Here is a 50,456-nt window from a genome sequence, read left to right as displayed (position 1 = left end):
AAAAAGCCCCGCATCGCGTTCCGTCCCAACAGACATCATCCGGAACTGCCGCCAAGGCTCAAACGCTACAACCGCCTCATCGCGCGCCGACGAGCCCAGGTTGAGACCACCTTCGCCACTCTCAAACGCCGCATGCGACTGACTTGCATCCGCTACGTTGGTCTGATGAAGGCAAGCGGGCAGGTCCTGCTCGCCTCGATCGCCTTCAACATGAGGCGGTGGGCCACGATCGCGGCCTGAGCCGCCCGCCGAGGGCGACCACTACAGACTTGGCTGGCAATTGCCGTAACCACGGCCCTTCTCCTGCCGTCCTCAACTTCAAAAGCCGATAACGCAACAGGCCCACAGGGGGAGAGGGTAATCACACCCGTGGCATGCTGGCGGGCCGCACTTCGCGGGCCTGGGCTGCGAGCCTGATCCCGGCATTGGCCGCACCGAACCCCTGATAATCCCTGCGCTCGACGATCTCGAAGAAGAACCGCTCGTCGAAGATGTGGGTGTAGACCTGGAAGAACTCGCCGTCGCCCTCACGGTCGTAGAGGATGTGATTGGCGCGCAGCTGCGCCATCAGGTCGGGCGCGAGGTCATATTTGGCCTCGATGTCGTCGTAGTAGTTTTCGGGGATATCGAGAAAATCCGCGCCGCGCTTGCGCATCTCCGCGACTGCCGCAAAAATGTCCCGGCACGAGAACGCGACGTGCTGCACGCCCGAGCCGAAGAACTCCGAGATGAAGCGTGCCGGCAACGTCCGGTTGGCGGATGAGCCGTTGAGCACGAAGCGCAGGCTCTGGTCGGCGTTGATGATGGCCTGGCTCTGCACGAGGCCTCGGGGATCGGCGATCTCCATCTGCGGCAGGCGCTTGAGGTCGAGGATGCCGGTGTAGAACAACAGCCAGGACAGCATCTCGTCATAGGGCATCGACTGCGCGATGTGATCGACGGCGAGCAGCGCGTCCGCGCCTTTGTCGCTCGCAACAGGCTCGAAATCCGTGTCCCAGTTCTTGCCGGCCTGATCCAGGAAATACAGCAGGCTGCCGCCGACGCCGTGGATCGCAGGGATCTCTAGCTCGCCCGGCCCGACCGGCTGGTAGAAGGTGCGCGCCTTCAGCATCTCCGCGCGCTGCATGGCAAGGCCGGCATTGTCGACATCGAGCGCAATCGCGCAGACGCCGGGGCCGTGCGTCACATAGTGCGAATGCGCAAAGCCGTCGGTCTCGCTGTTGATGACGAGCTCGACCTTGCCCTGCGACCAGCGCTCCACCGCCTTGCTACGATGCGCGCCGGTCTTGCGGAAGCCGAGCTGCGCAAACAGGCGGGCGAGCTCGCCGGCCTTGGTCTCGTTGACGGCAAACTCGATGAACCCGGTGCCGCGGCTCTTCGCTTTCGGTGCCAGCGGTTCGGCGGCGAATCTCGGCCAATCCGGCGCAAGCTGATCCTCCAGCAGGATCAGCGAGCGCAGGCCGTCGAGCGCGGTCTGCGCGGCCGACCCGGCGCGGAACTGATCGTTGAAGATCTCCAGCGACAGCGGCCCGGCATAGCCGGTCGCCGCGATCGCCGCCATGAACTCGCCGACCGGCAGATCGCCCTGGCCGGGGAAGGAGCGGAAATGCCGGCTCCAGGACAGGATGTCGAGCTCGAGCTTCGGCGCGTCGGCAAGCTGCACCAGAAAAATCTTGTCGCCGGGGATCGAGGCCATCGCGCGGGTCGGAAAGCCCGGTGCTAGCGCATGAAAGCTGTCGAGGATGACGCCAATCGCGGGATGATCGACGCGGCGCACGATCTCCCAGGCGTCGCGATAGTCGTTGACATGACGTCCCCAGGCCAGCGCCTCGTAGCCGACGCGCAAGCCCCGACTGGCGGCGCGATCGCCCAACTCGCGAAAATCGTCGGCGGCGCGGTCAATGCCGCCGACCGAGGCGGGCGAGACGTTGGAGCAGATCAGCAGCAAATCGGTGCCGAGCTCCTGCATCAGATCGAACTTGCGTTCCGCGCGGGCAAAATTGCGTGCGCGCTGCGGCTCCGGCATGCCCTCGAAATCGCGGAACGGCTGAAACGCGCAGATCTCGAGATTGAGGTCCTTGCAGAGCTTTGCGATGTCGCGCGGGCTTGCGCCGAACGACAGCAGATCGTTCTCGAAGATCTCGACCGCGTCGAACCCGGCCGATGCGATGGCGCGAAGTTTCTCGTCGAGGGCGCCTGAAAGGGAGACGGTGGCGATCGAGCGCTTGTTCATGCTGCATTGTCCTCCATGGCACCGCCGAGGAAGAGCTGGCCGATGCGGGGATCGTTCAGGATGCGCTCCGCCTTGTCGATCATCCGGGTCTGGCCGAGCTCGAGCACGATGCCGATGTCGGAGATCTCCAGCGCCGAGCGCGCGTTTTGTTCGATCATCAAGATGGTGACGCCGCGGTCGCGCAGGCTCTTGAGGATGTCGAAGGTCTGCTGCACCATCAGCGGCGACAGGCCGATCGAGGGTTCGTCGATGAGTACCAGCTTCGGCTCGAGCAGCAGCGAGCGGGCGATCTCGAGCTGCTTCTGCTCGCCGCCGGAAAGTGTCGAGGCCTGCTGGGTCGATTTGCGGCGCAATGCGGGGAACAGGTCGAGGGCAGCCTCGATCCGCGTGGGCAGGTCGAGGCCCTTGCCGGCGGCGACGCCGCCGAGCTCGATATTGTGACGCACCGACAGCTCGGGGAAGATGTTGCGGCCCTGCGGCACGTAGCAGATGCCGGCATTGAGCAGCGCGCGCTGGCTCAAATTGGTGATGTCGCGGCCGGCAAAGCTGATCTTGCCCTCGCGCAGCTTCAACAGGCCGAAGATCGCCTTGAACACGGTGGACTTGCCGGCGCCGTTGGGACCGATGATCGTGGTGATCGTGGCTTGAGGCACGGCAAACGTCGTGCCGTTCAAGATCGTCATCTTGCCGTAGCCGCCGACGAGATTGTGAACCGAGAGGATAGGCTCGCTCATGATCGGCTCCTCAATGTCCGAGATAGGCTTCGATCACGGCGGGGTTCTTGCGCACCTCGTCGGGCCGCCCCATCGCCAGCACCTTGCCTTCCGCCATCACCATCACGCGCGAGCACAACGACATCACGAACTCCATGTTGTGCTCGATCACGACGAAGGTGGCGTTCTTCTCGCGGTTGATCGCGACCAGGCGGTCCTTCAGGTCCGCCAGCATCGACGGGTTGACGCCACCGGCAGGCTCGTCGAGCAGCACCAGGCGCGGGCCGCCCATGAAGGCCATGGCGGCGTCGAGCAGTTTTTGCTGGCCATAGGACAATCCGCCGGCCGGCTCGTCGGCGAGATGATCGAGCTTGAAGAACCCGATCATCTGGTTGGCGGTATCAGTCAGTCCGGCATCGGAGCGGCCGACCAGGCGCGAGGCCATGTTGCCCTGATGCTCCTGGCCCGCGAGGATCAGGTTCTCGCGCACCGAGAGCTTTGGAAACACCTGCAACAGCTGGAAGGTGCGGCTGACCCCTAACTTGTTGAGCTCGGAGGGGCGGAGGCCCGTGACGAGCTTGCCGTCGAGCTTGACCTCGCCGCCTGACGGGGTGAGCTGGCCGAGGATGCAGTTGAACAGCGTGGACTTGCCGCAGCCGTTCGGACCGATCAGGCCAAGGATCTCGCCCTCGCGCACGTCGAAGGAAACACCGTCGACGGCGCTGATGCCGCCAAAGTTCTTCTTGATATCGGAGACTTCGAGCACCGCACTCATTGCACCGTCTCCAGGCGGGATTTTGCGACGGCGCGCAGCGCGGAGGCCGCCTTGGTGCGGCGCTCGGCGAGATAGCGGTCGAGGATTCCCAAAATGCCGGTCGGCGACCAGATCAGCAGCAGCATCACCGCCACCGCGTAGAGCATCAGATAATAGCCCTCCGTGAAGCGCAGCCATTCCGGCAGCAACACCGCGATCATCGCGCCGAGGAAGGGACCGAAATAGAAGCCCGCGCCGCCGACGATCACCATCATCAGAAGGTCGAGCGAGAGCGACAGGTTGAACGGCACGGGGTCGATATATTGCGTGAGCGGCGCATAGAGTCCGCCGGCGATGCCGCCGAGCGCCGAGCCGATCGCGAACGCCATCAGCGTGTAGCGGCGCGTGTCGATGCCGAGCGATTGGGCGCGCAGCGGGTTTTCGCGCAATGCCATGAAGGCGCGGCCCCAGGGTGAGCGGATCAGCCACCACACCGCGAGCGACACGATCGCGAGCGAGCCGAGGCAGACGTAGTAGAACGGCAGCGGCTTGTTGGTCGCGAAACCGAAGATATGCGGACGCGGGATGTTGGAGATGCCGTAGATGCCGCCGGTGAGCCAGCTCTCGTTGCGGAACACGAGGAAGGCGAGGGTGGAGAAGGCCAGGGTGACGAAGGCGAGGTAGTGATGCTGCACGCGCAGCGCGGGATAGCCGAGCACCCAGCCGACCGCGAAGCTGAGCACGATGGCGACGACGATCGCCGCCGGCAACGGCCAGCCATGCGTGGTCATGACCGCCGCTGCATAGGCACCGATGCCGACGAAGGCGCCCTGCGCCAGCGAGACCTGGCCGGCATAGCCGAGCGTGAGGTTGAGGCCCATCGCAGCGATGGTCATCACCGCCCATTGGCTCAGGATGAACAGGCCGTAGCGGTTGAAGTTCATGGGGACGATGATCAGGCCGGCGATGACGATCAGGCCGAGCGCGATCTTCAGAGGTTTGCCGAAGCTGATCATACCGTGCGCTCCTCGGCGCGGCCGAGCAGTCCTTGGGGCCGGAACAGGATGACGGCGATCAGGAAGATCATCGGCACGGCGGCGCGGTACTGCGTCGAGACATAGGCGGCCGCGAGATTGTCGAGCACGCCGATCAAGAGGCCGCCGGCGATCGCGCCGCGCACCTGGTTGAAGCCGCCGACGATCGCCGCGATGAAGGCGGCCTGGCCCAGCACCTCGCCGGACGAGAATTTTGCGAGGTAAATCGGTGTGATCAAAAGCGAAGCCAGTGCGACCAGGAAGGCGTTGATCAGGAAGGTCAGCAGGATCATGCGCTCGACCGGCACGCCGATGATGCGCGCGACCGTCGGGTTCTGCGCCGCCGCCTGCATCTGGTGGCCGAGAGAGGTGCGATTGAGCAGCGCAGTCAGGCCGAACACCGCAACGATGGCGACGACGAGCACGCCGATGCTTTGCAGCGAGACCGCGTGTCCGAGGATGGAGATGTCGCCGGTCGGCACGATCGACGGGAAGGGCGAGGCCTCGGCGCTGAAGAACTGCTTGACGGCTTCCTTGAGGCCGATCGCCAGCGCCATCGTCGCAATCGCCAGCGGCAGTACGCCGTGGCGCATCATCGGGTCGACCAGCAGCAGCTTGAAGCCGAGGCCGAGCAGGATCATCGACAAGAGGATGCCGAGGATGATCGCGAGCCAGAACGGCGCGCCGGCATGCATCGCCGCCAGCATCAGGAACGCCGGCAGCATCACGAACTCGCCTTGCGCGAAATTAATGGTCTGCGAGGTCTGCCACAGCAGCGTGAAGCCGACCGCGACCAGCGCATAGATCGCGCCGGTGGCCAGTCCCGCGACCAGAAGATCGAACAGATTGGACATGGGTTCTCTTTGACCGTTAGAGCCCGAGTTTAGTCGACACGAGTCCAGCTCTATCTCTCCCTCTCCCCGTCCTTACGGGGGAGAGGGCGGGGTGAGGGGCTCTCTCCGCGAACTCAGCTGTCGCCGTGACTGCGGAAGCACCCCTCACTCCGACCCTCTCAGCGCGAGCGAAGCTCGTCGCGACCCCGCGAAGAGCGGGGCGAGGGAGAAGAAGAGGCCCTCATTTCACCTTGGGCAGCACCTGCTTCACCACCTGCTTGCCTTCGACCACCTCGACCAGAAAGCTCTGGCGGTCGATGTCGCCGGTGTCGCTGAAGGTGACGTCCATCAGGATGCCCGGCTCGTCCGCGGCCTTGATGGTGAGGCCGTGCAGCGTGTCGGCGAACTTCTTCGGGTCGACCTTGCCCATCTTCTCGGTGGTGGCCTTCACCATGTAGACGGCGAGATAGCCCTTCAGGCCGTTATGGTCAGGGACGTAATTGTACTTCTTGGAAAACTTCTCGCGGAACGCCTTGATCAGGTCGACCGGCGCGTCGGTGGTGAGGCCGACATGGCCGCGTGCGCCGTTGGCCGCGTCGCCGGCGAGCTCGATCACCTTCTGGCCGATCAGCGTGGTCTCGCCCATCAGCGGCGCGGTGACGCCCTGGCGCTTCAGCTCCTTCAGGATGCGGGCGCTCTCTTCTTCGTTCAGGTAGACGAACACGGCATCCGGATTGGCGGCCTTGATCTTGCCGACGTCGGCGGCGAAATCGGCCTGGCCCGCCTCGGTCGAGAGGTCGGCGACCACCTTGGAGCCGAGCCGGTCGAGCTCCTTGACGACGACGTCGCGTCCGCCGCGGCCGAAGTCGTTGTTGACCCAGACCACCGCGACCGTTTTCGCCTTCATCTCGTCGTGGATGTATTTCGCGACCTTCGGCATCGAGGATTGCTGGCCGAACGAGGTGCGGAACAGGAATTTGTTGCCGGCCTGCGTCAGCTCGGCGGCTTCGCCGCCCATGATCTGCGCGATGCCCGCTTCGGCGGCGAGCGGCGCGGTGACCTTGACCGAGCCGGAATAGCCGGGTCCGAGCAGCACATAGGGCTCGGCGTCGAGCGCCTTCTGCACCTGGGCGCGGGCGACGCCGGGGTTGGATTGCGAGTCGGCATGGCTGACTTCCAGCTTGCGGCCGAGCACGCCGCCCTTGGCGTTGATCTCCTCGATCGCGAGATCGATGCCGTTCTTCCAGTTGGTGCCGACAGTGGCGCCGCCGCCCGAGAGCTCGGCAACGTTGGCGAGCTTGATGGCCTGGGCGTGGACGCTGGTTGCAGTCGCGAAGGCAAGCAGGGCGCCTGCCAGCAGGGTCGATTTCATGGTTTCTCCTCCCATTTTTCGTCGAGATTGTCCGCGGCCTTGTGTCGGCCGCTTCGGTTACGCAGCGTGATAAGCCGAGCTTCGTGCCGCCATCACCTCGTCGAATGCCTGTCCCATGATCTCGGTCGATGGGGCAAGGCCCGTGAACAGTTCGAAGGCGTCGGCCGCCTGGTAGATCGCGAGCTCCCGCCCGGTCATGATCCGCGCGCCCTTGGCTTGTGCCGCCGCCAGCAGCGGTGTGATCAGCGGCGAGTAGACGGCGTCCGCAGCCCACATTTTTTCATGCAGCAGCGCGGCCGTAACCGGCATGCCGCGGTCCGGCAGCATCCCGACCGGCGTGCCGTTGACGAGGCCGGTCGCGCCGCGCAGCGCATCCTCGACGCTTGCGGCGATCCTTGCGCCGCCCCGCGGCGCAAGCAGGGAGACGAGCGTCGCCGCGCGCGCCGGCTCGCTGTCGAAAATGCGGATGTCGGACACTTTCAGGCTCGCCAGCGCAAACGCAATCGCCTTGCCGACGCCGCCGGCGCCGATCACCGCAACGGCATTCCCCGCGGGCGCCAGCAGTGGCGCCACGGCGCGGGCAAAGCCCGTGGTGTCGGTGTTGTGGCCGGTCAGGCGGCTGTCCCGGACGACGACGGTGTTGACCGCGCCCATCGCGGCGGCGTCCGGCGCCAGCGCGTCGAGCAGCGGGACCACCGCTTCCTTGTAGGGATAGGTGACGTTGACGCCGGCAAAGCCGAGCCGCCGCACGCCTTCGAGCATCATGCGGAGCCCGGTCGCGTCGGCGCCGGCGACCTCGATGAGCTGGTAGTGGCCGCGCAGGCCGAGCGCCTCGGCGGCGCGCTCGTGCATGGCGGGGGAGGCGGAATGCGCGATCGGCGCACCGATCAGGCCGGTGAGGAGCTTCTTGCTGGCGGCGTATCCGCGCTTGGACATGTTTGCTATCGTCTCGTTGGGGAGCGTTCGGTTCCGGCCATTAGCCGGCAAATCCACGCAATTCCAAGGGGGTTCGGGGTGCGACGATAGTCCTTCCCTTGCCTAACACAATTACCCTTTTGTCCTGCAATCCGAACATAATGTTATTTTTTCCGCCCGCGCGCCTGCGCAGCCTTGCCGTTGCCGCGAGACGGCTCGATGGCGCGCATCTCGGCGCGCAGGGACTCGATGAAAGACTCGGCATGGAGCGACAGCGGCGTGCCGCGTTTGACTGCGATATAGGTGTCGAACTTCGTCGGCTCGGTGATCTTCACCAGTTCGATCCCGGGATAGCCGCCATGGGCCACCGTGAACTGGTCGATGATGGCGATGCCGAGGCCCGCCTTCACCAGCGCGCAGACCGTGGTGCCGAAGCGTGCGCGGATGGTGATGTTGTAGTCGAGGCGGTTGCGCGCGAAGATCCCCGCCATGATCCGGCCGTAGGGATCGTTCGGATCGATGCCGATCAGCGGATAGCGGGTGATCTCCTCGGCGGAGACCTGCTTGCGGCCTGCGAGTTCGTGACCGGGCGGCACGATGCAATAGAGCTCGCCCGAGGCGAGCGGCATGAAGTCGAGCCCGGAATGCTCCAGCCGGTAGCTCATCGCCACGCACTCGCCGCGGCCGAGCATGAGATAGTCGATGGCTTCCTCGAGCTTGAGGACGTTGATGTCGATGGCGAGATCGGGATAGCGGCGCCGGACGCGCTCGATCGCGCGCGGTACCATCACCTGCGAGATGCTCGGCACCGAGCCGATGCGCAGCTCCGACAGGCCGCCGCGGCCGATCTTGGAGATGATCTCGGAGAGATCGTCGACCTTCTTGTAGACGCCGTTGATCTGCTCGAAGATGTTCTCGGCTTCCGGCGTCGGGAAGTAACGCCCGTTCTGGCGCTGGAAGAAGCGGATGCCGAGCGAGCGCTCGGTGTATTTGACGAGGCGGCTGATCCCCGGCGCCGAGACGTTGAGCAGCTTCGCCGCACCGCCGATGGTGCCCGTCACCATCACGGCACGGATCACTTCAACCTGGCGCAGCGTCATCATATCCTGGGCATCCGAAAGACGATCATGGCGGCGATCATCTCACGAGAGCCGTGATGTCATCCAGCGGCAAGTGTGTGGATGTGGATGGAAGGGCGAGCTTCTCCCTCTCCCCCTGTGGGAGAGGGTGGCTCGCCGCGAAAGCGGCGAGACGGGTGAGGGGTCTCTGTCCGCGCGCAAATCTCTTGCAAAGGAATTCGCTGAGGCAACCCCTCATCCGGCGCTTCGCGCCACCTTCTCCCACAGGGGGAGAAGGGAAACTTCGCTGTCAGATTGTTTCGACTAAAATCGGCCCATTCGAATGGAGGGGCTGTATCGTTGCGCGACCTGTCTCGTCGGCATCGTTTAGCGCGGCTGCGTTCTAGCTCGCCGGCTCTTCCGGCAATACGCTCTCGGCCAGCTCCTCGCGCTCGCTTTCCAGCACCGCGCGCGCGAACTCGATGATCTTCTGCTTGTTTGCCGTTTCGCGGACGGCGAAAAACACGCGGTTCAATTCCAGGCCGAGCACGCTGTTGAGGGCGATGTCCTCGTCTTCCATCGTGGTGTTCCCGCTTCGGTCGCTCAGGTGTATCGTGACGTCAATTCTGCCACAAGTAGTTTAAATCTTCAGGCGGATGAGCACCGGGAAACTACGGCCGCAGCGAATTGAGGCAGTCCCCAAATACGTGCTATACGGAACGGCGAGGGTCAGGAAACGCACTGATGTCCGCCGTGGATTATGGCCGGGAAGCGCTCGACTTCATTGAGGGGCTTGGAGCCTACACCAAGGTTCCGGACGCCATGGACGCGCTTGCAACCGCGTTCGGCCGGTACGGCTTCGAGCATATCATCGTAACGGGATTGCCGAATCCCGATCAGCGCTTTTCCCAGATGGTGCTCGCCAAGAAGTGGCCGGCCGAGTGGTTCAGCCTCTACACCCAAAAGAGCTACGACCGTGTCGATCCCGTGATCCGCAAATGTCGGCAGACGGTGAATCCTTTCGAGTGGTCCGAGGCGCCGTATGATCCGGAGCTGGAGCCGGGCGCGGTGGAGGTGATGCGGCGCGCTGCCGATTTCCGCATGTCGCGCGGCTTCGTCGTGCCGATCCACGGGTTGACTGGCTACGAGGCCGGCGTCTCGCTGGGTGGCGTTCATCTCGATCTCAACGCGCGCAGTAAGCCGGCGCTGCACCTGATCGGGATGTACGGGTTCGATCACATTCGTCGTCTGCTCGATCCGGCGCCGCATCCATCGATGCGCCTTACCCCGCGCGAGCGCGAGGTGCTCGCCTGGGCCTCGCAGGGCAAGTCGGCCTGGGAGATCGGCGAGATCCTCCACATCACGCAGCGCACGGCCGAAGAGCATCTTGCAACCGCTGCGCGCAAGCTTGGTGCCGTCAACCGGACGCATGCGGTCGCGATCGCGATCCGCCACAGAATCATCATCCCCTGAAATCCGCGCCTACTGGGAAATTTCCCAATAGTCGGTTTCGCCGTTTTCCGTGAGGATTCCCCCATTATTTCGAACAATGGGGGAGTAAATGATTCATGTGATTTCCGCCGTTAACCGGCACCTTTACGAGGACGTTCTTGATCAGCATTTCAGGGTGCGCCACGAGATTTTCGTCGAGGAGCGGAAATGGGAGGCGCTGCGCAAGCCCGACGGCCGCGAGATCGACGCTTACGACAATGAGGACGCGATCTACCTGCTGGCTCTCGAAAACCGCCGGGTGCTCGGCGGCTCCCGCCTGTATCCGACCACCAAGCCGACGATGATGAGCGAGGTCTTCCCGCATCTCGCCACGGTGCGCGGTTGCCCCTCGGACCCGCTGGTCTGGGAGTGGTCGCGCTTCTTCGTTTCGCGGGAGCGCCGCGACGGCGCGTTCAATCTGCAATTGATGGCGGCGGCGCAGGAGTTCTGTCTGGATCAGGGTATCGAGCGTCTCTGTCTCGTCATGGAGACTTGGTGGTTGCCCCGCTTCCATGACATCGGCTTCGTCGTGACCCCGCTGGGATTGCCGGCACTGATCGAGAATTCCTGGACCATGGCGGCGTCCATCGAGGTCCGTCAGGAATCGCTCGATGTCGTGCGCGACCGTATCGGGATGAAGGATGTCGTGCGCCAGGACGGCCCGCGTCTGGACGCCGTCGCCCGTGCCAACCTCTGCGGCGCTGCTGCCGCGCAACGAAAGAGCGCCTGAGATGTCGAACATGATGCGGGACAGCCAGATCATGGCGCAGATCAGGGACGATGATCTCGGCCACATGTCGGACATGGCGCTCGAACTGGCGCAGATGGCGGAAGACACCGGATTGACGACGCTCGCCTATCTGTTCCGGATGGCGGCGCTGGAGGCCTCGACGGCCAACAGCGTGCTCGCCGAACCGGACGATCTTCCCCGGCAGATGACGTCGCACTAGGACGCAATCCTTCTTTACATTCTGACGAAGTCGCACCCTCTCGCCGGCCCGCCGGCGAGAGGGTCATCGTTTGGGTGCGGCAGGTTGCCCCAGCCGGCACGGCAGCTTTCTTGCAAGAGCGTCTCGATCGCATGCATCGGCATGCAACAAAGTGCATGTTTGGTGTCGAATCGCTCTTGCCTCGGAACGATACTGCTATTACCCATTTTTCCGCCTTGAACAGGCAGGGGGAGCTCTTTCACTGATGGCGAACGTGTTCGAACATCGGCGCGACACCGCGTGCGCCTGAAAGAGTCTTGATGCTGCTCGTCGTCGAACAGTTCCTGAACGGGTTGCAGTTTGGCCTACTGCTGTTCCTGCTCGCCGCCGGCCTGACGCTGGTGTTCGGGATCATGGATCTCGTCAACCTCGCGCACGGCTCGCTCTACATGATGGGCGCCTATTTCGCCGCGACCTTCGCCGCCTGGACCGGCAGCTTCCTGCTCGGGGCGCTGATGGCGCTGGGGGCCACGCTGGTGCTCGGCATTGTGCTGGAGATGAGCGCGCTACGGCATCTCTATGGCCGCGACCATCTCGACCATGTGCTGGCGACGTTCGGCCTGATCCTGTTCTTCAACGAAGCGGTGCGGCTGATCTGGGGCCCGGCCGGTCTTGCGCTGCCGCTGCCGGCCTGGCTCACCGTGCCGGTGCCGATCCTGCCCGGCATTCACTATCCCGCCTACCGGCTTGCCATCATCGTGGTGGCGCTGCTGGTGGCGCTGCTGCTCTATCTCGGCGTGATGCGCACCCGCATCGGCATGCTGATCCGCGCCGGCGCCTCCAACCGCGAGATGATCGGCGCGCTCGGCATCAACATCAAGCTGCTCTACACGCTGGTGTTCGGCTTGGGCGCCGCGCTCGCCGGCCTCGCCGGCCTGATGCAGGCGCCGATCCTCACCGTGCAGATCGGCATGGGCGAGAACATCCTGATCCTCGCTTTCGTCATCATCGTGATCGGCGGCATCGGCTCGATCCGCGGCGCGTTCCTGGCCGCGATCTTCGTCGGCATGATCGACACGCTCGGCCGCGCCTTCCTGCCCAATCTGCTGCGACAGGTGCTGAGCGGCGCCGCTGCCTCCACCGCCGCGCCCGCGCTGTCCTCCATGCTGATCTACCTGCTGATGGCGATCGTGCTGGTGGTGCGGCCGGAGGGGCTGTTTCCGGCCAACCGTCGATGAAGTCTTTCACTGTGAGCAAGGCCGTCACGGCCCTGATGCTGGCGGGCCTCGTGCTGCTGCCGCTCTATTCGCAGCTCTCCGGCAACATCTTCATCCTGACGCTGTTCACCCGCATCATCATCCTGGCGTTGGCGGCCGCGAGCCTCAACCTCATCATGGGATTTGGCGGCATGATGAGTTTTGGCCACGCCGCCTATCTCGGCATCGGCGGCTACGCGGTCGGCATGCTGGCGCAGGAAGGCGTCGGCAGCGGCTTCATCCAGTTTCCGGTCGCGCTCGCGGCGTCCGCGCTCTACGCGCTGGTGATCGGCGCGCTGTCGTTGCGGACCCGCGGCGTCTATTTCATCATGATCACGCTCGCCTTCGCGCAGATGGCCTATTACGTCGCTTCGGGCCTGGCGCGCTACGGCGGCGATGACGGCCTCACCGTCTACAAGCGCAGCGACTTCTCCGGGCTGATCAACCTGTCGAACCGCACGCAGTTCTATTATCTCTGCCTCGCCTGCCTCCTCGGCGTCATCTTCCTGATCTGGCGCATCGTCAATTCGCGCTTCGGCCTCGTCGTACAGGGCCTGCGCTCCAACGAGCAGCGCATGCAGGCGATCGGCTTCCCGGCAAAACGCTATAAGCTGGTCTGCTTCGTCATTTCAGGCACGATGTGCGGCCTCGCCGGCGCGCTGCTCGCCAACAACACCGACTTCGTCAGCCCGGCCGTGATGTACTGGACGCGCTCCGGCGACCTCATGGTGATGGTGATCCTGGGCGGCATGGGCACGCTGTTCGGCCCGATCATGGGCGCGGTGGTGTTCCTGCTGCTGGAAGAGTTCCTGTCGCAGATCACCGAATATTGGGCGCTGATCATGGGCCCGCTGCTGCTGCTGATCGTGCTGTTCGGCCGCGGCGGCATCATGGGCTTGCTGGGGAGGGCCGGCCGTGGCTGAACCCTTGCTTCGCGTCGAAAAGCTGGTGCGCCGCTTCGGCGGCATCGTTGCGACGGATAATGTCTCGCTCGACGTCGCCGCGGGCGAGCTGCACGCTATCATCGGCCCGAACGGCGCCGGCAAGACCACGCTGATCAGCCAGCTCACCGGGCATCTCGAGCCGCATTCCGGCAGCGTCTCGCTGGCGGGGCGCGACATCACCTATCTGCCGGCCTATCGCCGCTGTGCGCTGGGTCTTGCGCGTTCGTTCCAGATCACCTCGCTGCTGCTCGATTTCACCGCCGCGGACAATGTCGCGCTGGCGGCGCAGGCCCATGCCGGCACCTCGTTCCGCTTCTTTGCCAATGCGCGCAAGGAGCGATCCTTGCGCGATGCCGCGCATGCCGCGCTCGATCGCGTCGGCCTGTTGCATCGCGCCGATGTCGTGGTGAACAGGCTCAGCCATGGCGAGCGGCGCGAGCTCGAGCTTGCGGTCGCGCTCGCGAGCAAGCCGAAGCTGCTGCTGCTCGACGAGCCGATGGCGGGTCTTGGTGTCACCGAATCCCAGCGCATGGTGAAGCTGCTCCAGGAGCTGCGCAAGGAAGTCTCGATCGTGCTGGTCGAGCACGACATGCCGGCGGTGTTCGCGCTCGCCGACCGCATCACGGTCCTGGTCTATGGCCGCGTCATCGCCTCGGGCGATCCGGCCGCAATCCGTGCCAACGAGGACGTCAAGCGCGCCTATCTCGGCGACCAGCACGTGGTGACGCATCATGGCTGACACGCTGCTCGAGGTTGACGGCATCGAGACCTGTTACGGCCTCTCCCAGGTGCTGTTCGGCCTGTCGCTGTCGATCAGGCCGGGCGAGATGGTCTCGCTGATGGGCCGCAACGGCATGGGCAAGACCACGACCATCCGCTCCATCATGGGCCTGACGCCGGCGCGCGCCGGCAGCATTCGTTTCGCGGGCGCCGAGGTCAGGCAGCTTCCCTCGTACAGGATCGCAAAGCTCGGCGTCGGCCTGGTCCCCGAGGGACGCCAGATCTTCCCGAACCTCACCGTGCGCGAAAATCTGGTCGCGGCCGCCGCCGACCGCTTCAGCAGCCCCAATCCCTGGACGCTGGCCGCGATCTACGTGATGTTTCCGCGCCTTGCCGAACGCGCCGCCAACATGGGCAACCAGCTCTCCGGCGGCGAGCAGCAGATGCTCGCGATCGGCCGCGCGCTGATGACCAATCCGAAGCTCCTGATTCTCGATGAAGCGACCGAAGGCCTCGCGCCGCTGATCCGCGAAGAGATCTGGCACTGCCTGTCGCTGCTCAAGAGCCGCGGACAGTCGATCCTGGTCGTCGACAAGAACGTCGACCATCTCGCCCGCATCTGCGATCGCCACTTCATCATCGAGCGCGGCAAGACGATGTGGAGCGGCACCTCCGACCAGCTGATGGCGGAACCGGATTTGCAGCACAAATATCTCGGCATCTGACGCGCGTTCCTGCCGACCGCGCGCAACGCGCGAGATTCTCTTCGAGCAAATCCAGTTTCGAATTCCTCCAAACCGCGCGCAGAGCTCTTGAGCGCGCCGCCGCCAGCGGTCAAACAAGCCGCGGCGTAAGCGGATTCGATGCGGGACTTCTACGATCAAATTGTCGGACGGCCTCAAGACGACATCGGTTCCGCACAGCCGGGCGCTTCGACAGCGCAATGGCTGGATTTTCCGGGCTGCGTGTTTGTCAGAGGCGAGTTTCGAGCCGATGCAGACGGCTCTGCGATCGCAGCCCCGGGCCTGTTCATCTCGGTCTCCGTTGATGGTGGCGCAGGCCGCGGCATTCTGACGCGCAGCACCGGCTGCGAAGGGCGGATGACGGCAATTGCCGTGCGCGAAACCTGCGCAGCGGAACGCGCGGTTCACTCCGGCGAGCGTTGCGCGATCGGCCTGGCGTTTTCCCAAACCTCGATCGATGGGCTCGGACTCGGCGATGAGTTTCGGGCGCTGTTTGCGAACGACGTCTCGGGCGCGGCGATCGTCTCTCTGAAGGCGTCTGCGCGCATACAAGCGGTCGCGGCAGAAATGTTTTCGCCGCCGGTCACCGGCAACGCGGCGCAATTGCTGCTGTCGGCGCATGCCGCCGAGATCGTGGTCCACGCCTTGTTCGGCGAGCGCGGCCGGATTGCGACCGATCCTGCCACCGATCTGCAGTGGACGCGGCTGCAATCGGTGAAGCAGCGGATGGATGCTGATCTCGCCTATCCCTGGAGTATCGACGAACTCGCGCGGAACGCTGGGCTGAGCCGCAGGTCCTTCAACCAGAAATTCCGGATGGCATATGGCCAGAGCGCGATCGACTATCTCAGGGCTCAGCGGCTCGATGCCGCACGTGCCTTTTTGATTCACCAGCGCTTGTCCGTCACCGAAGCGGCCTATCGGGTCGGCTACGCCCATCCGGCAAATTTCGCGACGGCTTTCCGCAGGCGCTTCGGCCATTCGCCGAGTCGCTATCAGTAAACTCGAAAGCCTCCACGTGGGATCAAAGGTGATTTGCGCGCGCGCAAAGGCGGCGGCCGCTTTGATCTGGTTACACCCGGGTTGTTGAACACGGAACTCGGGGAAGACGATGAGGCGGAACGACGGGCAGACGCTCGGCTGGGAACGGATGGTGAGGACTGGTCTGGGAGCGGCCGGTTTGGGAATGGTCCTGCACGCGACGCCCTCGGCGGCACAGGTCTCCGGAAACAATTCGCCTTCGACGGCGGGCACATTGCCTCCGGTCACGGTGGAGGCACCGAGCCAGGCGCGTCCGCGTGCCCAATCTGTCCAGCGCGCCTCACAATCGCAGCGCGGCCGCGTCGCGACGCCGCGCAATGCCGGGTCCGGACAAGCCAGAAACGCGGACACGCGCGAGGCGGGTAGCGGCCGTGCCAATGCGTCGAGCGAGAACAGCTATGTCGCAAGCAGCAGCTCGGCGGGCACGAAGACGAACACCCCGCTGCTGGAGACGCCGCAATCGATCTCGGTCGTGACCCGCAAGGAGCTCAACGACCGCGCCGTGCAGACGCTGACGGAGGCGGTCGGCTATGAACCGGGCGTCCGCATCGATGCCTCCGGCTACGATCCGCGCTTCGACGCCATCTCAATCCGCGGCTTCGACATCACCTATAACGGCATCTATCTCGACGGCCTGCGCCTCGTCGGCGCCGGTCTCGGCGTGTTCAAGACGGAGCCTTATGGCGTTGACAGCATCACCGTGGTGCGCGGGCCGAGTTCGGCCCTCTACGGTCTCGGCTCGCCCGGCGGATTGATCGACCTGCAGAGCAAGCTGCCGACCAGCCAGCCGTTCCACGAGGTGCAGACGGTGTTCGGCGACCGCGAGCGCGTTCAGGGCAATTTCGATCTCTCGGGTCCGGTCGATCCCAACGGCCAATTTTCCTATCGGTTGACCGGCGTGGTGCGCGACGCCGACGTGTTCGTGCCCGGCGGCAAGGACAATCGTGTCTATGTCGCTCCCGCCGTCACCTGGAGGCCGGACCAATCGACGACCCTCACCATTCTCGGCGCCTACCAGAAATCGAAGACGCCGGGCTCGATGTTCACCTATTCCACGGGCACCGGCACCACCACGGACATCTTCACCGGCAGCCCGTCCTATAACTCGCTGGACCAGGAGCAGGGGCGCGTCGGCTATCTGTTCGAGCATGCGTTCAACAATGCGGTGACCGTTCGGCAGAAATTCCGCTATGTCGATGTCGATGCGGTCACGCGCTATGTCGGCTTTCTCGGCGCTCCCGTCGGCAATGTCGTCTCGCGCTACACCGGCTACGTCCACGACACGCTGCAATCGGCCATCATGGACAACCAGGTCGAGGCAAAACTCTCGACCGGTCCCGTGCAGCACACGCTCCTGGTCGGCACCGACTACACGGCATCGAAGTTCAACGACAAGCAGGGCTTCGGCTTCGGCGTCTCCGACCTCAATCTGGCCGCGCCGGCCTATGTGCCGGAATCGATTCCGGATCCCGCGATCTCGTCCTCAACGCAGCAGCGGCAGACCCAGTCCGGCGTGTACATTCAGGACCAGGCCAAGCTCGACCACTGGATCCTGACGCTGAGCGGCCGCAGCGACTGGGTTCGCACCACGGGCGAGGATCAGTTCGCGCTGACCCGCCAGCAGCAGTCCGAACAGGCCTATAGCGGGCGAGCCGGGCTGACCTATGTGTTCGATTCCGGGGTTGCGCCTTACGTCGCCTATTCAACCTCGTTCTTTCCCAATCTCGGCGTCGATCCCACGGGCGCCTTCTTCAAGCCCACCACCGGCAAGCAGACCGAGATCGGCGTCAAATATCAGCCGCTGGGGACGAGGAGCTTCATCACTGCTGCGGTGTTCGACCTGACCCAGAGCGGGGGCCTCGTCACGACCGGGACTGGCGTCACGGTCCAGCGCGGCGAGATTCAAAGCCGCGGCTTCGAATTGCAGGCGCTGGCGAGCCTCGGCGGCGGTTTCGACATCACCTCGTCCTACACCTATCTCGACATGGTCACCAAGCAGGCCGGCGACAGCGCGCAGATCGGCAAGTTTCCGTCGGGCAATCCGCCGCACACCGCGACGCTGTGGGGCAACTATGCCCTGCCGCTGGCCGGCCCGTTTGCCGGGCTGAGCATCGGTGGCGGCGTGCGTTACATGTCCTGGAGCTATGGCGACGATCTGAACACGTTCAAGAACAGCTCAGTGACCTTGGTTGATGCTGCGCTGAAATATGATTTCGGCCAGGCGGCGAAGGAGCTGAAGGGCCTTCAGTTCCAGGTCAACGCCAAGAACCTTTTCAATCTGCACTACACGACGTGCCAGGTCGGGTACTGCTACCGCGGCGCACCGCTGACCGTCATCGCAACGCTTGGCTATCGCTGGTGAGGGGTTCCCGCGGGACGGAGGCGGCCGGACGATCACCATGGATCCCGTGACGGTGCAGTTCGCGGATGACGCGGGCTTCGCTCGACGGCTGCCGGCGTTTGGCTTTCGGCGCTTTGGTCAACCCGTCTTACCTGGTTCGACCTGCCCGCTGTTAGTGCGATAGACGGTGCGTGCCGATCTCGATCAGGGTGGACCGGCAGGACAAGCGGTAGATCAGACTGAACAATTGATCCCACATGACCGAACTCCACTGTTGATCATGGACGGAAATCTAGACCCCGTCTCTTTCCGGCAGTTTTCGAGGCGCATGAAAAACGGCTTCTTCGCAGAGCGGAGTGATGTCGTCGGAACAGGGAGGACGAAGTCGCCTCACGCCGATGTGAGGCATATCCCTATCAAAACACCTCGAAATATTCGCGGTGCTCCCAGTCGGTCACCTCGGACAGGAAGCGGTCGATCTCGGCGTTCTTGATGTGGGTGTAATAGTCGACGAACTCAGGCCCGAACTTCTCGCGGAAGAACGGATCGTCCTTCAGCGCGCTGACCGCATCGCGCAGCGACTTCGGCAGCAACGGCGCCTTGGTCTCGTAGGGCGTGTCGGCGGAGGGACCGGGATCGAGCTTGCGGTCGACGCCGTCGAGGCCCGAGAGGATCTGCGAGGCCATGTAGAGATAGGGATTGGCGGCGGGCTCGCCGATGCGGTTCTCCAGGCGCGTTGCGGCATCATTGGCACCGCCGAGCACGCGGATCATCACGCCGCGATTGTCGCGGCCCCAGATCGCGCGGTCCGGCGCCAGCGAGTAGGAACGGTAGCGCTTGTAGCCGTTGATGGTCGGGGTGGTGAACACCGTCGAGGCCCGGGCGTGCTCGAGCAGGCCGGCGAGGTATGACCGGCCGAAGGCGCTGAGCGGCTCACTGCCGTCCTTTTCCGTTTCTTTGGCCATGAAGATGTTTTCGCCGCTGGCGCGTGACACGATCGACTGGTGCAGATGCCAGCCGCTCGCGAACACATTCGGCAGTTTCGGCCGACACATGAAGGTGGCGTGATAGCCGTGGCGGCGCGCGATCTGCTTCACGGCGCTCCGAAACAGCACCATGTTGTCGGCGGGCTCGATCCCCTTCCGCGGCGCGAAGGTGAACTCGCACTGGCTCGGCCCGAACTCGACCTCGACCGAGCGCAACGGCAGTCCAAGCGCGACGATGTCGCGGCGCAGGATCTCCAGCACCGGCTCCATCTGATCGAAGCGCTGCTCGGTGAGATATTGATAGCCGTGGCTGAGCAGGCTCACCGATGGTGGCGTGCCCGGCTGGCCGGCGTCCTCGGGCCGCATATGCGGGTCGTCGAGCCTGAAGATGTGGAATTCGACCTCGAGCCCGGCGACGAAATCGTGTCCGCGCGTGCCGAGTTCGTCCAGCGCGCGCTTGTAGAGCCCGCGCGTCGCGAACGGCACCGGGCGGCCGTCATTGAAGTAGAGGTCGCACAGCACCCAGCCCGTGGTCGGCGCCCATGGCAAAACCCGAAACGTGGTGGGGTCGGCGACCATCAGCACGTCGGCCGCGCCTTCCATCTCCTTCATGCCGAAGCCGCCGCCCGCGGTGAACACCGGGAATACCGTGCGGTGCGACGTATCCTTGGCGAGCATGGTCGTGGTGATGGAGCATCCGCTCTCCAGCGAGGCGATCGCCTCGGAGGCGATGATGGTCTTGCCGCGCAAGATTCCGTGCTGGTCGGGGAAGGCGAGGCGGATGACCTCGAGGTTCTTCTCCTCGACGATGCGGCGCATGCGCGCCGCCGCGTCCCTCTGCTCATCCGACCACAGCGCATGACGCGCGACGAAAGTCACTTGGGTTGCTCCTCGCTGCTTGTCATTCCGGGGCTCGCGAAGCGAGAACCCGGAATCTCGAGGTTCCGGGTTCGATGCTGGCGCATCGCCCCGGAACGACGGTACCTATATCACTCCGCCGCCGTCAGCCGGTGCACGTTGTCCGCGATCTCCTTCGGCACTGGTGCGGCCCAAGGTGCGCCGCGGCGGCGCTTGACGTCGACCTCCATCCAGTAGAGCTCCCACCCCTGGGTCGGCCCGATGCCGTCCATGGTGGCCGGTCCCTGGATGCTGCGTGCTCTGCTGTCGTCCAGGAACAGCATCGGCTTCTCGCCGCCGCCGACCTTCTCGATCTCCTGCCGCAGCAGGCGGCGATATTGCACGATCGCCTTGTCGCTCGAGCCGAGATGCTCCTTGGTGCGGTCCTGAATCGCGCCCATCGATTCCACCGCCCATTGGTCATGGACGTTGATGTCGGTGCCCATGCCGGTATAGGTCGCGGTCTGCTGCTCGTGCGGATCGAAGCCGTAATCGTTGCTGCGGTTCTTGCGCGACTTGTAGTCGGGCAGCTCATAGAGCTCGAGCCGCTGGTCACGCATCTTCTGCTTGTCGACCGGGTTCGAATAGCTGGTGAAGATCGCGTACCAGTAGCAGTTCTCGTCGTCGATCGGCACGTGCCACTGCGAGATCGTCATCTCCGTGCTCATGGGAATGACGAAGCCGTGCGGGAAGAGCTGGTTGGTGACGCGCACATGGGTGCGCTCCTCGTCGATCTCGCGTAGCGCGATCAGCCGCAGGCCGTATTCGGTGTGCTCGACATTGATGATCGGGCGGTCGTATTCGCGCAGGATTTTCGTCATCGGCAGATCAGACCCTGCAGATGCGCCGCGGAACTGCTTGCCGTAGGCGGTGGACGTGTCCTCGTCCTCGAAGAAGCGGTGCAGGTAGGAGGCGTGCGCGGGATCGATGCCAACCTCCAGCGCCTGCAGCCAGTTGCAGGCCATGTGGCCCTTGAACGCAAAGGTGTGCGTGCCGGGCGCGACGAAACAGTCGAGCTCCGGAAAAGCCGGCGGGTCACCCTCGCCGAGATAGGCCCAGAGGATGCCGCTCTTCTCGACCACGGGATAGGAGCGCTGGCGGATGTTTTGGCAGAGCTTCGAATCCTTCGGCTCGGCCGGCGTCTCGATGCACTGGCCGGTGGCGTCGAATAGCCAGCCGTGGAAGGCGCAGCGCAGACCGCCATGTTCTAACCGTCCGAACGCGAGGTCGGCGCCGCGATGCGCGCAGTGGCGGTCGATCAGGCCGTAGCGTCCGGTCTCGTCACGGAACAGCACCAGATTCTCGCCGAGCAGTTTGACGGGGCGGATCGGTCGCGCGCCCTCGAGTTCATCCACCAGCGCCGCCGGCTGCCAGTAGCTCCGCATCAGTTTTCCGCACGGATCCTTCGGACCGGTGCGGGTGATCAGGTCGTTCTGCTCCTGGCTCATCATGGCAGTAGCATCCTTTTGTGGAATGGCGTTTGTTCGCCTATTGAACGAATGGGCGAATTATGACATGCCTTGGAAAGGCAGCAAGCACTATTTTGCAGGATTGTCCCGGGCATGCCCAAGCTGAAGCGCAGTGAGAGCGACGAGCGCGCGACGGATTTTGTCGAGGCCCTCGATCGCGGCCTGCGCCTGCTGCAATGCTTCGGCGCGACGGCAGGTCCGATGACGCTGAGCGATCTCGCCCGCGCTGCAGATCTGCCGCGCGCCACCGCCCGGCGTATGCTGTTCACGCTGCAGCGCGGCGGTTTTGTCAGCGGCGATGGCAAGCTGTTCTCGCTGACGCCGCATGTGCTGACGCTGGCGGCATCTTACTTGCGGTCCAATCAGCTCGTCGCGGTGCTCCAACCCGTGCTCGATCGCGTCGCGACCGCGGCGAACGAAATCTCCTCGCTCGCGGTGCTCGACGGCGATGACGTCGTGTTCATTGCCCGAGGCAGCCCGGCGCGCGTGTTCTCGGGCGGATTGGAGATCGGCTATCGGCTGCCGGCGTTCTGCACCTCGGTCGGGCGCGCCGTGCTCGGCCAGCTCGACGATGCCGACCTTGCCGCACGCCTGAAGGCGATGACGCGCCAGGCGCTGACGCCGCAGACGCAGACCGATGCCAAGGCGCTGCTCGCGCGCATCGCCGCCGACCGCGCGCAGGGCTATTCACTGGTCGACCGCGAGGCCGAGCCGCATTTCCGCTCGATCTCGGTTCCCGTCCGCCGCTACGACGATGTCATCGTCGCCGCCATCAACATGGGCGCCCATGTCGACCGTGTGCCGGCGCAGGAGCTGCTCGACCGCTTCCTGCCGCTGCTGCGCGAGGGTGCGGACTCCGTGCGTTCGCAGCTGCTCTAGCTGTAGCCCGGGTGAGCGTAGCGATACCCCGGGAAGCATCGCAAGACCCCGGATGTCGCTTCGCTGATCCGGGCTACAGGACTATAATGCCCGCAACGCAAGAACCCAGGGAGTATGCCATGCAACACACCATGGTTCCCAGTGATCGCGTCGAGCACGTCGCCGTCTATGGTGGCGACGGCACGAAGCTCGGCACGATCGAGCGATTGATGCTCGACAAGGTCAGTGGAACGGTCGCTTACGCGGTGATCAAGACCGGCAGGCTGCTCGGGACACATCACCATTATCCCGTGCAGTGGACCGCGTTGAAATACGATCCGGGACGCCAGGCTTTTCAGGTCGACCTGACACCGGAGCAATTGAGCAGCGGTCCCTGCGAATTCGATGGCGATGAGTTCGACTGGGGCGACCGCTCGCGGCCCTACCAGCATCCGAACTACTGGTCGATCTAGCAGTAAGATGGCCCGGCCGCCCGCATTCTCGGCGCGGATGCGGCTGGGCTCGAGCCGCGGCCGCCGAGCAGTGGTTGACGTGAGCGTCCACCTATCCGGCGAGCGGCTGTTCGCCGACTTTGGGCCAATAGGTGCCAAAGCTCCAGAGGCCGCCCTCCGGATCGCGCGCGGCGAAATCGCGGCTGCCATAATCGGTTGTGTAGGGCTCCATCTCGATCTGTGCTCCAGCGGCTTTCACCCTCTCATAGAGCGCGTCGGCATCATCAACGGCCAGATAGACGGCATCCGTCCGCCGGCCGCCGATGTCACCAACTTGTTTGCTGTAGGCATCGTCTCGATGCGCGCCAAGCATGAGGATCGACGATCCGAACGCCAGCTCGGCGTGAACGACCGTGCCATCGTTGCGGTACACCACGCGTTCGGCGAAGCCGAGAACGTTCTTCAGCCAGGCGATCATCGCCTCGGCATCCCTGCAGCGCATGGTGTGGTAGAGGCGCGGCGCTTCATAGCCGTTCGGCTGGTTCATGAAACTCTCCAGGTTTGATGCAAGCTTGTTGCGAAGCCGACCCTAGTTCGGATCATGACGGCCGGCTTGAACAAATGGGACTTCGCCGTATCTCGCGCGGCCTCGCGCCGTCCTGGCGCTAGCCCCCGCCATCGCGCATCAGGCGAGGATCGACGACGTCGAGCCGCGCGGCCCATCCGGTCGGCGTCTCGCCGCTGAAGATCCGGAAATCGCGCGCGAGATGTGCCTGGTCGGCATAGCCGGCGTCCGCGGCAATTGCCGCCCAGCCGCCCGTGCCGTCCGTCCGGGCCAGCGCGCAGGCTCGATGAAAGCGCAGCATCTGCGCCAGCGTTTTCGGCGCAACGCCGATCTCGTTGTGGAAGCGGCGCGTGAGATGCTTGCGGCTCCAGCCGATGTCGGAGGCGATGTCGGCGATCCTGACCGCGCCCGCGCCTCGCCAGAGCGTCTCCAGCGCGAAAGCTACCGCAGGCGAGGGCTCGTGCACGGCGCGGCGACGCACGAAGTCTTCCACGATCTCGAATCGCCGCTGCCAGCCGACCGCGTCGGCCACCCTGGCGCGGAGGTTCTCGCCATCCCGTCCCAGAATGTCGTCGAGGCCGACCATGCGCGCGGTCAGATCGGGCACGGCGCCTCCGAAGAAGCGATACGCCCCGAGCGGCGTGAAATCGACCTGAACGCATTCGGCGCGGCCGTCGGATTCGATCACGACCGGCCCGGGAAACAGACCCGCCGCGAAACTCGGCTGCGCGTCGGCACGATCTGGTTGGTGTCCGAGTGCAATACGGAAGGGCGTTCCCAGATTCACCAGGAGAGGCAGCGCAAGCGGCGCGGCGTGCCGGAAGGCCGCCAAGCCGAGGCCGCGCTCGCGGTAGAACGAGATGCTGGAGATCAGCCGCGCAAGGCGCGGCGAGGCCGCTCGACGGATGACATCGGCAGGTGCGTCCATCGTGCGTCTCATTCGTTCGCGCGCAGCATGGCGCCAAGTTTATCGGCACGTAGTGTCGTAGCCCGGGTGAGCGAAGCGATACCCGGGACAGTCATGGCGAGTCCCGGATGTCGCTTCGCTCATCCGGGCTACGGCTCCGCGCTCTACTGCGCTTCCGCCTCGCGCTCCATGTCGCGGCCGGACAGATCCTCGCCCTGCATGTTGGCGTAATCGCGCGCCATCTCGCGCATCAGGAATTTTGCGGGCACGTCGTGATAGGTGCCGCGGTCGTTGACATATTGCATGTAGGCGCGGCCTTCTCCGTCGAAGGGATGCAGCAGCGCGTCGGTATGGCCGTCGAAATCGAGCGGGGCCACGCCGACCTTGGCGCACAGCGTGTCGTTGAAGGTTGGCGTGGCCTTGCGCCAGGCGCCATCGACATGCACCTCCGTAAAGCCGTGCCAGGTGAAGATGTCCGTGCCCATGCTCGCGCGCAGCTTCTCTGTGGTGAGATGGTTCTTCACGTCCGCAAAGCCGACCCGTGCCGGGATGCCGTGGACGCGGCAGGCGGCGGCATAGAGCGCGGCCTTGCCGACGCAATAGCCCTGGCCTGCGGCGAGAACGCTCGAAGCACGAAACGTCTCGGCGACACGCATGCTGACGTAGGGGTTATAGCGGATACCGTCGCGCACCGCCTTGTAGAGCACGCTCGCCTTCTCGCGCGCGCTCGCATCCGCGCGCACGGCGTCGGCCGCAAATTGCTGTACGGCCGGATGATCGCTGTCGATGTACTCGCCGGGATCGGTGTAGAGACGGCGGATAGTATCGGGAAGGATATCGGTCATGTCTGGAGCTTAGCAGGCGATCGCTGCGGAACTCAAATCACGCGATACGGTCCATGATACGCCTTCGAATTGCGTCGAGGCGCTGCCGCCCTCTCACTGCCGGTTGCGCATCCAGTCGGCGAGGCCCGATATCGCCTTGTCGAGTTCCTGCCGCGCCGCGGTGTCGGTCACCGTCTCCTCCAGCGCGCCGCGCATGCAGAGCATCCAGGCATCGCGCTCGGCATCGCCGATGGCAAAGCCGATGTGGCGCTGGCGCAGCCGCGGATGGCCCTTCTCGACGGAGTAAAGCCGCGGTCCGCCGGTCCATTCGGTGAGATAGCGCTTCAGCACGTCCCTGATCAGGCCGAGGTCGTCCGCATGCATCGCGTGGATGATCTTCGCCTCCGGCAGCGTGTCCATGCGGTCGTAGAAGCGGTCGACGAGGGCGTCGATCGTCGCGCTGCCGCCGATCCGCTCGAACATGGAGGTGGTGACGTCGGTGGAGGTCATCTCTACAGCGCCACACTCCGCAGGCCGAAGCTGCGGGCCTCGTTCTGCAGCACGGGCCGTACCGCATCGATCAGCCGTGCGGCCGCTGCATCGACGGAGAGGCCCGCGGTATCCACCACTGCCGTCGCGCGCGAGTACAGCGGCTCGCGGCTGAGCAGGATGTTGCGCAGCTCCGCCATCGCGGAGCGGTCGTCGGCCATCGGGCGCAGGTCGCCCTGGCGACGGACGCGGGCCATGTGCTCCTCGGGCTCGGCCTTCAGCCAGATCGTGTAGAACGAGGTCAGGATCTGGTCGAAGGTCAAAGGCTCGGACACGATGCCGCCGCCGGTCGCCAGCACCATCAGCTCGTTGCGTGCGAGCAGCTGCTGCAGCGCTGCCTGCTCCATGCGGCGAAAGCCTTCCTGGCCGTACAGCGCGATGATCTCGGCGACCGAGAGCCCGTTCTGCTGCTCGACCTCCTTGTTGAGCTCGACAAAACTCCAGCCGACTTTCTTCGCCAGCATTCGCCCGAGCGTGGATTTGCCGGCCCCGCGCAGGCCGATCAGCGCGATGCCGCAGAACGGCGCACGCCGCGGCGCGGAGGCACTGCCGCCGGCGAGCAGATCTTTTGCCTGCGCGATCTGCGCAGGCGTGGCCTTGCGCAGCAGGTCGCGAAACATCTGCCAGTCCGGTGTCGGATCGACACTGGGAAGCAGATCTTCGAGATGCGCGCCCATCGCGTCCGAGACGCGGCGCAAGAGCACGATGGAGACATTGCCCTTGCCGCTTTCGAGCTGCGCGATGTAGCGCTCCGAGATTCCTGATACCTTGGCGAGCACTTTGCGCGACATGCCGCGCAACGCGCGCATGGTGCGCACGCGCTGGCCGAGCTGTTCGAGAAATCGGGATTCTGCGTCGGGACTGTCGGTCATGAGCCTTCTTTAAGGGATGTCTTCTTGAAGGATGTCCTGCGGCGCATTTTAATGAAACATAATGCCTGCTAGCATTGACAGCAAGCCGCAGCGGTGTCTTTCTATGAATTATAATTCTAAATTCGGGGGAGAAGTCCGTGAGCGAGGGATCCTATAACGCGGTGACCTGGCTGCTCGACCGCAATGTCGAGGAGGGCCGGGGCAACAAGCTGGCCTTCGACGACACCGTCTCGCGGTTCACCTATGGCGAGCTTCAGTGCGAGAGCCGACGCGCCGCCAACATGCTGCGCCGGCTCGGCGTCCGCCGCGAGGAGCGCGTGGCGATGATCATGCTGGACACCGTCGATTTCCCCGTGGTGTTCCTGGGCGCGATCCGCGCCGGCATCGTGCCGGTGCCGCTGAACACGCTGCTGACCGCGGACCAGTACGCCTACATCCTCGCCGACTGCCGCGCGCGCGTGCTGTTCGTCTCCGAAGCGCTCTATCCTGTCATCAAGGACGTGGTCGGCCGCATGCCCGATCTCGAGCATGTCGTGGTCTCCGGCGCCAAGCAGAACGGCCACAAGCAGCTCGCCGAGGATCTCGCTGGCGAGAGTGATCAGTTCTCCACCGCCGCGACGCATCCGGATGAGCCGGCGTTCTGGCTCTATTCGTCCGGCTCGACCGGCATGCCCAAGGGCGTGCGCCATATCCATTCCAATTTGCAGGCGACCGCCGACACCTACGCCAAGCAGGTGCTCGGCATCCGCGAGAGCGATGTGTGCCTCTCCGCTGCCAAGCTGTTCTTCGCCTACGGGCTCGGCAATGCGCTGACCTTCCCGATGTCGGTTGGCGCCAGCGTGATCCTCAACAGCGAACGGCCGACGCCGGCGCGCATGTTCGATCTGATGAACCGCTACAAGCCGTCGATCTTCTACGGCGTGCCGACCTTGTTCGCGGCGATGCTCAACGACGAGACCATGAAGGCCGAGCGTGGCGGCGGCGCCTTGCGCATCTGCACCTCGGCCGGCGAGGCGCTGCCGGAATCCGTCGGCACCAGCTGGAAGGCGCGCTTCGGCGTCGACATCCTCGACGGTGTCGGCTCGACCGAGCTGTTGCACATCTTCCTGTCGAACGCGCCCGGCGACATCAAATACGGCTCTTCCGGCAAGCCGGTGCCGGGCTATGCGGTGCGGCTGGTCAACGAGGCCGGCCAGGATGTCGCCGATGGCGAGGTTGGTGAGCTCCTGGTCGATGCGCCCTCGGCCGGCGAAGGCTACTGGAATCAGCGCCACAAGAGCCGCCGCACTTTTGAGGGACCGTGGACCCGCACCGGCGACAAATATGTCCGCGACGCTGACGGCCGTTACACCTTCTGCGGCCGCGCCGACGACATGTTCAAGGTTTCCGGCATCTGGGTCTCGCCGTTCGAGGTCGAGAGCGCGCTGATCACCCATCCCGCCGTGCTGGAGGCCGCCGTCGTGCCCGAAGCCGATCCGGAAGGGCTGTTGAAGCCAAAAGCCTTCGTCGTGCTGCGGCCGGGCGCGACGACGAGCGATCTTCAGGAAATGCTGAAGGAGCACGTCAAGCAGAAGATCGGCCCCTGGAAATATCCGCGCTGGATCGACGTGGTGGAGTCCTTGCCGAAGACAGCGACGGGAAAGATCCAGCGGTTCAAGTTGCGGGAAGGGGCGAATTGAGCGGCTCCGTCATTCCGGGGCGCGCGAAGCGCGAACTATGGTGCGCACCTGAGCACCTGAGAATCTCGAACCGCAAAACAATTTCTAGATTCCGGATCAGCTCGCGTTGCGACCTGTCCGGAATGACGGAATGGACGGGAACGACAGCATGACCAACCTCACCCCCACCGGCTTCCTCAACATCGGCGGCGTCAGCCTCGAATATAAATGGCTCGCGCCTGAGGCCGCGGACGCGCCGACCATCGTCATGCTGCACGAAGGCCTCGGCTCGGTCGGGCTCTGGGGCGATTTTCCCGAGAAGCTGCAGCAAGCCACCGGTGCCGGCATCTTCGCCTATTCGCGCGCCGGCTACGGCCAGTCGAGCCCGGTGAAATTGCCGCGGCCGCTGGACTACATGCAGCGCGAGGCGCTGGACGTGCTGCCGAAGCTGCTCGATGCGATCGGCTTCAGGCGCGGCCTGCTGCTCGGCCATTCCGACGGCGCCTCGATCGCGACGATCTATGCCGGCGCGCATCAGGACCACCGCCTGAGCGGCCTCGTGCTGATCGCGCCGCATTTCATCGTCGAGGACATCTCGGTGAAATCCATCGCGGAGATCAAGACCAGCTTCGAGACCACGGACCTGAAGGCCAAGCTGGCGCGCTGGCACAAGGACGTCGACAACGCCTTCTACGGCTGGAACGGCGCCTGGCTCGATCCGAAATTCCGCGACTGGGACATCTCGGAATACCTGGCCTATATCCGCGTACCCATGATGGTCGTGCAAGGTGCAGGCGACCAATATGGGACATTGCGTCAGGTCGAAATTGCGCAGGAAGAGTGTTACTGTCCGATAGATTTTAAAGTCATTTCAGACGCGGGCCATTCCCCGCATCGTGAAGCGCCGGGGGCGACGCTTGACGCGATTGAGCAATTTGCAAAAGCGGCCCTGCGCGACGATCAGGGACTCGGGGTACGCGCCGCATGACCATGGGGTGGCACATCCATGAATGTGCCTTCACATGTGACCGGCCGATTGCCATGGCCGCAATGGGCCTATGTGCCGGGCGAAACCGGCGCCATCGAGGCCGATGACGAGACGCTTCGCTTGGCCAAGGCGCTGGTGCCCTCGGCCTTTCGCGGCCACGTGCCGGCCCGTCATCCGGCGCTGCGCTACGGCCTCGCGCTCAACGACCGCGGCTATTTCTGGGAAGCGCAGGAGGTCCTGGAGACGGTGTGGGCCGCAGCTCCGCAAAGCGGCCGCGAACGCATCCTCCTGCGCGCCTGCATCCATATCGCCAACGCCAATCTGCGGCTGCGCATGCAGAAGGCGCATTCGGCCGCGCGCCTGTTCGGCGACGCTCTGACTGAGCTGCGGGCGTTGAGCGCGCGCAAGGTCGCAAGCGGCGGCGACGGCTTTGTCGAGAGCTTTCCGGTCGCGGCCCTGGTGGCGCTGCTCCAGGCCAAGATCGGCCGCCCGCAGCTCGCGAAGGCCGACTGGATCGCGCTGGGTGCCATTGTGCGGTCCTGGCCGACTGCATGAAACAAAGTGCATGCGTCGGCGGTTAAGGGCTAGACGCATCCAAAAAGATGCACTATTGTGCATCTAACGCTAAACCAAAACGAGCTCAAGGGTGGCCCATGGCCGGGGAAGATCGGCGCCTCGCAGGCGGCGCGACATTCATCGATTTCCAGACCGAACCGTCCCGCTACAAGCACTGGAAGCTCGCGATCGAGGGTGACGTCGCGACGCTGACCATGGACGTCGACGAGAATGGCGGCCTGTTCGAGGGCTATCTACTCAAGCTCAACTCCTACGATCTCGGCGTCGACATTGAGCTCGCCGACGTGGTCCAGCGGCTGCGCTTCGAGCATCCCGAGGTGAAGGTCGTGGTGATGCGCTCGGCCAAGAACCGCGTGTTCTGCGCCGGCGCCAACATCCGCATGCTCGCGGGCTCGACGCATGCCCACAAGGTGAACTTCTGCAAGTTCACCAATGAGACCCGTAACGGCATGGAAGATTCTTCCGAAAATTCCGGCCAGCGCTTCATCACGGTCGTGAACGGCTCCGCCGCCGGTGGCGGCTATGAGCTGGCGCTCGCGACCGACCACATCATCCTCGCCGACGATGGCTCGTCTGCGGTCGCTTTGCCTGAAGTGCCGCTGCTCGCGGTGCTGCCGGGCACCGGCGGGCTGACGCGCGTCGTCGACAAGCGAAAAGTGCGCCGCGATCATGCCGATTTCTTCTGCACCATCGAGGAAGGCGTCAAGGGCAAGCGCGCCGTGCAATGGCGCCTCGTCGACGAGATCGCGCCGAACTCGAAGCTCGAGGCGAAGATCGCCGAGCGTGCCAAGGAGTTCGCGACCGCCTCGAAGCGCAAGGGCAGCGGCAAGGGCATCGCGCTGACGCCGCTCAAGCGCATCATCGACGAAAACAGCATCCGCTACGGCTTCGTCACGGTCGATATCGACCGCACGGCCCGCATCGCCACCATCTCGATCAAGGCGCCGGAGACCGCAGCACCCGCGGACATCGACGGCATGATGGCGCAAGGCGCGTCGTTCTGGCCGCTCCAGGTCGCGCGCGAGCTCGATGACGCGATCCTGCATCTGCGCATCAATGAGCTCGAGATCGCCATGCTGGTGTTCAAGAGCCATGGCGACCGCGCCCATGTGCTGGCCAGTGACGCCTTCCTCGAAGCCAACAAGGCGCACTGGCTGGTCAACGAGATCAGACACTATTGGAAGCGCGTTCTGAAGCGCATCGACGTCACCTCGCGCACGCTGGTGACGCTGGTCGAGCCCGGCTCCTGCTTTGCCGGCACGCTCGCCGAGCTCGTCTTCGCCGCCGACCGCTCCTACATGCTGATCGGCACGCGCCAGGGCGACAACCGCCCGCCGCCGTCGATCGAGCTCTCCGCCATGAATTTCGGCCCGTATCCGATGAGCCACGGCCTGACGCGGCTGGAGTCGCGCTTCCAGGCCGATCCGTCGGATGTGGAGCGCGCCCAGGCCACGATGGGCACCGCGCTCGACGCCGAGCAGGCCGAAGAGCTCGGCCTCGTCACCTTCGCGCTCGACGACATCGACTGGGACGACGAGGTCCGCGTGTTCCTGGAGGAGCGCGCCAGCTTCTCGCCCGACAGCCTCACCGGCATGGAAGCGAGTCTGCGCTTCGTCGGCCCGGAGACGATGGAATCGAAAATCTTCTCGCGCCTGACCGCGTGGCAGAACTGGATCTTCCAGCGCCCCAACGCGGTCGGCGAGGAAGGCGCGCTGCGCCGCTACGGCAGCGGGCAGAAGCCGAAATTCGATATGACGCGAGTCTAGCGAGTAGGGAGTGGCGAATGGCGAATAGGAGTTTCCATTCGCTACTCGCCATTCGCCATTCGCCCCCTTAACGAGCTAGTCCCCCACGGGAGGTCCACATGAACATGAACATCATGAACGTCGACTACTCGACCAAGATTCCGAACAACGTCAATCTCGCCGAAGATCGCCAGGTGCTCAAAGCACTCGAGGGCTGGCATCCCGGCTACATGGATTGGTGGAGCGACATGGGGCCGGAAGGTTTCCAGGAGTCGCTGGTCTATTTGCGCACCGCCTATTCGGTCGATCCGCGCGGCTGGGCCAAGTTCGACTACGTCCGCATGCCCGACTATCGCTGGGGCATCTTGCTGGCGCCGCAGGAAGAGAACCGCGTCGTTCCGTTCGGCGAGCATTTTGGCGAGCCGGCCTGGCAGGAAGTCCCGGGCGAATACCGCGCCATGCTGCGCCGCCTGATCGTGATCCAGGGCGACACCGAGCCGGCCTCGGTCGAGCAGCAGCGTCATCTCGGCAAGACCGCGCCCTCGCTCTACGACATGCGCAACCTGTTCCAGGTTAATGTCGAGGAGGGCCGTCACCTCTGGGCGATGGTCTATCTGCTGCAGAAATATTTTGGCCGCGACGGTCGCGAAGAAGCCGACGATCTGTTGCGCCGCCGCTCCGGCGATGCCGACGCACCGCGCATGCTCGGCGCCTTCAACGAGGCGACGCCGGACTGGCTGTCCTTCTTCATGTTCACTTATTTCACCGACCGCGACGGCAAGATGCAGCTGCACTCGCTCGCGCAGTCCGGCTTCGATCCGCTGTCGCGCACCTGCCGCTTCATGCTGACCGAGGAAGCCCATCACATGTTCGTCGGTGAGACCGGCATCACCCGCGTCGTGCAGCGCACCTGCGATGCGATGCGCGAGGCCGGCATCACCGATCCAACCGATATCGCAAAAGTCCGCGCGCTCGGCGTGATCGACCTGCCGACCATCCAGAAGAAGCTGAACCTGCACTATACGCTGTCGCTCGACCTGTTCGGCTCCGAGGTTTCGACCAACGCTGCCAACGCCTTCAACACCGGCATCAAGGGCCGCTATCACGAGACCCAGATCGACGACGATCACCAGCTCAAGAACGCGACCTATCCGGTGCTGAAGTTCATCAACGGCGAGATCAAGCTGGTCGACGAGCCGGCGCTGACCGCGCTCAACATGCGTCTGCGCGACGATTACAGCCAGGATTGCGTCAAGGGCATGCTGCGCTGGAACAAGGTGATCTCGACCGCGGGCTACGACTTCAAGCTGACCTTGCCCAATGTCGCCTTCCACCGCCACATCGGCGAGTTCAAGGACGTGCGCGCGACGCCCGACGGCCTCCTGATCGACGATGCCACCTGGGCGAAGCGCAAGGACGAATGGCTGCCCTCGACCGCCGACGGCGACTTCATCACCTCCCTGATGCAGCCCGTCACCGAGAGCGGCAAGTTCGCCTCCTGGATCTCGCCGCCGAAGGTCGGCATCGACAACAAGCCGGGTGATTTCGAGTACGTGAAGATCGAGTCGTGAGATAGGCGAATGGCGAGTGGCGAATAGTGCAAGAGGTGCTATTCGCCATTCGCTACCTCGCTACTCGCGCATTCAGCTATCCCACCCGCTCCCCTTGATCCCCGGGTTGGCGTAGACGATGCCGCCGTCCACCGCGATGGTCGCGCCCACCACGTAATCGCCCGCGCGCGAGGCGAGATAGATTGCGGCGCCCGCCATGTCCTCGTCGGTGCCGATGCGCCCCGCGGGCACGCGCGTTGCGACTTCGTCGCCATGGTCGCGCGCGGCGCGGTTCATGTCGGACTGGAACGGGCCCGGCGCGATTGCCGTGACCACGACGTGGTCGGAGATCAGCCTCACCGCCATGCGCCGGGTCAAATGGATCAGCCCGGCCTTGCTCGCGGCGTAGGAATAGGTCTCCATCGGATTGACGAAGATGCCGTCGATCGAGGCGATGTTGATCACCTTCGCCGGCCGCTCCGCGCTTGCGGCTGCGCGCAGCGGCGCGGCCAGCGCCTTGGTCAGGAAGAACGGCGCCTTGACGTTGAGGTTCATCACCTTGTCCCAGCCGCTCTCCGGGAATTCGTCGAATTCCGCGCCCCAGGCGGCACCCGCATTGTTGACGAGGATATCGAGCTTCGGCTCGCGTTTCCTGAACTCGGTTGCGAGCAGCTCGGCGCCGGCGAGCGTCGAGATGTCGATCGGCAGCGCGATGCACTCGCCGTCATATTGCGCGGTGAGCGCCTTGGCGGTCTCCTCGCACGGTCCCGCCTTGCGCGCGGTGATGTAGACCTTCGCGGCGCCGGCGCTGAGAAATCCCGCCGCGATCATTTTGCCGATGCCGCGCGAGCCGCCGGTCACCAGCGCGACGCGGCCTTTGAGCGAGAACAGATCGTTGAACATGGTGCCTCCCTAGGTTTGCGCTCGTTGTGAGCGGCGAGGGGTGGGGAGTCAAGGAAGGCACTGGGATGCGATAGGAGTGTGGCGCGAGAACGCTCCGTCCAAGGCGGTGTCGTCCCCGCGAACGCGGGGACCCATAACCACAGGGAGTGGTTTGGCGATGACTCGTCGTTCGGTACTTCTACCAGACGCAATCGATAAATTCCGCGGTATGGGTCCCTGCTTTCGCAGGGACGACGGCGGAGATCGGGGAAGCTACGCCGCCGCGATCCGGCGGAAGCCGTTCCACATCGCGGTCGCGGCGCCCGAGGTCAGCACCGGCAGGATTCGCGCGTCCTGGTAGTTGCCGTTGAGGGAGACGCGCGGCAGCGCCGTCATGTGGGCGGCGTTGTCGGCAAACAGCATGCCGGGCCGCGTCGTCACCGCGGTCTTGAAGCCCGCGGTTGCAGCAAGGCCGAATTCGCGCATCCCCGCGGCCTCGCGGTCGCCATAGGGATAGGCGAGATGCAGCACGGGGCGCTGCAGCGCCTGCTCGATCCTCGCGCGGCTCGTGGCGATCTCCTGCGCGGCGACGTCTTCCGCCACCTTGGCGAGGTTGCAATGGCTGACGCTATGGGCGCCGATCGTGACCAGCGGATCGGCGGCAAATGTCTTCACCTCCGCCCAAGACAGGCAGAGGCTGCGGCACAGCGCTGCCATGTCGACGTCGTATGTCGTGCAGAGCGCCTCGATCTCTCGCGCCAGATCGTGCTCGCCCGGTAGCGCGCGCAGCCAGTCGTGGAGGCGGTCGAACGTTGCCTGCTTGGCCGCGGGCGTCGTCGCATCGAGCCGCAGCGCGGAATTGCCTACTCTGACGTCGACCTGCTCGGTCTTGGCGATCACGGCCTCCAGCGCCGTCCACCACAGCCGTCCAGTGCCCTCGGCAAAATCGCTCGCGACATAGACCGCCAGAGGCGCGTCAAATTCGCGCAGCAGGGGCAGCGCATAGTCCAGATTATCGCGATAGCCGTCATCGAGGGTGAAGGCAGCGAAGCGACGGTCGAACCGGCCCTGCACCAGCCGCTCATGCAGCTCGTCCATGCTGATGATGTCGATGTCGCGCGAGCGCAGATGGCACAGCGTCGCGCGCAGGAATTCGGGGGTGACTTCGAGATGCCGGTTCGGCTGGAACACGGCCTCACGGGCCGGCCGCACGTGGTGCAGCATGAAAATGGCGCCGACGCCCGACAAAAGCGGGCGCAGCAAGTGGTGCGCCCCGCTGAAATAGAGTGCTCCCAGCCCGGCGCGGATGACGTTGTTACGCAGTTGTTTCATGACCCGCTGGCGGACTCTGGCATTCCGCTTTCAACTTACGGAAGAACCCTTGAAGAAAAAGTTATTCCGATTGTCCAGGCGGGGCCTTCGCAAGGGCACCATTTCCGGTTTGACAGCCTGCCAAGGGTTTGTTTTGTCTCCGGTTCCAGAGTTCGGGTCGTCGAATGAAGAAGCTTTTCAAGTGGGCCAGCAAATGGTGGCCGGGGCTGATCCCCTTGGCCGTCATGTGGGGATTTGCGGCCTGGAATAATACCTTACCGGTCGAAGCCGACCTGTCGGGCCGCAGCTCGGCTGCGCTGAAGGACACCGTTCTGGACAAGACCCGGATCGCGGTCGATGGCCGCGATGTCAGCCTGGCCGCGGACGCGTTCTCCGAGGAGGGGCGGCGGGATGCCGTGATGGCGGTGGAGACCGTCCCCGGCGTCCGCCTGGTCGACGACCGGACCCGCCTTGTTCCCGAGGCCAAACCCTTCGTCTGGAACGCCGAGCGCGACGTGGTGCGGGTGACGCTGTCAGGCTCCGCGCCCCTGCCGTCGATGAAGGGCCGGCTGACCGAGGCGGCCCGCAAGGAGGTCGGCGGCGTCGAGGTGGCCGACCAGATGGGGCTGGCGCGCGGTGCACCGCCGCGGTTCGAGGCCGCAGCGACGCTGTTGCTGGACCAGATCGGCAAGCTGAAGGACGGCAAGATCACGATCACGGACACCAAGGTCAATCTGTCGGGCATGGCGCGCGATCTCGGGGGCCGCGAGGCAATCGTGGCGGCGCTGAAGAACCTGCCCGAGGGCTTTTCGATCGCCGCCAACGACGTCAAGGCGCCGCCCTATATCTTCCAGGCCTACAAGGATCCGGTCGCCGCGACCGTGACGCTGACCGGCTATGTTCCCGACAACACCATCCACGCGGCGATCGCCACCAGCGCCGCGCGAAAATTCTTCACCGAAAAGGTCGTCGACAATCTCAAGGCCAGCATCGGCGCGCCCGGCTCCTTCAACACCGCCGTGATCGCAGCCCTCGGCGCACTGTCGCGACTGTCGACCGGCACGCTCGTCGTCTCCGACCGCGAGGTGAAGCTGTCGGGCGATGCGCTCTACGAGGGGGCCGCCAACGACATCCGCGCAGGCCTCGGCAAGGACTTCCCGAAAAACTGGCAGTACAAGCCGGAGATCACCGTGAAGCCGGCGGCAGGCCCGGTCGATGGCACCGTGTGTCAGCAATTGTTCTCCGAGCTCCTGGCCAAGGGCAAGATCCGCTTCGCAGCAAAGCGGGCCGACATCGATCCGGATTCCGCCGCCATCCTCGATCATCTGATCGAGACGGCGCTGCGCTGCCCCACCACCAATGTCGAGGTCGCCGGGCATACCGATGCCGACGGCGAGGACGGCTTCAACCGGGCTCTCTCGGAGAAGCGCGCACAGGCGGTGATCGATTATCTGGTCAAGGCCGGCTTGCCCCCCAGCCGCTTCACTGCGGTCGGCCATGGCAGCACGCAGCCGCTCGCCGGCAACGACACCGACGAAGGCAAGGCGCAAAACCGCCGTATCGAATTCCTGGTGAGGTGACGATGCCCTATCTCGTCTCGTTCCATCTGGGCTGGCTGATCGGCTCGCTGCTGCTGGGCTTTTGCATGGGCTGGATCTCGGTGGTCCAGCGCGGCAACGGCACCTCGAAGGTGACGGCGCGCTGGCTCGCCGCGCTTGCTGCCGCCCTGGTCGCGGCCTCGTTCGCACACGTCGTCCCCGGCCGCTTCGGCTACTGGCTCGACCTCGGCCTGATCATGTTCGCCTGCTATCTGGTCGGCTGCACCATCGGCGCCTGGCTGCGCGACCGCGTGGTCTCGCGCAGCATGCGGACCGGCTGAAGCTCCGCCGCCAGGCCCCTTTTTCTGTTCGGGACACATCGTCGAGAGAGACGTCAACGCTGCGCTTGACAATAATACGTACGTACGTATTATTCCTCCATGCCCAAGCCCTCGCTCAAAGACGCCATCCTCGACGCCGGTCTCAAGGTCATGTTCCGGACCGGCTATCACGGCACCAGTGTGCGCGATGTCACCACTGCGGCAGGCGCCCCGCAGGGGTCCTTCACCAATCATTTTCGCTCCAAGGAAGCGTTCGCCTCGGAGGTGCTCGATCGCTATTTCGAGATCACGAAGGGATTGGTCGCGGAGGCCCTTGAAGACGCCTCGCTGACCCCGCGGGCGCGGCTCAAGCGCTATCTCGACATCATCACCGGACGGCTCGAAGCCGACGGCTATGGACGCGGCTGCCTGATCGGCGATCTCAGCCTGGAAGCGGCCGGCAGCAGCGAGATGCTGCGCACCCGCCTTGCCGAAATTTTTGCCGAATGGCGCATGCCCTTTGCTGCCTGCATCGGCGAGGCGCAGAGAAGCGGCGAGATCGATTCCGAGTTCGAGCCCGAGGAGCTCGCCGATTTCCTGCTCGCGTCCTGGCAAGGCGCGATCCTGCGCATGAAGGTCGACCGCACGCCCAAGGCGCTCGAGCGTTTCAAGTCCATCGCATTCAAGACCGTCTTCAAGGAGCCGACATGAGCCAGCAAGCCGAGATCGAGATCCGCAGCGCCTCCGTGCTGGGAAGCACGATGGCTTATCGCGACACAGGCACGCAGGATGCGCCGGTCGCGCTCTTCCTTCACGGTAATCCGACGTCCTCGCACATCTGGCGAAACATCCTGCCGCTGGTGGCGCCTGTGGCGCGTTGCATCGCGCCCGATCTCATCGGCTTCGGCCGGTCCGGCAAGCCCGACATCGCCTACCGCTTCTTCGACCATGTCCGCTATCTCGACGCGTTGATCGAACAGCTCGGCATCAGCTCAGCCTATCTCGTTGCGCAGGATTGGGGCACGGCGCTCGCATTTCATCTCGCGGCGCGCCGGCCGGCCTTCGTGCGCGGCCTCGCCTTCATGGAGTTCATCCGGCCGATGCCGACCTGGCAGGATTTCCACCAAGCCGAACCTGCGCGCCAGGCTTTCCGCAAGTTCAGGACGCAAGGCGAGGGAGAGGCCATGATCCTGGAGGCGAACGCCTTCGTCGAACGCGTGCTGCCGGGCGGCATCATGCGCACCTTGAGCGAAGACGAGATGGCGCCTTATCGCGCGCCCTTTCCGACGCCGGACAGCCGCCGTCCCGTTCTTGCATTCCCTCGGGAATTGCCGATCGCCGGCGAGCCCGCCGATGTCGATCAAGCGCTTCAATCGGCTCATGCGTCGCTCAAGGCGTCTGCCTATCCGAAGCTGCTGTTCGCAGGCGAGCCGGGCGCCATCGTCGCTCCCGAATTTGCCGAGACGTTCGCTGCCTCGCTGAAGCACTGCGCGCTTGTCCGCCTCGGGCCCGGTCTGCACTATCTCCAGGAGGATCACCCCGACGCGATCGGCCGTTCCGTTGCCGGCTGGATCGCCGGCGTTGAAGCGGTGCGTCCCCAACTGGCGGCCTGAAGGAGGACGAGATGTCCGACGTAACCATCGTCTATTGCCGGCCGTGCGGATACGAGAAGCGTGCCAAAGAGGCGGCCGTGGCGCTGCGCCGGCAGCTAGGGCTGGAATCCGATCTCGTCCCCGGCAAGGGTGGCGTTTTCCAGGTCAAGCTCGGCGATCGGATCGTCGCCAGCCGCAGCAAAGGACATTTTCCTGACGGCGACGAAATCGTCGCGGCCGTCACCGCCGCGCAGGACTGAGCCGGGGAGGGCGTTCGCGATGTCGATTGTCTGGGCCGACGATCTCGCCGGGATCGACTGGGATGAGCTATCCGAGCTCTATCGCATCGCGCCGCTCGGCAACAAGGCGCCGGCCGATCTCACATTGGTGTTCGGCAACAGCATGTTTCGCGCCTTCGCCATTGAGGATGGTCGCATCGTGGGGGCGGGACGCGTCTTGGCCGACGGCCGGGACTGCGCCTATCTCTGTGATGTCGCCGTGCACTCGGACCACCAGGGGCGGGGGCTCGGCCGCGACATTATCGAGCGTTTGCTTGTGCATTGCCGCGGCCATCGCAAGGTCATCCTCTACGCCGTCCCGGGCAAGGAAGGGTTTTACGAACGCCTGGGCTTCAGGCGGATGACCACCGCCATGGCAATCTTCGAGGATCAGGCCGGCGCCTATGGCCGCGGCTATTTGACCGCGCCTTGAGGCTGCGCCCGGGGTCCGCGGCCTTCCGGCGCATCGAACAACCCGTCGAACGGAGGCCGGGATTGCCCCCTCTTTCAACAGGCGGGCGCGGTCCATAGATTGACGTCGGCTTAAAGCGTGAAGGAACATTGTGCGGCCGAAATCATCAAAACTTCATGGCGCCTGCGCAGGATCGCCATGGAGATTCGCCTCAAGTCCTGCCGCCGAAGGCGTCAAACCGTGCATCAGGAGCCCGCAACCCTGCCTAAAATATTGAATGCACGTGTTTTTGTTCGAATTGGCGAATTCCACTTCGCCCCAAAACGCGCTAGTGGAGGGGCAGGGGGCATGCGCGATACCGGAGCCGGCGGCGAGGGTTCGTTGAGTGCCAGTGCGTCGTCCGCCTGTTCGCCGGCCACCCTGGCCGCTGAAGCGTTGTTCGAGGTCTAGATGCTGGAAGCCATACGCAGGGCGATGTCGTTTCTGCGCCAGAAGCAAGTCCTGCATAAGCTTGGCGTTGTGATCAGCGTCGCGGTCATCGGCATCGCTTGCTATGTGCTCTACCACATGTTGCGAGGCATCGATTTCAACGAAGTCCTCGAAGCGATCAAGAGCACCGAGCCGACCCAGATCGCGATGGCGGCGCTGTTCGTCACCGCGGGCTATTTCACCCTGACCTTCTACGACCTGTTCGCCGTGCGCGCGATCGGCCATGCCCATGTGCCCTATCGCATCAATGCGCTCGCGGCCTTCACCAGCTATTCGATCGGCCACAATGTCGGTGCATCCGTCTTCACCGGCGGCGCGGTGCGCTACCGCATCTATTCGGCCTACGGGCTGAACGCGATCGACGTCGCAAAGATCTGCTTTCTCGCCGGCCTGACCTTCTGGCTCGGCAATGCCGCCGTGCTCGGCCTCGGCATCTCCTATCATCCGGAGGCAGCCGCCTCGATCGACCAGCTGCCGCCCTGGCTGAACCGGGCGCTGGCGCTGATGATCATCGTCGGGCTGGTCGGCTACGTGGTCTGGGTCTGGACCCAGCCGCGCGTGGTCGGCCGCGGGCCCTGGACCGTGGTGCTGCCGGGCGGCCCGCTGACGCTGCTGCAGATCGCGATCGGCATCGTCGATCTCGGTTTCTGCGCGCTCGCGATGTATGTGCTGGTCCCGGACGAGCCCAATCTCGGCTTCGTGGTGGTCGCGGTGATCTTCGTCTCGGCCACCCTGCTCGGCTTCGCCAGCCACTCGCCGGGTGGGCTCGGGGTGTTCGACGCCGCCATGCTGGTCGGTCTTTGGCAGATGGATCGCGAGGAACTTCTGGGCGGCATGCTGCTGTTCCGCGTCCTCTATTATCTGTCGCCCTTCGTCATATCTGTAATCTTGCTGACGTTTCGCGAAGTTATCATCGGCGCACGATCGAAGCGCTTGCAGCAGGCGGCGCTCAAGCTCGACCCCGGCCCGGCGCGTGAAGCCGCTTATGTGAGAGAGCGCAGCGACAGCGGTGCCTGACGGCGCCAAGCCTTATTTGGACAGGCCTTCAGACAAGCCCCAGGAGAAGTCCGCCCCGATGGCGATCGACGCCCCATCTTCTCCCTCCGCCCAGCCCTGGTCCGACCGGCTGCGGCATTCGACCGTGATCCTGATCGCCGCGGCGCTGGCGCTGTCCGTCGTCGTCTCGCTCGGCGAATTGTCGGCGCTGCACGCCGCGATCGTGTTCCTCTGTATCGCGGCGGCCGCGCTGGTCCCGTGGCGGCTGCATGATCCCGCCGCCTCGCGCGACGATGTCAGGCGCATCAACCCGGTCGAGAGCGCGGCGGTGGCCGCGGTCGTCGCCGGCATGCCGGATCCGGCGGTGCTGCTCGACCGCGCCGGCCGCGTCATCCACCTCAACGCCGCCGCCGCCCAGCTCGCGCCGGCGCTGCGCCGGAACGAGCTCGCCCAGTTCGCGCTGCGCTCGCCGGAGATCATCACCGCGCTGCGCGAGGCGATCGCGACCACCGAGCCGCGGCGCGCGACCTATCTCGACCACGTCCCGGTCGACCGCTGGCTGGAGCTCATGATCACGCCGGTGCCGGTGCCGACCAGCTTCGGCGGCGCGGACAAATGCATGCTGATGACCTTCCACGACCAGACGCCGCTGCGCCGGGTGGAGGAGATGCGCGCCGACTTCGTCGCCAATGCCAGCCACGAGCTGCGCACGCCGCTGGCCGCGCTGTCGGGATTCATCGACACGCTGCAGGGCCAGGCCAAGGACGATCCCAAGGCGCGCGAGCGCTTCCTCGGCATCATGCACAACCAGGCCACCCGCATGGCGCGCCTGATCGACGATCTGTTGTCGCTGTCGCGGGTCGAGCTGTCGGCCCATGTCCGGCCCGACACCCTGGTCGACCTGCTGCCAATCATCCGCCAGGTCGCCGACGGGCTCGAGCCGCTGGCGCGCGAGCGCCAGGTCGAGGTCGAGATCCATCTTCCTGATAGCCCGGTGATGATCGCGGGCGACCGTGAGGAGCTGCTCCGCCTGTTCGAGAATTTGATCGAGAACGCGCTCAAATACGGTGCCTCCGGCGGACGCGTCATCGTGTCGCTGACGCCAGCCGCGGCCACTGATGGAACTCAGGAAATCCGGATCATGGTCCGCGATTTCGGCCCCGGCATCGCGCCCGAGCACCTGCCGCGGCTGACCGAGAGATTCTACCGGGTCGACGTCGGCGACAGCCGCTCGCAGGGCGGCACGGGGCTCGGATTATCGCTGGTGAAACATATTCTTAACCGCCATCGCGGCCGGCTTTTGATCGAAAGTGTGCCCCGGCAGGGCGCCACTTTTACCGCCTGTTTTCCCCAGGCTAAGACTTTAGTTTAGACCTGAAACTCCAGCGATTTCAATCGCTTGAGTGTGTCATCCGACTGTCACGAAACCTTCGTAAAAGCACAGCCGACCGCTCCTAAAGGGGCGGCGCGGGGAGCGCGATCGGGCGCGGTTGGCGCTTCGCTCCCCTGTATGGAGACCAGCATGAATTTCCTCAAAACGATCGTCGCTGCCGGCATGGTCGCCGCTTCGACGACGGCGGCCTTTGCTGCCGACATCACCGGTGCCGGTGCGACCTTCCCGTTCCCGATCTATTCCAAATGGGCTGACGCCTACAAGAAGGAGACCGGCAACGGTCTGAACTACCAGTCGATCGGCTCCGGCGGCGGCATCAAGCAGATCCAGGCCAAGACCGTGACCTTCGGCGCCAGCGACGCGCCGCTCAAGGCCGAGCAGCTCGAGAAGGATGGCCTCGTCCAGTGGCCGATGGTGATGGGCGCCATCGTCCCCGTCGTCAACCTCGAGGGCGTGAAGCCCGGCGAGATGGTGTTCGACGGCGAGACGCTCGCCAGCATCTATCTCGGCAAGATCACCAAATGGGACGACGCCGCGATCAAGAAGCTCAATCCGAATCTGAAGCTGCCCTCGGACGCCATCACCGTGGTCCGCCGCTCGGACGGTTCGGGCACCACCTTCAACTTCACCAACTATCTCGCCAAGGCCAGTGCGGACTGGAAGAGCAAGGTCGGTGAGGGCACCGCGGTCGAGTGGCCGGTCGGCGTCGGCGCCAAGGGCAACGAAGGCGTGTCGGGCAACATCAGCCAGACCAAGAACTCGATCGGCTATGTCGAGTACGCCTATGCCAAGCAGAACAAGCTGACCTATACCGGTCTCATCAACAAGGCAGGCAAGCCGGTGCAGCCGACCGTCGAAGCCTTCCAGGCGGCCGCTTCCAACGCCGACTGGGCCAAGGCGCCTGGCTACTACGTCATCCTGACCGACCAGCCCGGCGAGAAGTCATGGCCGATCACGGCGGCGACCTTCATCCTCATGCACAAGGATGCCACCGACAAGGCGGCCTCGCAGGAAGCCATCAAGTTCTTCCGCTGGGCCTTCAAGAGCGGCGGCAAGGCGGCTGAAGAGCTCGACTACATCCCGATGCCCGAAGGCGTCGTGACCCTGATCGAGAAGACCTGGGCTGCCGAGATCAAGAGCTGAGCGCTCCTGTCCCGGACATCACTCCGGGAGCTCGAAAAACTTCCGCTCCGGATCGGCGCGCGCCGCGTCCGGAGCGCGAGACCGACAAAAAGACTGACAACAAGCGTATATTATCGGGCACAGGGGATCGGCGTGGCAGAAATGGTCGTTCAGAGCGATGTAATCGACGACGCCGGACCGTATGACCGCGCCAAGGCCTTGAGCGCGTTCAAGCTCGGCGACGTCACCTTCTACTGGATCACGCGGCTGTCCGCGATCTCGGTGCTCCTCATTCTCGGCGGCATCATCGTCTCGCTGATCGTCGGCGCGTTCCCGGCGATGAAGGAATACGGCTTCTCCTTCCTGTGGACGCAGCGCTGGGCGCCGTCGGCCGATCCGCCCGTGCTTGGCGCGCTTGGACCGATGTACGGCACGCTCGTCACCTCCTTCATCGCGATGCTGATCGCCATTCCCGTCGGTCTCGGCATTGCGATCTTCCTCACCGAGCTCTGCCCGCAATGGCTGCGCCGCCCGATCGGCATGGCGATCGAGCTGCTCGCCGGCATTCCCTCGATCATCTACGGCATGTGGGGCTTCTTCGTGCTGGGCCCGTTCCTGGCCAACACCTTCCAGCCCTTCATGATCAGGATCTTCGACGGCGTGCCCGTGCTGGGCGCGATCTTCGCCGGTCCGCCGTCCTATCTCAGCACGTTCAACGCCGCGCTGATCCTCGCCATCATGGTGCTGCCCTTCATCACCTCGATCTCGGTCGACGTGTTCAAGACGGTGCCGCCGGTGCTTAAGGAGGCCGCCTACGGCGTCGGCTGCACCACCTGGGAAGTCGTCCGCAGCGTGGTGATCCCCTACACCCGCGTCGGCATCATCGGCGGCGTCATGCTGGCGCTGGGCCGCGCGCTCGGCGAGACCATGGCGGTGACCTTCATCATCGGCAATTCGTTCCGCATCTCCTCATCGATCTTCGCGCCGGGCACCACGATCTCGGCGGCGATCGCATCCGAATTCGCCGAGAGCGACGGCCTGCACCAGTCCGGCCTGATCCTGCTCGGTCTCTTGCTGTTCGTGCTGACGTTCTTCGTGCTGGCCGCAGCGCGGCTGATGCTGATGCGGCTGGACAAGAAGGCGGGGAAGTAACGTCATGGCGCTCAATCCGATCTATTCGCGTCGTCGCCGCAAGGACATCGTCATCCGCGGGCTCTGCTTCGCCGCGGCCGCCTTCGGCGTCACCTGGCTCGCGCTGATCCTGATCACGCTGCTCTTCAACGGCCTGGCCGGCCTCAATCTTGAGATCTTCGTCGCGGATACGCCGCCGCCGGGTTCGACTGAAGGCGGCCTGCGCAACGCGATCGTCGGTTCGATCATCATGACGTTGATCGGCGTCGGCATCGGCGCGCCGCTCGGCCTGTTCGCCGGCACCTACCTTGCCGAATACGGCCGCAACGACCGGCTGACCTCGGTAATCCGCTTCATCAACGACATCCTGCTCTCGGCGCCCTCGATCATCATCGGCCTGTTCATCTATGGCGCGGTGGTGGTGCCCATGCGTGGCTTCTCCGCGATCGCAGGCAGCCTGGCGCTCGCCGTCATCGTGATCCCGGTCGTGCTGCGCACCACCGAGGATATGCTGCTGCTGGTGCCGAATCCCCTGCGCGAGGCGGCCTCGGCGCTCGGTCTGCCACGCTCGCTGGTGATCAAGCGTATCGCCTATCGTGCGGCCCGATCGGGCCTCATCACCGGCGTGCTGCTCGCCACCGCCCGCGTTGCCGGCGAGACCGCGCCGCTGCTTTTCACCGCGCTGTCGAACCAGTTCTTCAGCCTCGGCCTGAACAAGACGATGGCCAACCTGCCGGTCACCATCAACAACTTCGTCCAGAGCCCCTACGCCTATTGGAAGCAGCTGGCCTGGAGCGGCGCGCTGCTGATCACGCTCACCGTGCTTGCCCTGAACATTGGCGCGCGCATCGTCGGCGCCGAGAGGACTGCAAAATGACCGACCTGTCCGTATCCATGAGTTCCAACGCTCATCTGGCCTCGCAGCCGCTGCCGGAAGCCCCGGCCAAGGTGACGGTGCGCAATCTCAATTTCTATTACGGCGAGCACCACGCGCTGAAGAACATCAACCTGACGCTGGGCGCCAACCGCGTCACGGCGTTCATCGGCCCGTCGGGCTGCGGCAAGTCGACCCTGCTGCGCATCTTCAACCGGATGTACGACCTCTATCCGGGCCAGCGCGCCACCGGCCAGCTCATGCTGGACCAGACCAACATCCTCGATCCCAGGCTCGACCTCAATCTGCTGCGCGCCCGGGTCGGCATGGTGTTCCAGAAGCCGACGCCGTTCCCGATGACGATCTACGAGAACATCGCCTTCGGCATCCGCCTCTACGAGAAGATCTCGAAATCCGAGATGGACGACCGCGTCGAGAAGGCGTTGCGCGGCGGCGCGCTGTGGAACGAGGTCAAGGACAAGCTCAACGCCTCCGGCCTGTCGCTCTCCGGCGGCCAGCAGCAGCGCCTGTGCATCGCCCGCACCGTCGCGGTGCGCCCCGAAGTGATTTTGTTCGACGAGCCCTGCTCGGCGCTCGACCCGATCTCGACCGCCAAGGTCGAGGAGCTGATCCAGGAACTGTCCGAGAACTACACGATCGCGATCGTCACCCATAACATGCAGCAGGCGGCGCGCGTCTCCGACAAGACCGCCTTCATGTATCTCGGCGAGCTGATCGAGTTCGACGACACCAGCAAGATCTTCACGTCGCCGAGCGACCGGCGCACGCAGGATTACATCACCGGCCGGTTCGGCTGAGGAGACGCGACATGGGTACTGAACATACCGCAAAAGCTTTCGACACCGACCTCCAGGAGCTCACCCGCCTGGTCGCCGAGATGGGCGGCATCGCCGAGCGCATGATCGTCGATTCCGTCGGCGCGCTGATCCGCCGCGACGTCGCGCTCGGCCAGCGCGTCGTCACCATCGACGCCGAGCTCGACGCGCTGCAGAAGCGCATCGAGGAACGCGCGGTGCTCACCATCGCCCGCCGCCAGCCGATGGCGGTGGATTTGCGCGAGATCGTCGGCGCCATGCGCGTTGCGACCGATCTCGAGCGCATCGGCGACCTCGCCAAGAACATGGGCAAGCGCGTCGCCGCGCTGGAGACCGACTTCCATCCGCTGAAACTCTTCCGCGGCCTGGAGCACATGACCGACCTCGTGCAGCAGCAGGTCAAGTCGGTGCTGGACGCCTATGCCGCACATGATCTGCCGGCGGCGATGGCGGTGTGGAAGGGCGACGAGGAAGTCGACGCGATCTGCACCTCGCTGTTCCGCGAGCTCCTCACCTACATGATGGAGGATCCGCGCAACATCTCGTTCTGCATCCATCTGATGTTCTGCGCCAAGAACATCGAGCGGATCGGCGACCACGCCACCAACATCGCCGAGACCGTGTTCTACATGATCGAGGGCCAGGCGATCACCGACAAGCGGCCGAAGGGCGACATGACCACCTTCGCCACGACGGTCCCGAATACCTGAAGACTTGAAGGAGCGACGACCCGATGGGCGCACGCATTATGGTGGTTGAGGACGAGGAAGCTCTCACCGAGCTGCTTCGCTACAACCTCGAAGGCGACGGCTATGACGTCGAGACGGTCATGCGCGGCGACGACGCCGACACCCGCCTCAAGGAACACATCCCGGACCTGATCGTGCTCGACTGGATGCTACCGGGCCTGTCAGGCATCGAGCTGTGCCGCCGCCTGCGCACGCGGCCCGACACCAAGCAGCTGCCGATCATCATGCTCACCGCGCGCGGCGAGGAGAGCGAGCGGGTGCGGGGACTTGCGACCGGCGCCGACGACTACATCGTCAAGCCGTTCTCGGTGCCGGAGCTTTTGGCGCGCGTGAAGGGCCTGCTGCGGCGCGCCAGTCCTGAGCGGCTCGCGACAGTGCTGGCCTATGGCGACATCGAGCTCGACCGCGACAAGCGCCGCGTGGCGCGCTCGGGCCGGCCGATCGATCTCGGTCCGACCGAATATCGCCTGCTGGAGTTCTTCCTGGAGCATCCCGGCCGCGTGTTCTCGCGCGAGCAACTGCTCGACAGCGTCTGGGGCCGTGACATCTACATCGACGAGCGCACCGTCGACGTCCATATCGGCCGCCTGCGCAAGCTGCTCAATCTCGGCCGCGAGCAGGACCCGATCCGCACCGTCCGCGGCGCCGGCTACGCGCTCGACGATCGCTTCGCGAAGGCAGAGCAGACGTAAGGTTTGCAGGCGTTGGGTTTGGTGGGCTGCCGCCCCACCCTCAGTGTCGTCCCGGACAATCGTAGCGAAGCGAAGCGCCGATCCGGGACCCATAACCACAGGGCGTGGTTTGGCGAAGACTCGGAGTGACCATCTCGCGCAACAACTGCGCCCTGTGGTTATGGATTCCCGCGTTCGCGGGGATGACACCGAGTGGTTTGAGCCGTCATCGTGTGACGGCTGCCGTCTTTGCGATCAGTTAGATCCGCTCAGCGCGGGCCCGGCTTTGCCGGGGCGCGACGGCGATCCGCCGCCGGCTGATACGCCACGCGCGAGTGCTGGGCACAGTAGGGCAGGCCGGACAGTGCCTTGCCACCGCAGAAGAAGAAATCCGGGCTCGAGGGATCGCCGACCGGCCAGTGGCAGGTCGCCTCGTTCAGCTCGAGCAGCGACAGCCGCTGGCTCATCGGCACCACGTTGTCGTAGGTGACCGGTTCAGCCTCCACCTCGACCTCGAAGGCCTGTGCCAGCGCGGTGTTGCCGCGCGCGATGGGGCGGGTCACCCGCATCATGTGCTGCGCGGGACGCGCCTTGCGCGGCCGGGGCGCTGCCGATGAAGGGCTCTTGGCGCGGCCGGACAGACCGAGCCTGTGCACTTTGCCGATCACGGCATTGCGGGTCACATTGCCGAGCTCAGCTGCGATCTGGCTGGCCGAAAGTCCGGCCTCCCAGAGCTTTTTCAGCTGCTCGACGCGATCGTCGGACCAGGTCAAAACCGTCATTGCACCCTTTCCCTCGCTACGCGCCAGCCATCCTGGGGCCTCGCAGCGATTGCCTAAGTCTTCAAAAACCCGTGCCGCCAGAATCCCTTAAGGCTCGCCGGGCGCGTGACTGACGCCCGAACGTTTACGCCGGTACATGAGGACTCTTGAGATCAGAACCGCTGCACGAGATGTCGTATCTGACAATCCAAACGCTACAATATGGCGTGACTCCCGCGCAAGAGTCCGCCGACTCGCTTCCACATGTTCCGTGGTGAAAACCCGCAAAATCGGCACCGCAAGACTACGGATTCAGCGTTTCCCGAGGCTTTCCGGGCGGCATTGACACCCGTCTTGCCAAGCATAAGATAGTCCCGCGTGCCGCCCTTAAAAGGCGGCACGTTTCGTTTTCCGGGCCGGTCGATGGTGCGTTGCGCAATGCACGCGTCACACCGTCCTCAACATTCAAGTGACATCATGACTAACAGCGCAGCGCCGCATTTGCTCCCCGTTTTCGCCAGAGCCGACCTCGGCTTCGAGCGCGGCGAAGGCTGCTGGCTGATCGCGACCAATGGCGATCGCTATCTCGATTTCACCTCGGGCGTGGCTGTGAATGCGCTCGGCCATTGCCACCCGCATCTGATCAAGGCGCTGCAGGAGCAGGCGACGAAGCTCTGGCACATGTCGAACCTGTTCCAGAGCCCGGATGGCGAGAAGCTCGCCAACCGGCTTTGCAACGAGAGCTTTGCCGACTTCGTGTTCTTCTGCAATTCGGGCGCCGAAGCGCTGGAGGGCGTGATCAAGCTGGTCCGCCATCATCACTTCTCCAAGGGCCATCCGGAACGTTATCGCATCATCACTTTCGAAGGCGCGTTTCACGGCCGCACCCTGGCAACGCTCGCGGCGACCGGCTCTGCAAAATATCTCGAAGGCTTCGGCCCGCCCATGGAAGGCTTCGACCAGGTGCCGCATGGCGATATCGAGGCCGTCAAGAAGGCGATCGGCCCGCACACCGCCGGCATCCTGATCGAGCCGATCCAGGGCGAGGGCGGCGTGCGCTCGGCAACGCCGACCTTCCTCAAGGCGTTGCGCCAGCTTTGCGACGAGAAGGGCCTGCTGCTCGCCTTCGACGAGGTGCAGACCGGCATGGGCCGCGCCGGCGATCTGTTCGCCTATCGGCGCACCGGCGTCACACCTGACGTGATGTCGCTGGCGAAGGCGCTCGGCGGCGGCTTCCCGATCGGCGCTGTGCTGGCGACCGCGGATGCGGCAGCCGGCATGGGGCCCGGCTCGCACGGCTCGACCTTCGGCGGCAATCCGCTGGCGATCTCCGCGGCCAATGCGGTGCTCGACGTCATGCTCAAGCCCGGCTTCTTCGACCACGTGCAGAAGATGTCGCTGCTGCTGAAGCAGAAGCTCGCCTCCGTGATCGACCGTCATGGCGATGTCGTCAGCGAAGTGCGCGGCGAGGGCCTTCTGATCGGCATCAAGGCCGTGGTGCCCTCCGGCGATCTCGTCGCGGCACTGCGCAATGAAAAACTGCTCACGGTGGGTGCCGGCGACAATGTCGTGCGTTTCCTGCCGCCGCTGATCGTGACCGAAGCCGAGATCGAGGACAGCGTCGGGCGGCTCGAGCGCGCCTGCGCCGCAATCTCGTCCAGCCAGACCAAGCGGGCGGCAAGCTGATGAGCAAGTCCCCGAAGCACTTCCTTGATATCAACGAGCTGCCGCTGTCGGAGCTCAAGACCATGCTCGCGGCGTCCTCCGCCATGAAGGCGAAGCAGAAGGCGCAGCAGCCGGTCAGGCCCCTTGAAGGCAAGACGCTGGC

Annotated in this window: 52 protein-coding genes (1 of these 52 cut by a window edge); 33 read left to right on the top strand and 19 right to left on the bottom strand. The window is 64.6% G+C overall.

Annotated features, from left to right (window positions below; translation table 11 throughout):
- On the top strand, nucleotides 1-240 hold a 240-nt coding region (locus tag GA0061098_RS34630), incomplete at its 5' end, for a transposase (RefSeq protein ID WP_165637789.1).
- Between the two features lie 121 nt (nucleotides 241-361).
- Here GA0061098_RS34630 and GA0061098_RS34625 read toward each other — a convergent pair.
- The 9 genes from GA0061098_RS34625 to GA0061098_RS34585 form a co-directional block, all read right to left on the bottom strand.
- Complete coding sequence (locus GA0061098_RS34625) at nucleotides 362-2,233, bottom strand: bifunctional sugar phosphate isomerase/epimerase/4-hydroxyphenylpyruvate dioxygenase family protein (protein WP_091965883.1); 1,872 nt, start codon at nucleotides 2,231-2,233, stop codon at nucleotides 362-364.
- The gene (locus tag GA0061098_RS34620) at nucleotides 2,230-2,967 is read right to left on the bottom strand and encodes an ABC transporter ATP-binding protein (protein WP_091965882.1); all 738 of its coding nucleotides are present in this window, start codon (nucleotides 2,965-2,967) and stop codon (nucleotides 2,230-2,232) included. The genes GA0061098_RS34625 and GA0061098_RS34620 overlap by 4 nt, the downstream gene beginning before the upstream one ends.
- A gap of 10 nt (nucleotides 2,968-2,977) precedes the next feature.
- Nucleotides 2,978-3,721: an ABC transporter ATP-binding protein gene (locus tag GA0061098_RS34615; protein ID WP_091965881.1), complete on the bottom strand. Its 744-nt coding sequence runs from the start codon at nucleotides 3,719-3,721 to the stop codon at nucleotides 2,978-2,980.
- On the bottom strand, nucleotides 3,718-4,716 hold the full coding sequence (locus tag GA0061098_RS34610; protein ID WP_091965880.1) for a branched-chain amino acid ABC transporter permease: 999 nt from the start codon (nucleotides 4,714-4,716) through the stop codon (nucleotides 3,718-3,720). The genes GA0061098_RS34615 and GA0061098_RS34610 overlap by 4 nt, the downstream gene beginning before the upstream one ends.
- The gene (locus tag GA0061098_RS34605; RefSeq protein WP_038946887.1) at nucleotides 4,713-5,588 is read right to left on the bottom strand and encodes a branched-chain amino acid ABC transporter permease; all 876 of its coding nucleotides are present in this window, start codon (nucleotides 5,586-5,588) and stop codon (nucleotides 4,713-4,715) included. The genes GA0061098_RS34610 and GA0061098_RS34605 overlap by 4 nt, the downstream gene beginning before the upstream one ends.
- Before the next feature lie 220 nt (nucleotides 5,589-5,808).
- Entirely contained in the window at nucleotides 5,809-6,939 is a 1,131-nt protein-coding gene (locus GA0061098_RS34600) for an ABC transporter substrate-binding protein (RefSeq protein ID WP_091965879.1), read from the bottom strand.
- 57 nt (nucleotides 6,940-6,996) lie between these two features.
- A complete protein-coding gene (locus tag GA0061098_RS34595; protein WP_091965878.1) occupies nucleotides 6,997-7,875 on the bottom strand; it encodes a shikimate dehydrogenase in 879 nt (292 codons plus the stop codon).
- A gap of 143 nt (nucleotides 7,876-8,018) precedes the next feature.
- Nucleotides 8,019-8,957 carry a LysR family transcriptional regulator gene (locus tag GA0061098_RS34590; protein ID WP_091965877.1) on the bottom strand — a complete coding sequence of 313 codons (939 nt, stop codon included), beginning with the start codon at nucleotides 8,955-8,957 and terminating at the stop codon, nucleotides 8,019-8,021.
- Nucleotides 8,958-9,315: 358 nt separating this feature from the next.
- Nucleotides 9,316-9,492, bottom strand: coding sequence for a hypothetical protein (locus GA0061098_RS34585; RefSeq protein WP_091965876.1), 177 nt, complete (start codon nucleotides 9,490-9,492; stop codon nucleotides 9,316-9,318).
- Nucleotides 9,493-9,656: 164 nt separating this feature from the next.
- Between GA0061098_RS34585 and GA0061098_RS34580 the strand changes: the two genes are divergently transcribed.
- The 9 genes from GA0061098_RS34580 to GA0061098_RS34540 all read left to right on the top strand — a co-directional run bounded on the left by GA0061098_RS34580 (nucleotide 9,657) and on the right by GA0061098_RS34540 (nucleotide 18,398).
- Complete coding sequence (locus GA0061098_RS34580) at nucleotides 9,657-10,385, top strand: LuxR family transcriptional regulator (protein WP_091965875.1); 729 nt, start codon at nucleotides 9,657-9,659, stop codon at nucleotides 10,383-10,385.
- An 88-nt stretch (nucleotides 10,386-10,473) separates the two neighbouring features.
- Nucleotides 10,474-11,133, top strand: coding sequence for an acyl-homoserine-lactone synthase (locus GA0061098_RS34575; protein ID WP_091965874.1), 660 nt, complete (start codon nucleotides 10,474-10,476; stop codon nucleotides 11,131-11,133).
- Between the two features lies 1 nt (nucleotide 11,134).
- Nucleotides 11,135-11,353 carry a hypothetical protein gene (locus GA0061098_RS34570; protein ID WP_091965873.1) on the top strand — a complete coding sequence of 73 codons (219 nt, stop codon included), beginning with the start codon at nucleotides 11,135-11,137 and terminating at the stop codon, nucleotides 11,351-11,353.
- Nucleotides 11,354-11,652: 299 nt separating this feature from the next.
- Entirely contained in the window at nucleotides 11,653-12,570 is a 918-nt protein-coding gene (locus GA0061098_RS34565; RefSeq protein WP_028139755.1) for a branched-chain amino acid ABC transporter permease, read from the top strand.
- Nucleotides 12,567-13,511 (top strand): branched-chain amino acid ABC transporter permease, encoded by a 945-nt coding sequence (locus tag GA0061098_RS34560; protein WP_091965872.1) that lies wholly within the window; start codon nucleotides 12,567-12,569, stop codon nucleotides 13,509-13,511. Before GA0061098_RS34565 ends, GA0061098_RS34560 begins: the two co-directional genes overlap by 4 nt.
- A complete protein-coding gene (locus tag GA0061098_RS34555; protein ID WP_018316880.1) occupies nucleotides 13,504-14,271 on the top strand; it encodes an ABC transporter ATP-binding protein in 768 nt (255 codons plus the stop codon). Before GA0061098_RS34560 ends, GA0061098_RS34555 begins: the two co-directional genes overlap by 8 nt.
- Complete coding sequence (locus GA0061098_RS34550) at nucleotides 14,264-14,977, top strand: ABC transporter ATP-binding protein (RefSeq protein ID WP_091965871.1); 714 nt, start codon at nucleotides 14,264-14,266, stop codon at nucleotides 14,975-14,977. The genes GA0061098_RS34555 and GA0061098_RS34550 overlap by 8 nt, the downstream gene beginning before the upstream one ends.
- 138 nt (nucleotides 14,978-15,115) lie before the next feature.
- Nucleotides 15,116-15,997 (top strand): AraC family transcriptional regulator, encoded by an 882-nt coding sequence (locus GA0061098_RS34545; RefSeq protein WP_091965870.1) that lies wholly within the window; start codon nucleotides 15,116-15,118, stop codon nucleotides 15,995-15,997.
- A gap of 109 nt (nucleotides 15,998-16,106) precedes the next feature.
- Nucleotides 16,107-18,398 carry a TonB-dependent siderophore receptor gene (locus GA0061098_RS34540; protein WP_245323783.1) on the top strand — a complete coding sequence of 764 codons (2,292 nt, stop codon included), beginning with the start codon at nucleotides 16,107-16,109 and terminating at the stop codon, nucleotides 18,396-18,398.
- Between the two features lie 395 nt (nucleotides 18,399-18,793).
- Here GA0061098_RS34540 and GA0061098_RS34535 read toward each other — a convergent pair whose 3' ends face one another.
- On the bottom strand, nucleotides 18,794-20,242 hold the full coding sequence (locus GA0061098_RS34535) for a glutamine synthetase family protein (protein WP_091965868.1): 1,449 nt from the start codon (nucleotides 20,240-20,242) through the stop codon (nucleotides 18,794-18,796).
- A gap of 110 nt (nucleotides 20,243-20,352) precedes the next feature.
- Entirely contained in the window at nucleotides 20,353-21,711 is a 1,359-nt protein-coding gene (locus GA0061098_RS34530; protein WP_091965867.1) for an aromatic ring-hydroxylating dioxygenase subunit alpha, read from the bottom strand.
- Nucleotides 21,712-21,822: 111 nt separating this feature from the next.
- On the opposite strand from GA0061098_RS34530, the gene GA0061098_RS34525 reads away from it, so the two are divergent.
- Nucleotides 21,823-22,608 (top strand): IclR family transcriptional regulator domain-containing protein, encoded by a 786-nt coding sequence (locus GA0061098_RS34525; RefSeq protein ID WP_091965866.1) that lies wholly within the window; start codon nucleotides 21,823-21,825, stop codon nucleotides 22,606-22,608.
- A gap of 119 nt (nucleotides 22,609-22,727) precedes the next feature.
- Nucleotides 22,728-23,060: a PRC-barrel domain-containing protein gene (locus GA0061098_RS34520; protein WP_165637788.1), complete on the top strand. Its 333-nt coding sequence runs from the start codon at nucleotides 22,728-22,730 to the stop codon at nucleotides 23,058-23,060.
- A gap of 91 nt (nucleotides 23,061-23,151) precedes the next feature.
- On the opposite strand, the gene GA0061098_RS34515 is transcribed toward GA0061098_RS34520, so the two are convergent.
- The 5 genes from GA0061098_RS34515 to GA0061098_RS34495 form a co-directional block, all read right to left on the bottom strand.
- The gene (locus tag GA0061098_RS34515; RefSeq protein ID WP_091965864.1) at nucleotides 23,152-23,586 is read right to left on the bottom strand and encodes a VOC family protein; all 435 of its coding nucleotides are present in this window, start codon (nucleotides 23,584-23,586) and stop codon (nucleotides 23,152-23,154) included.
- Nucleotides 23,587-23,704: 118 nt separating this feature from the next.
- Nucleotides 23,705-24,532 carry a helix-turn-helix domain-containing protein gene (locus GA0061098_RS34510; RefSeq protein ID WP_165637787.1) on the bottom strand — a complete coding sequence of 276 codons (828 nt, stop codon included), beginning with the start codon at nucleotides 24,530-24,532 and terminating at the stop codon, nucleotides 23,705-23,707.
- Nucleotides 24,533-24,675: 143 nt separating this feature from the next.
- Complete coding sequence (locus GA0061098_RS34505; RefSeq protein WP_091965862.1) at nucleotides 24,676-25,356, bottom strand: transglutaminase-like domain-containing protein; 681 nt, start codon at nucleotides 25,354-25,356, stop codon at nucleotides 24,676-24,678.
- Nucleotides 25,357-25,449: 93 nt separating this feature from the next.
- Nucleotides 25,450-25,845: a group II truncated hemoglobin gene (locus GA0061098_RS34500; RefSeq protein ID WP_091965861.1), complete on the bottom strand. Its 396-nt coding sequence runs from the start codon at nucleotides 25,843-25,845 to the stop codon at nucleotides 25,450-25,452.
- 2 nt (nucleotides 25,846-25,847) lie between these two features.
- Nucleotides 25,848-26,756: a helix-turn-helix transcriptional regulator gene (locus tag GA0061098_RS34495; RefSeq protein ID WP_091965860.1), complete on the bottom strand. Its 909-nt coding sequence runs from the start codon at nucleotides 26,754-26,756 to the stop codon at nucleotides 25,848-25,850.
- A 137-nt stretch (nucleotides 26,757-26,893) separates the two neighbouring features.
- On the opposite strand from GA0061098_RS34495, the gene GA0061098_RS34490 reads away from it, so the two are divergent.
- From GA0061098_RS34490 to boxB, 5 genes are all read left to right on the top strand, one after another.
- A complete protein-coding gene (locus GA0061098_RS34490; protein ID WP_091965859.1) occupies nucleotides 26,894-28,435 on the top strand; it encodes a benzoate-CoA ligase family protein in 1,542 nt (513 codons plus the stop codon).
- A gap of 148 nt (nucleotides 28,436-28,583) precedes the next feature.
- Nucleotides 28,584-29,402 carry an alpha/beta fold hydrolase gene (locus GA0061098_RS34485; protein ID WP_208610708.1) on the top strand — a complete coding sequence of 273 codons (819 nt, stop codon included), beginning with the start codon at nucleotides 28,584-28,586 and terminating at the stop codon, nucleotides 29,400-29,402.
- An 18-nt stretch (nucleotides 29,403-29,420) separates the two neighbouring features.
- A complete protein-coding gene (locus GA0061098_RS34480) occupies nucleotides 29,421-29,957 on the top strand; it encodes a DUF309 domain-containing protein (RefSeq protein ID WP_091965857.1) in 537 nt (178 codons plus the stop codon).
- A gap of 98 nt (nucleotides 29,958-30,055) precedes the next feature.
- Nucleotides 30,056-31,744 carry a 2,3-epoxybenzoyl-CoA dihydrolase gene (gene boxC, locus GA0061098_RS34475; protein ID WP_091965856.1) on the top strand — a complete coding sequence of 563 codons (1,689 nt, stop codon included), beginning with the start codon at nucleotides 30,056-30,058 and terminating at the stop codon, nucleotides 31,742-31,744.
- 98 nt (nucleotides 31,745-31,842) lie between these two features.
- The gene (boxB, locus tag GA0061098_RS34470; protein ID WP_091965855.1) at nucleotides 31,843-33,294 is read left to right on the top strand and encodes a benzoyl-CoA 2,3-epoxidase subunit BoxB; all 1,452 of its coding nucleotides are present in this window, start codon (nucleotides 31,843-31,845) and stop codon (nucleotides 33,292-33,294) included.
- 72 nt (nucleotides 33,295-33,366) lie between these two features.
- Here the strand turns inward: boxB and GA0061098_RS34465 are convergent, their stop codons facing one another.
- Both GA0061098_RS34465 and GA0061098_RS34455 read right to left on the bottom strand, forming a co-directional pair.
- The gene (locus tag GA0061098_RS34465; protein WP_091965854.1) at nucleotides 33,367-34,176 is read right to left on the bottom strand and encodes an SDR family oxidoreductase; all 810 of its coding nucleotides are present in this window, start codon (nucleotides 34,174-34,176) and stop codon (nucleotides 33,367-33,369) included.
- A gap of 252 nt (nucleotides 34,177-34,428) precedes the next feature.
- Nucleotides 34,429-35,487, bottom strand: coding sequence for a polysaccharide deacetylase family protein (locus tag GA0061098_RS34455; RefSeq protein WP_091965852.1), 1,059 nt, complete (start codon nucleotides 35,485-35,487; stop codon nucleotides 34,429-34,431).
- Between the two features lie 164 nt (nucleotides 35,488-35,651).
- Between GA0061098_RS34455 and GA0061098_RS34450 the strand changes: the two genes are divergently transcribed.
- The 14 genes from GA0061098_RS34450 to phoB all read left to right on the top strand — a co-directional run bounded on the left by GA0061098_RS34450 (nucleotide 35,652) and on the right by phoB (nucleotide 47,888).
- A complete protein-coding gene (locus tag GA0061098_RS34450) occupies nucleotides 35,652-37,046 on the top strand; it encodes an OmpA family protein (protein WP_091965851.1) in 1,395 nt (464 codons plus the stop codon).
- Nucleotides 37,047-37,048: 2 nt separating this feature from the next.
- On the top strand, nucleotides 37,049-37,345 hold the full coding sequence (locus tag GA0061098_RS34445; protein ID WP_165637786.1) for a hypothetical protein: 297 nt from the start codon (nucleotides 37,049-37,051) through the stop codon (nucleotides 37,343-37,345).
- A 99-nt stretch (nucleotides 37,346-37,444) separates the two neighbouring features.
- A complete protein-coding gene (locus tag GA0061098_RS34440) occupies nucleotides 37,445-38,035 on the top strand; it encodes a TetR/AcrR family transcriptional regulator (protein WP_091965849.1) in 591 nt (196 codons plus the stop codon).
- Complete coding sequence (locus GA0061098_RS34435; protein WP_091965848.1) at nucleotides 38,032-38,937, top strand: haloalkane dehalogenase; 906 nt, start codon at nucleotides 38,032-38,034, stop codon at nucleotides 38,935-38,937. Before GA0061098_RS34440 ends, GA0061098_RS34435 begins: the two co-directional genes overlap by 4 nt.
- 11 nt (nucleotides 38,938-38,948) lie before the next feature.
- On the top strand, nucleotides 38,949-39,176 hold the full coding sequence (locus GA0061098_RS34430) for an Rdx family protein (RefSeq protein WP_091965847.1): 228 nt from the start codon (nucleotides 38,949-38,951) through the stop codon (nucleotides 39,174-39,176).
- Nucleotides 39,177-39,195: 19 nt separating this feature from the next.
- Nucleotides 39,196-39,627, top strand: a complete 432-nt coding sequence (locus GA0061098_RS34425; RefSeq protein ID WP_091965846.1) for a GNAT family N-acetyltransferase — start codon at nucleotides 39,196-39,198, stop codon at nucleotides 39,625-39,627.
- A gap of 429 nt (nucleotides 39,628-40,056) precedes the next feature.
- The gene (locus GA0061098_RS34420) at nucleotides 40,057-41,112 is read left to right on the top strand and encodes a putative bifunctional lysylphosphatidylglycerol flippase/synthetase (RefSeq protein WP_028139780.1); all 1,056 of its coding nucleotides are present in this window, start codon (nucleotides 40,057-40,059) and stop codon (nucleotides 41,110-41,112) included.
- A gap of 58 nt (nucleotides 41,113-41,170) precedes the next feature.
- Nucleotides 41,171-42,463, top strand: coding sequence for an ATP-binding protein (locus GA0061098_RS34415; RefSeq protein ID WP_091965845.1), 1,293 nt, complete (start codon nucleotides 41,171-41,173; stop codon nucleotides 42,461-42,463).
- Between the two features lie 150 nt (nucleotides 42,464-42,613).
- Entirely contained in the window at nucleotides 42,614-43,627 is a 1,014-nt protein-coding gene (pstS, locus tag GA0061098_RS34410) for a phosphate ABC transporter substrate-binding protein PstS (protein ID WP_091965895.1), read from the top strand.
- Nucleotides 43,628-43,768: 141 nt separating this feature from the next.
- Nucleotides 43,769-44,758 (top strand): phosphate ABC transporter permease subunit PstC, encoded by a 990-nt coding sequence (gene pstC / locus GA0061098_RS34405; RefSeq protein WP_165637792.1) that lies wholly within the window; start codon nucleotides 43,769-43,771, stop codon nucleotides 44,756-44,758.
- Between the two features lie 4 nt (nucleotides 44,759-44,762).
- The gene (gene pstA, locus GA0061098_RS34400; protein ID WP_091965843.1) at nucleotides 44,763-45,614 is read left to right on the top strand and encodes a phosphate ABC transporter permease PstA; all 852 of its coding nucleotides are present in this window, start codon (nucleotides 44,763-44,765) and stop codon (nucleotides 45,612-45,614) included.
- On the top strand, nucleotides 45,611-46,429 hold the full coding sequence (pstB, locus tag GA0061098_RS34395; protein WP_028139784.1) for a phosphate ABC transporter ATP-binding protein PstB: 819 nt from the start codon (nucleotides 45,611-45,613) through the stop codon (nucleotides 46,427-46,429). Before pstA ends, pstB begins: the two co-directional genes overlap by 4 nt.
- Before the next feature lie 11 nt (nucleotides 46,430-46,440).
- The gene (phoU, locus tag GA0061098_RS34390; RefSeq protein ID WP_038946908.1) at nucleotides 46,441-47,157 is read left to right on the top strand and encodes a phosphate signaling complex protein PhoU; all 717 of its coding nucleotides are present in this window, start codon (nucleotides 46,441-46,443) and stop codon (nucleotides 47,155-47,157) included.
- Nucleotides 47,158-47,180: 23 nt separating this feature from the next.
- Complete coding sequence (gene phoB / locus GA0061098_RS34385; RefSeq protein ID WP_018316913.1) at nucleotides 47,181-47,888, top strand: phosphate regulon transcriptional regulator PhoB; 708 nt, start codon at nucleotides 47,181-47,183, stop codon at nucleotides 47,886-47,888.
- A gap of 248 nt (nucleotides 47,889-48,136) precedes the next feature.
- On the opposite strand, the gene GA0061098_RS34380 is transcribed toward phoB, so the two are convergent.
- Nucleotides 48,137-48,649 (bottom strand): GcrA family cell cycle regulator, encoded by a 513-nt coding sequence (locus tag GA0061098_RS34380; protein WP_014491301.1) that lies wholly within the window; start codon nucleotides 48,647-48,649, stop codon nucleotides 48,137-48,139.
- Between the two features lie 456 nt (nucleotides 48,650-49,105).
- Here GA0061098_RS34380 and GA0061098_RS34375 point away from each other — a divergent pair, with 456 nt between their 5' ends.
- A complete protein-coding gene (locus GA0061098_RS34375) occupies nucleotides 49,106-50,314 on the top strand; it encodes an aspartate aminotransferase family protein (protein ID WP_091965842.1) in 1,209 nt (402 codons plus the stop codon).
- Nucleotides 50,314-50,456, top strand: the start of a protein-coding gene (gene argF, locus GA0061098_RS34370) for an ornithine carbamoyltransferase (RefSeq protein WP_091965841.1). It continues 781 nt past the right edge of the window; the window shows 143 of its 924 coding nt (coding positions 1-143); the start codon lies at nucleotides 50,314-50,316; the stop codon falls past the right edge of the window. Before GA0061098_RS34375 ends, argF begins: the two co-directional genes overlap by 1 nt.

It is taken from the genome of Bradyrhizobium shewense (genome assembly GCF_900094605.1).
Classification (GTDB): Bacteria; Pseudomonadota; Alphaproteobacteria; order Rhizobiales; family Xanthobacteraceae; genus Bradyrhizobium; species Bradyrhizobium shewense.
This window is presented reverse-complemented; position numbering and strand designations above follow the sequence as displayed.

Coding starts and splice junctions, on each gene's coding strand:
- GA0061098_RS34430 (WP_091965847.1), top strand. CDS start 38,949: ATGTCCGACGTAACCATCGTCTATTGCCGGCCGTGCGGATACGAGAAG.
- GA0061098_RS34585 (WP_091965876.1), bottom strand. CDS start 9,492: ATGGAAGACGAGGACATCGCCCTCAACAGCGTGCTCGGCCTGGAATTG.
- GA0061098_RS34525 (WP_091965866.1), top strand. CDS start 21,823: ATGCCCAAGCTGAAGCGCAGTGAGAGCGACGAGCGCGCGACGGATTTT.
- GA0061098_RS34505 (WP_091965862.1), bottom strand. CDS start 25,356: ATGACCGATATCCTTCCCGATACTATCCGCCGTCTCTACACCGATCCC.
- phoB (WP_018316913.1), top strand. CDS start 47,181: ATGGGCGCACGCATTATGGTGGTTGAGGACGAGGAAGCTCTCACCGAG.
- GA0061098_RS34425 (WP_091965846.1), top strand. CDS start 39,196: ATGTCGATTGTCTGGGCCGACGATCTCGCCGGGATCGACTGGGATGAG.
- GA0061098_RS34600 (WP_091965879.1), bottom strand. CDS start 6,939: ATGAAATCGACCCTGCTGGCAGGCGCCCTGCTTGCCTTCGCGACTGCA.
- GA0061098_RS34615 (WP_091965881.1), bottom strand. CDS start 3,721: ATGAGTGCGGTGCTCGAAGTCTCCGATATCAAGAAGAACTTTGGCGGC.
- boxB (WP_091965855.1), top strand. CDS start 31,843: ATGAACATGAACATCATGAACGTCGACTACTCGACCAAGATTCCGAAC.
- GA0061098_RS34375 (WP_091965842.1), top strand. CDS start 49,106: ATGACTAACAGCGCAGCGCCGCATTTGCTCCCCGTTTTCGCCAGAGCC.
- GA0061098_RS34590 (WP_091965877.1), bottom strand. CDS start 8,957: ATGATGACGCTGCGCCAGGTTGAAGTGATCCGTGCCGTGATGGTGACG.
- GA0061098_RS34610 (WP_091965880.1), bottom strand. CDS start 4,716: ATGATCAGCTTCGGCAAACCTCTGAAGATCGCGCTCGGCCTGATCGTC.
- GA0061098_RS34620 (WP_091965882.1), bottom strand. CDS start 2,967: ATGAGCGAGCCTATCCTCTCGGTTCACAATCTCGTCGGCGGCTACGGC.
- pstA (WP_091965843.1), top strand. CDS start 44,763: ATGGCGCTCAATCCGATCTATTCGCGTCGTCGCCGCAAGGACATCGTC.
- GA0061098_RS34625 (WP_091965883.1), bottom strand. CDS start 2,233: ATGAACAAGCGCTCGATCGCCACCGTCTCCCTTTCAGGCGCCCTCGAC.
- GA0061098_RS34445 (WP_165637786.1), top strand. CDS start 37,049: ATGCCCTATCTCGTCTCGTTCCATCTGGGCTGGCTGATCGGCTCGCTG.
- GA0061098_RS34595 (WP_091965878.1), bottom strand. CDS start 7,875: ATGTCCAAGCGCGGATACGCCGCCAGCAAGAAGCTCCTCACCGGCCTG.
- GA0061098_RS34435 (WP_091965848.1), top strand. CDS start 38,032: ATGAGCCAGCAAGCCGAGATCGAGATCCGCAGCGCCTCCGTGCTGGGA.
- GA0061098_RS34545 (WP_091965870.1), top strand. CDS start 15,116: ATGCGGGACTTCTACGATCAAATTGTCGGACGGCCTCAAGACGACATC.
- GA0061098_RS34495 (WP_091965860.1), bottom strand. CDS start 26,756: ATGACCGACAGTCCCGACGCAGAATCCCGATTTCTCGAACAGCTCGGC.
- GA0061098_RS34570 (WP_091965873.1), top strand. CDS start 11,135: ATGTCGAACATGATGCGGGACAGCCAGATCATGGCGCAGATCAGGGAC.
- GA0061098_RS34510 (WP_165637787.1), bottom strand. CDS start 24,532: ATGGACGCACCTGCCGATGTCATCCGTCGAGCGGCCTCGCCGCGCCTT.
- GA0061098_RS34540 (WP_245323783.1), top strand. CDS start 16,107: ATGAGGCGGAACGACGGGCAGACGCTCGGCTGGGAACGGATGGTGAGG.
- GA0061098_RS34415 (WP_091965845.1), top strand. CDS start 41,171: ATGGCGATCGACGCCCCATCTTCTCCCTCCGCCCAGCCCTGGTCCGAC.
- GA0061098_RS34440 (WP_091965849.1), top strand. CDS start 37,445: ATGCCCAAGCCCTCGCTCAAAGACGCCATCCTCGACGCCGGTCTCAAG.
- GA0061098_RS34380 (WP_014491301.1), bottom strand. CDS start 48,649: ATGACGGTTTTGACCTGGTCCGACGATCGCGTCGAGCAGCTGAAAAAG.
- GA0061098_RS34575 (WP_091965874.1), top strand. CDS start 10,474: ATGATTCATGTGATTTCCGCCGTTAACCGGCACCTTTACGAGGACGTT.
- GA0061098_RS34465 (WP_091965854.1), bottom strand. CDS start 34,176: ATGTTCAACGATCTGTTCTCGCTCAAAGGCCGCGTCGCGCTGGTGACC.
- GA0061098_RS34515 (WP_091965864.1), bottom strand. CDS start 23,586: ATGAACCAGCCGAACGGCTATGAAGCGCCGCGCCTCTACCACACCATG.
- GA0061098_RS34420 (WP_028139780.1), top strand. CDS start 40,057: ATGCTGGAAGCCATACGCAGGGCGATGTCGTTTCTGCGCCAGAAGCAA.
- GA0061098_RS34550 (WP_091965871.1), top strand. CDS start 14,264: ATGGCTGACACGCTGCTCGAGGTTGACGGCATCGAGACCTGTTACGGC.
- GA0061098_RS34520 (WP_165637788.1), top strand. CDS start 22,728: ATGCAACACACCATGGTTCCCAGTGATCGCGTCGAGCACGTCGCCGTC.
- GA0061098_RS34580 (WP_091965875.1), top strand. CDS start 9,657: ATGTCCGCCGTGGATTATGGCCGGGAAGCGCTCGACTTCATTGAGGGG.
- GA0061098_RS34455 (WP_091965852.1), bottom strand. CDS start 35,487: ATGAAACAACTGCGTAACAACGTCATCCGCGCCGGGCTGGGAGCACTC.
- phoU (WP_038946908.1), top strand. CDS start 46,441: ATGGGTACTGAACATACCGCAAAAGCTTTCGACACCGACCTCCAGGAG.
- GA0061098_RS34450 (WP_091965851.1), top strand. CDS start 35,652: ATGAAGAAGCTTTTCAAGTGGGCCAGCAAATGGTGGCCGGGGCTGATC.
- GA0061098_RS34530 (WP_091965867.1), bottom strand. CDS start 21,711: ATGATGAGCCAGGAGCAGAACGACCTGATCACCCGCACCGGTCCGAAG.
- pstB (WP_028139784.1), top strand. CDS start 45,611: ATGACCGACCTGTCCGTATCCATGAGTTCCAACGCTCATCTGGCCTCG.
- GA0061098_RS34485 (WP_208610708.1), top strand. CDS start 28,584: ATGACCAACCTCACCCCCACCGGCTTCCTCAACATCGGCGGCGTCAGC.
- GA0061098_RS34565 (WP_028139755.1), top strand. CDS start 11,653: ATGCTGCTCGTCGTCGAACAGTTCCTGAACGGGTTGCAGTTTGGCCTA.
- boxC (WP_091965856.1), top strand. CDS start 30,056: ATGGCCGGGGAAGATCGGCGCCTCGCAGGCGGCGCGACATTCATCGAT.
- GA0061098_RS34500 (WP_091965861.1), bottom strand. CDS start 25,845: ATGACCTCCACCGACGTCACCACCTCCATGTTCGAGCGGATCGGCGGC.
- GA0061098_RS34560 (WP_091965872.1), top strand. CDS start 12,567: ATGAAGTCTTTCACTGTGAGCAAGGCCGTCACGGCCCTGATGCTGGCG.
- pstS (WP_091965895.1), top strand. CDS start 42,614: ATGAATTTCCTCAAAACGATCGTCGCTGCCGGCATGGTCGCCGCTTCG.
- pstC (WP_165637792.1), top strand. CDS start 43,769: ATGGTCGTTCAGAGCGATGTAATCGACGACGCCGGACCGTATGACCGC.
- GA0061098_RS34480 (WP_091965857.1), top strand. CDS start 29,421: ATGAATGTGCCTTCACATGTGACCGGCCGATTGCCATGGCCGCAATGG.
- GA0061098_RS34605 (WP_038946887.1), bottom strand. CDS start 5,588: ATGTCCAATCTGTTCGATCTTCTGGTCGCGGGACTGGCCACCGGCGCG.